We start from the raw sequence: 57,671 nt of genomic DNA, 5'->3' as shown, positions 1-57,671 counted from the left end.
CAAGCTAGGCAAAGATAGCAAAAACCCAAAAGGTAACCGTAAACCCAAAGCGTAAATTCTGCAAGTAAACGATGAAAGTATTAGAACTAACCCCGTGAGTTCTCATAGACGACACAGTAGTAACAACGAACTATGAGAAGTCAGCAGAATCCATAGTAGCAAGGAAGTTTCTGTAAAGGAAATGGAGCAAAGGGAGGAACAATATTCATTGTAATATTTGAAAAGGATGCACTATGACTTGATGGAAAACAAGGAATGACGTATTCATTCCTCAAGGTTCTGATACAAAAAGAATAAAGTTAAATAGTTTCATCAGAAATAAATAATATGATACAAGAAAATATTGAACCGCCGTATGCCGAATGGCACGTACGGTGGTTTGAGAGGGGCTATTTATTTAGCTCTACTCGATCATCTGTATTAGAATATGGTCATAATTAAAATTTGAATTTATCACGATTAGACTTATGCTTGATTTTTTTAAGGTGGACTCTTGACAATAGTAAAAGAAAATGATAATCTATATCAGTAGAACGAGTGTCGGTCAATAGGTGGTGAGGTTTTGACAAATAGAAATGCAAAAGATCCAGAAGAAAGAAAACGGGAGCTTATAAATATAGCATCCAGACTTTTTGAAAAGTATGGTTATGAAAAAGTTTCGGTACGAGATATACTTGCAGAAGTTAATGGAGCACCGGGAATGTTTTATTACTATTTTAAATCAAAAGAAGATATATTCTTGGCATGCATGGAAACATATTTTGATGAAAAATTAAAAAATAAGTTAGATATACTTCAAAACAAGGAAATAGATTATGAAGAAAGAATAAAAATCTTAAGAGAACTTATAGTAAAAGATATAGGTCAATTTACGAAAAAATATAATTTTTCTCTCAATAATTCAATAACAGATAATTCGTATAGGCTTTGGGAGTTAACTCACTATATTGGAAAATTTATAGATGTCTATTCTGAATTTATTATTGAAGGAATCGAAGATAAAAAAATAGAAAACAATATGGGAATAGATAGAGAAAATGTAAAAAGTTTTGCAGCTTTTATTTTATATGGGGCTGTTGGAACAATATATACTGACTCAATCAATAAAGGAGAAAATAAAACAAACTCAAATGGAGCCTTTGAAGTGATTAGCGAACTTTTTCCAAGACTTCATTAGATAAAAATAAAATATAAGTATTTTACAAGGGAAACATTAAGTATGTTTTCCTTGTATTAGTTTTAGGGCAAATGAACGAACTCGTTCTGAGAAAAGGAGGAATATTATAGATGAAAAAAAAGAAATCTATTGGAGATATTATTTCCTATAGTGAAGTAAAAAAAGGAAGACTTATCAGTGGAATAATATTTGTTAGTTTGGGAATGTTATTAAGTATATGCCCAATCTTAGTAATATATAAGGTTATTAAATCTCTATTTTTATATGGAACATTAGATAAAAACACAATAAACCTTTGTATTTATGGACTTGTAGCTGTAATTTTAGCTTACCTTTTAACCTACGTTGGCAGCATCTTATGTCATAAATTTTCATATATTTTAATAGCAAATTTAAAGAAAAAAATATTGAATCACGTTGGAAAGTTACCATTAGGATTTTTCACTGGAGATAATAAGTCTAAAATAAGGCAAGTGTTAGGTTCGGATATGAATCAAATTGAAGGATATTTTTCTCACCAATTACCAAATCTTATTTCGACTTTAACAATAATTTTAGCGATGATTGTTGTCATGTTTAAGATGAATTTGTTGTTAGGATTTATAACATTGTTAGTTTTACTTATAGGACTTGGAATTCAAATTGCGATTATGGCAAAGATTATAAAGTCAGGCGGACTTGCTGAAAATTTTAAGATTCTTGATAACATTAATTCTGCAACTACTGAATATGTAAAGGGTATGCCAGAAGTTAAAATATTTAGTTCTGGTGTTAGGTCATTTAAAACTTTTTCAAAATCCGTAAATGATTATAAAAACTTTACAAGTTCTATGACTTCAATGATAAGACCGGGTTTTGTGTCTTTTAGAGTGTTCATACTTTCAGTAGCAACATTTATAGTACCTGTTGGGATAAGCTTATTATCAAAAAATTATAGCTTAGATTTTTTAACTACTTTTGTTTTCTTTTTAATAATTGCCCCAGCTATGAGTGTACCTATTTTGAAACTTAGAGATTTTGCAGAAGGAATGAATTTGTTAAATGAAGTTGTGGCTAGAATATATGAGCTTATAGATGAAAAAGAAATGTTAAGCGGAAGTAACGATAAAGATATATTAGACTACAATCTTGAATTTAAAGATGTAAGCTTTGCTTATGGAGAAGAAGAGGTTTTAAAGAATATTAGTTTTTGTGCAAAACAAGGAGAAGTTACTGCATTAGTAGGATATTCAGGAGCAGGAAAATCAACAATAGGGACTTTAATACCAAGATTTTACGACCCATTAGAAGGTTCTATTGAAATTGGCGGAGTAAATATAAAAAGTATTTCAATAAAAGATTTAATGGACAATATTTCTTTTGTTTTTCAAGATAGTGATCTTGTTACAGACACAGTTTTTAATAATATTGCTATGGCGAAGAAAGGAGCCACCAAAGAAGAGGTTATAAGAGCAGCCCAAAAAGCAAGATGTCATGATTTTATTAAACAGCTTCCTCATGGATATGAAACTCGTTTAGGAAAGGAAACTTATTTATCTGGAGGAGAGAAGCAACGTATTGCTGTGGCAAGAGCAATCTTAAAGGATTCACCTATATTGGTTTTAGATGAAGCTACAAGTTTTGCAGATTCTGAAAATGAATATCTTATGCAGGAAGCTTTATCGGAACTAGTCAAAGATAAGACAGTTATTATGATCGCCCATAGGTTAAATACGATAGAGAAAGCAAATCAAATTTTAGTAATATCTGATGGAAAACTTGTAGAAAGAGGAAAACATGAAGATTTAATCTGTGTAGATGGGATATACAAGAGGCTTTATGATATCTATAAAAAAACAAATATTTGGCAAATGGATATAGAAGGGAGTGAGAGATAATGATAAAAAATATTACCTTAGGAAAGGCAAATAATATAAGAAAATCTATTGTTCTAAACATTTTAGCATCTATTTCTAACCTTATACCATTTATTGCACTAGCTAAAATTGTAGAAGCATTATTTCTAAGTAGAAATACAGGAAAAATAGACACGAATCTTTTATGGAAATATTTTGTGATAATGGCAGTATTTTTCTTTGTAACAATTTTCTTTGAGAATTTAGCTACAAAATACACCTACGAACTTGGATATAAAGTGGCAGCAGATGGAAGAATAGAATTAGCAGATCATATAAGAAAACTGCCTATAGGTTATCTTTCAGGCAAAAGCTCAACGGAGATTTTAGATACTCTTATGAATGACTTTTTTAAAATAGAAACAGCAGTGACTCATCAATTGCCACAGTTTTTTAGTGGTATATGTGTAGCTATTGTTTGCTCAATTTTATTTTTGATAATTGATGTAAAAATGGGAATAGCAACTTTTATTGGTTTACCAATTTCTATTTTACTGTTAAGACTTATGCAAAATTTTCAGAAAAAAATCTATTTAAGAACAAAAAAGATAAAAATAAAAGAAGATGAGGATATAAATGAATATTTAGATACGATAAAAACACTTAAAGCTTACAATAGCTTAGAAGAAACATTAACTAAACTTGAAAGAGATATTGAAGATTCTAAAGATGCAAATATTAAGAATGAGAAAGGTGTAGGCTCGTTAACTACTATAGCAAGTATGATTTTAAGAATAGGGCTTCCTTTGATGAGCTTAGTAGGTTCTTATTTATTTTTAAATGGAAACTTAGAAATTGACACATTTTTAATTTTCTTATTTGTAGGTACAAGAATTTTTGATCCTTTAGAGCTTGCACTTGTAAATTATAATGGGTTACAAATAGCATCAGTGTCAGGAGAAAATATCCTAAGATTGTTAAATGCAGAGCCTATGAAAGGTGAAGAAGACTTAAAAGTAAGCAATAACATTGAAATTCGAGATCTTTCATTTTCTTATAAAGAGTCTAAAGTTCTTGATGATGTCACATTGGATATCAACGAGAATGAATTAACAGCTTTTGTAGGATATTCTGGCTCAGGAAAATCTACACTAGTTAAGCTGATATCAAGGTTTTACGATCCTGATGAAGGAACAATAAAAATTGGAGGAATAGATTTAGCTAAAGCAGATCCTTACAAATTAATGGATAAATTTTCTGTAGTATTTCAAGATGTATATCTTTTCAAAGATACTATTTATAACAATATTAAATTTGGAAATGAAGATGCTAGTAAAGATGAAATCATAAATGCAGCAAAAATGGCAGGAGCATATGACTTTATAATAAAAAAGGAAAATGGATTTGATACTATGATTGGTCAAGGAGGAGCAACCTTATCTGGAGGTGAGAAACAAAGAATATCCATAGCAAGAGCGATCTTAAAGGATGCTCCAATAATATTACTCGATGAAGCGACATCTTCGCTTGATCCCGAGAATGAACTTATCATACAAGAAGCAATTTCAAATTTAATTAAAAATAAAACAGTGATAGTTGTAGCTCATAAGCTAAGAAGTGTTATGGGTGCAGATAAAATAGTTGTTTTAAATAAGGGAAAAGTAGAAGAAGTGGGAAAACACGAAGAACTAATTAAAAATAACGGTCTGTATAAAGACTTATGGAATTATCAAGAGAAGTCAAAAGAATGGAAGATTGTATAGTAACAATCAATTTTAAAGGAGGAAAAGAAAATGAAAACACAAAAGAAATCATCAAAAAATGCAATTACAGCAGGTGTTTTAATAGCACTTTATTTTGTAACTTATTTAGTTATAGGAGCAATATCTATGCCTGTTCCTGTATTATTTTTACTAATGCCTATGCTTGTAGCACTACTTGCTGCGCCAACCTATCATATGCTTCTTGCAAAAACAAAATCAGGTACGGCAATTGTAATTGCAGCTACTCTTCCAAGTATATTGTTGGTTGCAACAGGACATATCCCAATTGCTCCTTTAGTTGCAATACCAGCTGGAATAATAGCTATGCTTATAGCAAAAGGTGGAGATTATACTAATTTTAAGAAAAACACAATTAGTCATATGTTTTTTTCTCTAAACTTATTTGGTGGGTTCTTACCAATTTGGATTATGAGAGAAGCATTTTTTGAAAGTGTAATAAAAGGTGGCTTAGATCAAAGCTTTTGTAATACTGTAAGGGCTTGGACACCAATATGGATGTTACCAGTTATGATTATTGGAACATTTATATTTTCTTTGTTAGGTTCTTACTTTACAAAGAAAATACTAAATAAAAAGCTTAAATCCGCAGGAGTATTATGATGGATGATGCAAAGTTTGTTCTGGGGTCAAAATATGACCTCAGGACAAAACTTATTTTGCTTATAGTTGCGAATGTTTTAATTTTTTTAGGATTTGCTTTAATCTATCAAAGTCTTATAACATCATTTTTTCTTGCAATTATTATTAGCGATGGCTATAAAAAATCAGCCTTACGATATATTCTGTTTTTTGTGATAAGTGTAATTTTAGAGAAATCATTAGTACATTTGAACATAAATTTTCTCATAAACCTACTTTTATTTATTTTTGCAATTGGAAGGAAGTTTTTACCTTGTATTATTGTTGGAAAATGGATCTTAAATTCTACGTCTGCCTCTCTTGCAGTAGCGACTTTGCAAAAATTAAAATTTTCAAAAGACTCTCTTATAATGATTTCTGTATTATTTAGATGTTTTCCTACAATTAGGGATGAGTGGAGTCACATTAATATGGCAATGAAAACTAGAGGAATCAATTTTAATTTAAAGAACTTATTAGAAAAACCTACTCTGATTATGGAGTATTTTTTTGTCCCTCTTTTTGTAAGTGTTATAGAAATGGGTGATGAGTTATCTCAGTCGGCTATTGTAAGAGGACTTGATGCGCCTGTTCAAAAAACAAGTAGATATCTAATTAAGTTTAGAAAAAATGATATTGGTGTTTTAACTCTTATGATTTTGATTTTATCAACAGTAATATTTATGAAAGTTTTAGGGTGGGATTTATGATTGAAATTCGAGAATTAAGCTTTAAATATAAGGGTGGAGCTAATTATTCATTAAAAGATATAAACTTAAAAATAAATAAAGGAGAGTGTATTCTTCTGTGTGGTAAGAGTGGATGTGGAAAATCTACCCTATTAAAGCTTATTAACGGAATCATTCCTGAATTTTATGATGGGGATATTTGTGGAAGTGTCAGAGTAAATGGCATTAATACCTTTACAACTGAAATACATGAATTATCTAAATTTGTAGGTTCAGTTTTTCAAAACCCTAAAACTCAGTTTTATACAACTAATACTACAGATGAGATCGCTTTTGGCTTAGAAAATTATGGTATAGATACTGAAGCAATTAATAAAAGAATTATAGAAGTTGAAAAAGACCTTCGCCTTGAAAGACTAATGAATAAAAATATATTCAACCTTTCAGGAGGCGAGAAGCAAAAGATTGCCATTGCAAGTACTTACGCTTTAAGTCCTGAAATATTTGTACTTGATGAGCCGTCTTCAAGTTTAGATATCAAATCAATGAAAGAGCTATCACAGACAATTGAAAATCTTAAAGCTATGGGAAAAACTATAATTATTGCAGAACATAGATTGTGGTATTTAAAAGACATAGTAGATAGAGCAATCTATATGGAAGATGGCAAAATTATTAGAGAATACAATATGGAAGAAATTGAAAAGTTAAGTGAAGATGAACGTTTGAAAACGGGACTTAGGCACTGTTCTTGTAAAGATATAAACCTAGTTAATAATGAGGAGAGTTTCAATGAGGAATCCTCATTAGAAATGAGAAACTTGATTTTTAAAAGAAATGCTAGAACAATTTTATCCATTGATAATATTAAATTTTCTTATGGAAATATAATTGGAATTGTTGGGGAAAATGGGATTGGTAAATCTACATTTGCAAAAATTGTATGTGGACTATACAAAACAAACAGAGGAGAGATTTTAAAGGCCGATAAGCGATTTAATAGAAGAAATAGGATAAAAGAAAGTTTGCTAGTTATGCAAGAAGTAAACTATCAACTATTTACTGACACTGTGTTTGATGAAATATTATTAACATCGAAAATTAGAGATAAAAATATCATAAACACTTACTTAAAAGATATGGAACTTGAAAATATTATTGATAGAAATCCACACACTTTATCTGGAGGACAAAAACAAAGAGTGATTATTTTATCTGCCTTGCTATCTGGTAAGAAGATTTTATTTTTTGATGAACCAACCAGTGGATTAGATTATAGAAATATGAAAATAGTCGCTAAGAATATAAAAAAAGTAAAGAAAAAAGATAGACTAATTTTAATAATATCACATGATATTGAGTTTTTAGAATTAGTTTGTGATAGTATTGTAGAGTTTTAAGGGAACCGATATGCTATGAATGCATAGGTTCTCTTTTTATTTTTATTCAAAAGAATGATTTAGCTTTTATATGGAATAAAAAATGATAACAAGAGTTGATAAAAGAGATCTGTAGTATGGTAAAATAATTATGAAAGAATTAAACAATATACAATAATAGAGCTAATCGTTATATTGTATAGATGATGTGTTTCCAAGAACGAGAAATTTGTAAGTTATTAATACTGTACTCTCAAGCCAGCTTAAGTGTATAATACTAATGAAATAAATTTGACTTTTAAATTATTGGAGGAAATATGAAATATTTTGGAACTGATGGATTTAGGGGAGAGGCAAATAAGGATTTGAACGTCTACCATGCTTTTAAAATCGGAAGATTTTTGGGAGACTACTTCAACAAAGACAAGGGTTTTGCCGGCAAGATTGTTATAGGTAAGGACACTAGACGTTCTTCTTATATGTTTGAAGATGCACTTGCTGCTGGTATAACCTCATCTGGATCCAATGCCCACCTGCTCCACGTTACAACAACTCCTTCTGTATCATATATAGTAAGAAGTGAAGATTTTGATTGTGGTGTAATGATTACTGCAAGCCACAATCCATACCAAGACAATGGTATCAAGATAATAAATTCCAAGGGTGAAAAAATGGAAGATGAATTCTTGGAAGAATTAGAGGCATACATAGATGCTGACATCGAAGATATACCACTAGCCCAAGGAGATAAGATAGGTAGGACAGTAGACTTCATAGGTGGCCGTAATAGATATATAGCCTTTCTAATTCAAACTGTAGATAAGTCCTTTGAAGGTATCAAAGTTGGCTTGGATTGTGCCAACGGAGCAAGCTTTACAATTGCAAAACCTGTATATGATGCACTTGGTGCTGATACTTATGTAATAAACGACAGACCAAATGGCATTAATATAAATGTAGATGCTGGATCAACTCACATAGAATATATGCAAAAATTTGTTAGAGAAAATAAGCTTGACATAGGCTTTGCCTTTGATGGCGATGCCGATAGGTGTATAGCCGTTGACTCTGATGGAAATGTGATCGATGGCGATGCTATCCTTTATATATGTGGTAAACACTTAAAAGATGAAGGAAAACTAGAAAGTAACACCATAGCAACTACTATTATGTCAAATATCGGTCTTTATAAGGCTTTGGATAATATAGGCATAGACTATGTAAAAACAAAAGTAGGGGACAAATACGTTCACCTAGCTATGGACGAACAAGGATTAGAATTAGGTGGAGAACAATCAGGACACATAATATTTTCCAAATACGCCAACACAGGTGATGGAATACTAACATCACTTAGAATCATGGAAGCTATGATTGACCAAAAAACTGACCTAAAATCCCTAACAAGAGACCTTACAATCTACCCACAAGTTTTAGTAAATGTAAGAGTTAAAGATAAAGAAGAAAGTTTATCAAGCGAAAAACTCAATGCAAAAATCGATGAGATTACAAAAGAACTTGGAGATTCTGGTAGGGTTTTGGTAAGGGCATCTGGTACAGAGCCACTAATTAGAGTCATGGTTGAAGCAAGCAGCGATGAGCTTGCAGAAACTTATGCAAATCAAATAAAAGATGAAATGGTTAATCTTGGATTGGCCTTATAAATGCGAGATTATAAAACTGGACGAGAAATAAATCCCAAAGAGTGTGTCCTTGTTAGCCATGGCAGGGTCTATACTAAGGAAAGCTTTATAAGCTTTGATACCAGCAAACTAGAAGATTACCCACCAGAAGTCTACTATGATAGGGAGGATAATTTTCTCGGCAAGATGTATGACGAGGGTGTATTTATCCTGCCTGACATAGAAGATATTATAATAGAATATATGGACCAAACTTATTCAAACCACGATATGGAAGACATAAGAGAATTTCTTCTTAAGAAAAGAATCGAATTTTACCAAAAATTAGAAGAAAATAGTGTTGACAAATAGTCGATTACAAGGTATTATATTCACTTGTAGGAAATATCCGTATAAAATATAGGAGGTGTTTGAATGGCAGATAAAGTAAAGTTAGCATGTACTGAATGCAAAAACAGAAACTACGATACCACAAAAAACAAAAAGACTAATCAAGAAAGATTAGAACTTAGAAAATATTGTCCTTTCTGTAAAAAACATACAGTTCACAAAGAAACAAAATAGGAGCAAGAAATGGCTAAGGCTAATAAAAACGAAGGATTTTTCGCATCTACTAAAAAGGAAAGAAAAAAAATCCAATGGCCAAGTAAGGAAATTACTTTTCAATACACAGGCCTAGTACTATTAATCAGTGCTATCACTGGTGTAGTTATTTACTTACTAGACAAGTTATTTGCTTTCCTATTAGGATTTATTATTTAGGTGACATATGTCAGATAAAAATGAATCTTTAGAAGAAAATACAGTAGAAGATACTGTAGAAACAGAAGAATCTAACGATAAGGCAAAATGGTATGTAGTCCATACCTATACCGGCTATGAAAACAGGGTTTGCGATAAGATTAGATCAATGATCGAAAACGAACAAAACCCAGACATAGTCGATGTAACAGTGCCAACAGAAGAATACGTAGAGATTAAAAACGATCAGAAAAAAGTAAAAACTAGAAAATTATTCCCAGGCTATGTAATGGTAAAGATGAATATCACCAACAAAAGCTGGTATATCATTAGAAACACCCAAGGAGTTACAGGCTTTGTAGGTCCAGATAGGAAACCAGTTCCACTAACGCCACAAGAAGTAAGAAAGTTTGGTGTCAAAGAAGAGAAGGTAGTCCTAGACATAGACGTAAATGTGGGAGACGATGTAAATATCATTGCAGGTCCATTCAAGGACTTTGTAGGAAGAGTTATAGAGATTGACAAGGAGAAACAAACTATCAAAGCCTTTGTAGATATCTTTGGTAGGGATACATCAATCGATCTTGAATATTCAGATATTGAAACAATCTAGTAATTAACTGTCAACAGTGGGAGGGTAATCCCCCGATACGACCACAAGGAGGTAAAATATGGCAGATAAAGAAGTACAAGCAGTAGTAAAATTACAAGTACCAGCAGGAGCAGCATCTCCAGCACCACCAGTAGGTACAGCACTAGGTCCTCACGGAATTAACATCATGGACTTCGTGCAAGCATTTAATTCACAAACAGCCGACCAAGCTGGAATGATAATACCGGTAGAACTAACAGTATTTACGGATAGAAGCTTTAAGTTCATCACAAAAACACCACCAGCACCAGTATTAATCAAAAAAGCTATCAACCTTAACAAGGGATCTGGTGAACCAAACAAAAACAAAGTTGGTAAAATCACACGTGCACAACTAGAAGAAATTGCAAACACAAAAATGCAAGATCTTAACGCAGCAAGCCTAGACGCTGCAGTTAGCATGATAGCTGGAACAGCAAGAAGTATGGGAGTCACAGTAGAAGACTAGTGGGAGAGGTAACTCGCTAACCACTAAGGAGGAATTAAATGGCAAAAAGAGGAAAAAAATATCTAGAATCAAAAAAAGCTTATGATTCTACAAAAGAATACGAATTAGAAGAAGCACTAAAAATTGTTGAACAATCAGCAAAAGCTAAATTTGACGAGACAGTAGAACTTCACTTAAAACTTGGTGTAGATAGCAGACACGCTGACCAACAAGTACGTGGTACAATCATTCTTCCACACGGAACAGGTAAAACACAAAAAATCCTTGCTTTCGTAAAAGAAGATAGAATTGACGAAGCAATCGAAGCTGGTGCAGACTACGCAGGTGGAGCAGAACTAGCAGAAAAAATCCAAAAAGAAAACTGGTTAGACTTTGACGTTGTAATAGCAACACCAGATATGATGGCTACAGTTGGTAGAGTTGCAAGAATCCTTGGACCACAAGGCCTAATGCCAAACCCAAAAACTGGAACAGTAACAATGGATGTAAAACAAGCTATCGAAGAAGTAAAAGCTGGTAAGGTAGAATACAGAACAGACAAAGCAAACCTAATCCACGTTCCAACAGGAAAAGTTTCATTTGGTAATGAAAAATTAGCTGAAAACATTCGTGCACTACTTACTGCAGTTGTAAAAGACAAACCAGCAGCAGCTAAGGGTAGATACATCAGATCAGTAACAGTTACATCAACAATGGGACCTGGTGTAAAACTATCTCCACAAAGAGTAATGGATCTAGTAGAAAGATAATAAAAATATTTGCAAAATTTAAAAACTGTGATATAATATCATAGTCAAATAAACAGGCTACCAAAGACTACGCAGACCCTAGGGTTTAATAATTGCGTATAGGTGGGAAGAGAAAAACTTACATCCCCACCGATGTAAGCATGGTAAGCCATGCTTAGCTTTGTTGGGGATTTTTATATTTACCACAAGTTAGCCTTTAGGAGGTGAAAAAGTGAGCGAAAAAGCTATAGCAGCTAAACAAGTAGTTGTAAATGAAATCAAAGAAAAGATTGAAAACGCAAAATCAACAACTCTTGTAAGTTTTGATAGAATGGACGTACAAGAGATCACTGACCTACGTAGCAAATTTAGAGAAGGTAACTCAGAATACAAAGTTTACAAAAACACAATGATGAGATTTGCTTTCGAAGAACTTGGTTATGGAGATTTAGTAAGCGAACTTAAGGGCTCAAACGCTCTTATATTCTCAAATGAAGATTCTGTAACAGGACCAAAAGTTGCTGTTGACTACAGAAAAGAAGGCGACGAACAAAAAGAAAAGCTACTAATCAAAGCAGGTCTACTAGATGGAACTATCCAAACTGGCGAACAAATGATTGCAATTGCATCATTACCAAACAAAGAAGTTCTATACTCAATGCTTGCAAATGTATTACAAGCACCAATTCAACATCTTGCTGGCGATCTTAATAACACAATCGGCAAAATTGCTCTTGCACTTGATGCAGTACGTGTTAAAAAAGAAGAAGCAGGAGAAGTAGCAGAAGAAACAACAGAAGCATAAAATAATAAAACAATTAAGGAGAATTTAAAAATGGCAAGTGAAAAAGTAACACAAATATTAGAAGATATCAAAACTCTTACAGTACTTGAACTAAGCGACCTAGTACACGCAATCGAAGAAGAATTTGACGTAACAGCTCAAGCAGCAGTAGTAGCAGCAGCTCCAGCAGCAGCAGGCGCAGGTGAAGCAGCAGCAGCTGAAAAAACAGAATTTGACGTTGTATTAAAATCAGCTGGACAAGCTAAAATCAACGTAATAAAAGTTGTTAAAGATGCAGCTGGACTTGGACTAAAAGAAGCTAAAGCTCTAGTTGATGGCGCTCCAGCACCAGTAGCTGAAAAAGTTTCTAAAGACGAAGCTGAAGCACTAAAAGCTAAACTAGAAGAAGCTGGCGCAGAAGTAGAAATTGCTTAATTAACTTTAACATTGAAAAGCTCTCATTGAGGGCTTTTTTAATTTGTAATTTTATATATCTTGTAATATAATAATAGCATTGTATAATAATATACTAGGTTAAAGGGGGGATTGGATGGAAGAGAAGATACAAAACTTAGAATACTTAGAGCCAGCAGAAAGACTAGAAGCAGAAAAACAGTTATTGCAAGATAATGGTATAAGAGTTTCTCACCAGCGACTTTTAATCCTTGATTATCTATCAAAAAATCACAAACACCCTTCAGCTGAAACAATATTCACTGATTTAAAAAAGATAGATCCTGTCATATCTCAAGCGACAGTTTATAATACGCTAAAGATTTTTACAGCAAAAAGCATAGTAAAAGAACTAGACTTCAACTTAACAAGTAAGAGATATGAATTTGCCAAAGATCGTCACAGCCACTTTATATGCGAAAAATGCGGCAAAATTATCGATTTGAAAGATAATAATGACTACAAGATAGAAGAACTTTCTGACTATGAAATAGAAAGTGTAGATATTACATATAGGGGTCTGTGCCCTGATTGCAAATAGCCTTCCAATAGTATATATTGGGAGGTTTTTTATATTATTCGGGAATAATTACTCTTTTTACCTATATAAGAGTAAAAGGAGAATTACTATGATTGCTAAGAAAATACAAAAAAATGAGAATTTTACTATAGTTGATAACGATTACTTGAGAGATGAAAATCTATCCTTCAAGGCCAAAGGGATTTTGACCTATTTTTTGTCCTTACCTGGTGACTGGGTCATTTATTTTGATGAAATTATCACCCATTCTAAGGACGGGATCAGGTCTTTTAGGTCTGGTATTGATGAGCTTATAAAAGAAGGTTACATTAGACGCTATCCAATTCGTGAAAATGGGATCATAGTTCGTTGGGAAACAGAAGTATACGAAAAGAAATATGGTCTAGATGATCAAAATGTTAAAGTAGATAAAGAAAATCAAGCAAATGTTAATCTTGATAATGACAAGCTAATAAGTACTAATAGACAAATGACTTATGGTACAAAGTACTTAGAGAATTTAAAATATTTGTACCTCTTCCAAGATGCTTGGAATGACTTAGGACCTATGGTAGTTAAAATTGATGACATTCTAAAAGATTTTAAATTGACCTATGATCTTAGGATGCTAATACTAGATTATTCTGAGAAAGAAGTGGTAGAAACCATAAAGTCTATGAAGACTAGTCCATATGCAAGGCGTTTTCAAGTAGACTTTGCTTGGTTTCTTCGAAGAGAAAACTTTGAAAAGCTTTATAAAGCTAAAATAAATGCTAATAATAGGTATAATCATCATAATAAGTAAAAAATAGAAAGGCTATTATGGCATACATTGAATTAAACAATCTAACAAAAGAATACAAGTCTGGTGATTCGACCATACTTGCTAATGACAATATATCCTTTGACCTTGAAAAAGGCAGACTTTTAGTAATAGTTGGCGCTTCTGGTGCTGGTAAGACGACTTTATTAAATATCCTTGGTGGCATGGAAAAGGCAAGTTCTGGAGAAGTTTTGATAGATGGCAAAAACCTAGCAGAACTTTCTGATATGGACCTTACAACATATAGGAGAAATGACGTAGGATTTGTCTTCCAACACTATAATCTAGTGCCAAATCTTACAGCTCTTGAAAATGTGGAACTATCTTCAGAAATTGCCGAAGACCCCCTAGATGCAAATCTTGTGCTAGAGGAAGTTGGCCTAGGACAAAGGTCAGAAAACTTCCCTTCCCAATTATCTGGAGGTGAGCAACAAAGAGTTGCCATAGCAAGAGCCCTTGCCAAAAATCCAAAGCTATTGCTATGTGATGAACCTACAGGAGCCCTTGACTATGAAACTGGCAAAAATATCCTAAAACTTCTCCAAGATGCATCTAGATCTATGGGAGCAACAGTTATAATCATAACCCACAACTCCCTCATAAAACCTATGGCAGATGATGTCATAGAGCTTCGTGATGGAAAAATAGTGGAAAATTATGTAAATGACAATCCAAAGCCAATTGATGAAATCGAGTGGTAATTATGAATAAGACTTACTTTAAAAATATCATCAAAGATATTAAAAACACCAAGGGCAAGGTGGCATCCATTGCTATAATGGTAGGACTTGCCGCTCTAGTGGTGGTTGCACTTACCCTAACTGGGCCATCCATGAGAAATACTTTGGATAAGTCCTTAGAGACTTACAATCATGCTGATATGATAGTGACCTCTACATATGGCCTAGACTACGAAGATGAGCTTATTTTAAAAAGAGATCCAGATATTGAAAAGATGACAAAGGTCAAAACAGCCGACCTTATGGAGGGGGAGAGTTTAATAAGGCTTAAATCCTACAATAAAGATATTAAAAAGTCTCTTGTTGTAGAAGGGCGTATGCCAGAAAAACCTGGTGAGATTGCCCTTGATATTGGCCTTGGCAATAATAGAAAAATAGGTGATGAACTTAGCTTTTCCTACATAGAAAATGCTAGGGTTGATGAAGAAGTGATGAAAAGTCTGACCTACAAGGTCGTAGGTTTTTTCAAATCTTCTGATTATTTTATGGAAGATATGAGAGAGATATCTTTTACTGCCAAAAAGGAAATTGATGGTTACGCTTTTGTCATGGAAGATGACTTTGATACGGACAAATTTGGCGAGATTAATATATCCTACAAAAAAACTAAGGACATGGATAGGACAAGCGATGAATACTTAGCCTATGTGGACAAAAAGCAGGAAGAAATCGAAGATGCCTTTGCCAATCGTCCTGGAGAAGTTTTAGCTGATATAAGAAGTGACAGCAAAAAAGACCTAGATGATGCCCAAAAAGAGATAGACGATGCCAAAGGCCAAATCTCAGATGCAGAAAAGAAATTGCAAGATGGTCGCAAAGACCTAGACCAGGCAAATATCGACTACCAAAAAGGCAAGGAAGATTTTGCCAAGAAAATTTCCGACGCTGAGAAAAAACTAGAAGATTCAAAAGCTGAGCTCATTAATGGACAAAACGAACTTGAATCTGGCAAGCTAACTTACCAAAATAACCTTAAGAATTTTAAGGATAAAATTAGCGCAGCAAAAGCTGAGCTTAAGGCTAATGAAGAAAAATTAGTAAGTGGACAAGCAGAAATCGACCAAGGCAAAAAGGACCTTGAAGGGGGATACAAAAAGCTAGATGAGGAATTTGCAGGTCCTAGAAATGAACTTGCAAAGGCTTTAGAAAAACTTCAAGCGACTAAGGCAGAACTGGATGCCAAGAAAGCAGAAATCGAACTCTTGGAATCTTCAATTGAAAATCCAGAAGTTAATGAAAATGTGCCAGATGAAAATCAAGAAACCCCTAAGCCTAGCCCAGAAAAAATTGCGGCTATGAAGGCCCAACTAGAGCAAGGCTACCAAGAATATGAAAAGGGTCTAGCAGACTATGAAGCTAACAAAAATGAAATAGAAAATCGCTATAATAGCGAAAAATCAAAGATAGACTCTGCTAAAGCTGAATTAGATGCCAAGCAAAAGGAAATTGACCAAGGTTTTGGAAAACTTACAGCAGGTAAGGAAGAGCTTACTAACAACAGAATTTCTGGCCAAAGAGCCCTAGATTCTGCCAAAGCACAAATAGATCAAAACCAAGCTAAGATTGACAAGGGTTGGACTGACTATAAGGCTGGCCTAAACAAGCTTGCCGTTGAGAGAGCCAAGGGCCAGAAAGAATTGGAAGATGCCTACCAGGAAATCTTAGACGGGGAAGAAGAGTATAAGACAAATCTTTCTAAGTTTGAAAATGAGAAAAAGGACGCCCAAAAGGGCATAGCTGATGGTAAAGATCAAATATCTGATGCCAAAGACACATTGGCAAGACTAGTCGACCCAGAATATGATATCCAAACTATCAGAGATAACGAGGGGATCAATACCTACTATCAAAACTCCCTAAATATGGACGAGCTTACCAAGGTTTTCCCGACATTTTTCTACCTGGTTGCCATGCTTGTAACCCTTACAACCATGAAGCGTTTTATAGATGAGCAAAGAACAATTAATGGGACCTTGAAGGCCCTAGGATATTCAAATAAGCAAATCAGCCAAAGATTCTATCTATATGGGATAATCCCAACATTTATTGGCTCAATTATTGGCGCAATCATTGGAAGATTTGTAGTAGCAGAAGTTATTATAAAGGCTTATTCCTCAGGATTTGGAAACCTAGGCATAGACTATGTCAATCCATTGCCTTACATGGTCTTTGCGGTGATTCTATCGTCGCTATTAGTTGCCATTACAGTCTTTTTATCATCAAAAGAAACTTTAAAGGAAACTCCGGCTGCATTATTACTTCCAAAGTCACCAGATCCAGGCAAGAAAATACTTTTAGAAAAAATCAAACCAATCTGGCAACGTCTATCATTTTTACAAAAGATAACATCCAGGAACCTCTTTAGGTATAAGTCAAGAATGTTTATGACCCTATTTGGAGTAGGTGGCTGTACAGCCCTTACCTTCTTTGGCTTTGCTATGATTGATTCAATCAAAGATACCATAAACCTCCAAAAGGATATGATTAGCCACTATGATGTGATAGCTGTGGTAGATGAAAAGGCCAAAGATTCTGACATAGATAGCTTTAATAAGAAGATTAAGCCATATAAGTCCCATCCTATCAGAATGGAAGATGTAAAGCTAAAGGGCGATGATAAGACTCGTGAAGCCTCCTTAGTTGTGGCAGATTCGACTGATGACTTTGATTCATTTATAAGTCTATATGACCTAAAGAGAAATCCTATAAAGCTAGAGGGTGAAGAAGCTGTTATGACTGAAAAAATTGCCAAAGCCCTTAAGCTTGCCCCTGGCGATACCATAAAGCTTTCCTACAAGGACAAGACCTATGATTTCACTATAAGTAATATAGCAGAAAATTACACTGGTAACTATATCTACATGGATAAGGATAAATTTGAAGCCATAACAGGAGGTAAACTTACAACAAACGCCTCCTATCTCATAGGAGATGCTGACCAGATTATAGAAGATATAGAAGATGAATCAGCAGTAAACGCCATCATCAATTCGACTGTAATCTACGCATCAATTGATGTGCTCATGGCAAATCTTAACCTAGTTATAGGGGTCATAACCCTAATTTCTGTAATGCTTGCCCTGGTTGTTCTTTACAATTTGATAAATATAAATGTAAGCGAGCGTAAGAGGGAACTTGCAACCATCAAGGTCCTAGGATTTTATCCAAAAGAAGTGACCTCCTACATCTTTAGAGAAATATTTATCCTAACCATACTAGGAATAATTCTTGGTTATTTCCTTGGAATTGCAATGTTTAGATATATAATAGATGTCGTTGCCCCAAGAGATATACTCCTAGCCTATAGAGTCCATTTGACGCCTTTCTTATATAGTGGACTTATCACCATAGCAATTTCCATAGTCTTACTATTGATAGTTCATAATAAGTTAAAGAAGATAGATATGGCTGAAGCGATGAGTAGCGGAGAATAAATAGGGTATCTAATTTTATAGTAGAAAAAAACTTAAGTAATACTGAATATATTCTTAACATGAGTTTTTTCACCTAATATAAGACAAGGTCTTTGGCCTTGTTTTTGTATGGGAATAGTTTAGTATAAAAAGGAGTAATAATGAAGATTATTTTAGTAAGACATGGATTGACTGAAGCAAATATGTCAAGTCTTTATTCACTTGATAGTACAAAACTTAGTAAGAGCGGTTTTAATGTTTTGGTAAACACTAGGCGTGCCCTAGAAAAATACAGGATAGATAAGGTATACACATCAGCCTTGCTAAGAAGCCAACAGACTGCTAAGATGCTTGGTTTTGAGGACTTTACCCCAGATGCACGCATCAACGAGCTAGATTTTGGAGATTTCAAAGGCCAATCTTTTGTAGAAGTAAGGACCAATTACAAGGAATTTTTCAAAGAACAAGACAAAGACCCTTTCAATACCAGATATCCAAATGGTGAATCTAGGATGGATCTTATCCATAGGACTAGCGAATTTTTGGATGAGATTTCAAAGAAAAACGAAAATGCCCTTTGCGTAAGCCACGGCATTGCCATCAAGTCCTGTCTATTTTGGATTCTCAAGGATCTAAGCGATTGGGAAAGTTTTTGGATTGAAAATGGTGCAATCACAGTTTTTGACGTCAAAAGCAACATCAAATTAATAGAAAAGGTAAACAATCTATGAGATTTATCCACCTGGCAGATGCTCATTTGGCGGATAATTCGACTTTTAGTGATGACCTTGGTTCTTTCATTAGGAAAAATACCTGGCAGTCTTTTGAAAATATCTTTGCGACAAACAAAGATGTAGACTTTGCCCTTATAGCAGGAGACCTCTTTGAGAGGTCTTACTTTTCATCCAAAGATTTTGCTAGGCTTTTTACTATTTTTGAAGAATTTGGAAAAGACATTTATTATGTAACTGGCAACCACGATTACTTTGATTCCTATAATAAGATTTTTCTAGGTCAAAAACCAAACAATCTCCATATCTTTACAAGCGAAAAACTATCTATGTTTGAAAATGAAAGAGTGAGGATCTATGGACTTTCCTATACTGACAGGATATATGCTGGGGACTTTCCCTATGATATCTCCTTGGATAGGGATTATTATAATATACTTTTGGCCCATGGAGATATATCTGATAGCCCTACAAATTACCTAGATTTAGATAAGGATAAGCTTAGCCAAGTAGGCTTTGACTATGTGGGTCTTGGCCATATACACAAGGCTAGGTCCTATAAAAACATCCACTATCCATCAAGCATAGAACCACGCTCTTTTGCAGATACAGAAAATTTTGGTTATATCTTATATGATAATGGAAAGCTTAGTCATATAAATTCTAATCTTATGGAATTTAAGACTTTTGACCTATCTTATGATGATTTTGCTGATGAAAATGCCTTGATAGAATATGTGAATCAAAACTTGTCGACTAAGAAAAATATTCTTAGACTCAATATTAGGTCAAGAGATAGCATCAATAGTAAAAATATCCAAAATCAGCTTAGGGCAGATTTTTCTTATGTATCAATAGATCAAAGTTTGGATATGGAAAATCTATCTAGACTTTATCCTAATACACTTTTGAGCAAATTTGAAGAAAGCTTAATGGATAAGAATGACGAAATATCAAAACTTGCCCTAAAGCTAGGTTACGATGCCATTTTAAGGAGCAAAAAATGAGTCTTTGTATCGAGAAATTATACATAATCTCCTTTGGCCAATTTGAAAATGTTCATATAGAATTTTCCCCTGCCTTTAACCTAATCTACGGCAAAAACGAATCTGGCAAGTCTACTATAGTTAGTTTTATAGAAGGACTACTCTATGGCTTTGACGATGGGAAAAAGGTCCGCCACTTTAACAAGAAACAAGAAATATATAAACCCACACATTCCTACAAGTATGCTGGCTTCGGGATTTTTAATAAGGATGGGACAAATTACAGGATTAGCCGCAATTTCTTTGATGGGACCTATGAGATTTATAACCTAGACACCAATGAAATAATTAAGTCAAAAGCAAGCAATCTCAACTATCCAGGAGAGTTTCTTCTTGGCATAGACTATGATTTATATAAAAATCTCATAGCAAATTACCAAAGCCAGGAATCCTTAGCTGCTGTAAAGGATAAGATTAGTGAAATGCTAAGTTCTGGAGGTGATTATTACTTTTCTCCAGCCCTTGCCATAGAAAATCTAAAAGGGAGATTGACTGAGATTGGCACTCCCAGGGCATATACCAAAGCCTATGCAAAAACCACTGAGAAGATAGAAAATCTAGAAAATGATCTGGCCTACCTTAAATCTTTGAGGAAGAATTACAATAATGACTTGGAAAAACTTTACAAAAATAGAGACAAAATAGACCGACATAGGCAGGAATTGGACGAACTAAAAAAGATTAGGGATGACTATAGGAACAACCCATCTTACAAGAGCTTAGAAGAGCAAATCAAATACCAAAACGAGCTTAATTTCATAGAAAAAGAGCTGGCCAAATACGAAGAATACAAAGATTATAATCTAGACGATTCTCATAATAAGATTGATTGGAGAAATTTCCTCATCTACGCTCTTACTTCCTTATTTTTTGTCATGCTCTGGTTACAAAGCAAATTGTCATATCTTTTGGCCCTTGCCTTTGTTTTGCCCCTAGTGATTTATTTTATAGAAAAGTACAAAAAGGGAAAAAATACAGATAAGAAGTATAATCTAGATGAAAATTATATAATTTATAAGGGACTTATCAAAGATAAGGAGAGACTAGTAGAGCTTATAAGAGTCCTAGAAATGCAAAATTCTAATCTAGAAGATTATTTGGCCATTAAAAATGTCGATATCAATGAGATATACGATAAGATTAGCAAGATTGACCAAGATTTGCAAAAGCTAAATGACGACAATTTAGCCTTGGAGAAGAATTTGGCAGCTGTTGAGGAAAAACTTTCAAAGGAAGTTGACCTAGAAGATGATCTAAACTTTCAAAAAGAAAAACTTTCCCAAATGGAAAAAGAGATAGAGGCGCTAAATCTTGCCATAGAAATAATTGATGAGATAAGCAAAGATAATAATTCAAATCTTGTCAAGCACAGCAAGGAAGTTTCACATATAATCTCCCAGCTTTCCAAGGGCAAGTATGAGAAAATCACCTATGATGAAAATCTTCTGCCAGAAATTTTACAAAAGGACGGCAGCTATTTGGATTTGGATAGGCTTTCCACAGGTTTTTATGACCAGATGAATTTTGCCTTTAAATTTTCTATTAACGAGCAAAATCTGGATACTTTTATGATATTTGACGATGCCTTTATAAATTATGACCTTGATAGACTGAGAATCGCCCTATTTTACCTATTAGACCTAGGGGATTTCAGGCAGATAATATATTTTACCTGCCATGGTCGAGAGGAAGATATTTTAAATAGTGAAGGGATTGATTATAAGATAATTGATTTGGAGGATATATGATCTATGGACTAGCTGACTTGCATTTAGATTATACAGAAGAAAAATCCATGGAAGTCTTCGGTGATGGCTGGAAGGATTATCAAAATAGAATATTTGACAATTGGAATGACATCATTAGTCCTGATGATACGGTTTTGCTAGCAGGAGATATATCGTGGGCCATGGATTTGGATGCTGCCTACATTGATCTTAAAAAGATTGACGAGAAAAATGGCAGAAAGATTATCCTTAAGGGCAACCATGATTATTGGTGGACTTCGCTTAATAAGATCAACAACCTGGGACTTTCGACCATAGATTTCCTCCAAAACAATTCATTTACTGTAGAGGGCTATGAGATTTGTGGAACTAGGGGATGGATGAGCAGGGATAGCAAAGACTTTACAGACCACGATGAGAAGGTCTTTAATAGAGAGCTTATGAGGCTTGAAAATTCCCTAAAAAATGCATCTGACAAAGAAAAGATAGTAATGCTCCACTACCCACCAATCAATGTAGATAGGACCTTTAATGAGTTTTTTGATATTTGCAAGGACTACAAGGTCAAACACCTTGTCTATGGCCACCTCCACGGTATAGGTCATAGGATTATCAAAGAAGGGATTTTTGACGGTATAGATGTCAAATGTATAGCAGGCGATTATATAAATTTTGAAGCAGTGAGGATAGGATAATGCAAAGAGAAATTGAAGTAAAAGTTTTAAATATAGATGTAGACGAAATGGAAGAAAAATTGCTAGCCCTAGGTGGCCAAGAGGTAAGCTGTGAATATCAAACTAACTACACCTTTGCCCCAGAAGAGGGAGCTTTTTCCAATGGTTACCTAAGAATTCGTGAGACAAAATTCACTGATGATAGTAAAAAGATTGAGCTTACCTTTAAGGAAGTTGAAAATGTAGATGACTTTAGGGTAAACAGGGAATACACTGTAAATATTGATTCTATTTCTATGATGACAAAAATCCTTAATCAATTGGGAGTTTCATTGCAGTTTAAAGGAGAGAAGGAAAGAAGATCATACACCTACAAGGGCCAAAGATTTGATATAGATATTTGGGATAAGAATACCTACCCAGAACCATATATGGAAATTGAATTTACTAATAAGGATAAGGTAGATGAAGTTCTCGATGATTTGGCCATTGATAGGGCAAATGTCACCACTCAATCTATAAGTGAACTTAGAGAAAATTTAAAAAATTCATAAAAATAGTTGACAGGTCAATTTATTTCGTGTAAAATTGAAAAAAATTAAGGAGTGCTAAATGATCAAAATTAAAAATTTATTAAACTCAGAAGATTTGACAAAAGAAGATTTATACGAAATTGTTGATTTAGCAAATGAAATAGTTAAGAGTCCCAGTGACTTTTCTCACATATGTGATGGGAAGTTATTAGGGACTCTTTTTTTTGAGCCTTCAACCAGGACTAGACTATCATTTGAATCAGCAATGAACAGACTTGGCGGCAGGGTAGTAGGCTTTTCTGAAGCTAACAGCTCATCAACCACCAAGGGAGAAAGCCTACAAGATACAGTAAGGACAGTTAGCCAATATGCGGATATCATAGCTATGCGTCACCCACAAGAGGGAGCTGCATATCTTGCAAGCCTTACAGCAGATTGTCCAATCATAAATGCAGGAGATGGAGGCCACCAACACCCAACCCAAACCCTTACTGATATCCTAACAATCTCCCAATACAAGGAAAGCTTGGATAACCACGTCATAGGTATAGTTGGAGATTTGAAATACGGTAGAACAGTTCATTCACTTATCAAGGTTATGAATATGTTTGATAACAACAAATTCATCCTAATCTCACCAGATGAACTAAAATTACCACAATATGTTAAAGAAGAAGTATTTGATGAGAATTCTCAATATGAAGAAGTTAGAAATCTAGAACAAGTCATAGGTCAATGTGACATATTATATATGACAAGGATTCAAAAGGAAAGATTCTTCTCAACTAGCCAATACACAAGACTTAAAGATTCCTATGTCCTTGATAATGAAAAGATGAAAGATGCTAGGGAAGATATGATTATCCTTCATCCACTTCCAAGGGTAAACGAAATTGCAACAGAAGTAGACAAGGACCCAAGGGCAGTTTACTTTAAGCAAGTAAAATATGGAATGTATGTCAGAATGGCTCTTATCTTAAAATTATTGGAGGCAAACAATGCTTGAGATCACAAGTTTAAACAATGGTGTAGTAATTGACCACATAAAAGCAGGCAACGGCCTAAAAATATTTAACCTACTAGGCCTAGAAGAATTAGAAGAAGAAGTTGCACTTATCCTAAATGCAAGCAGCGAAACTATGGGCAAAAAGGACATTATAAAGATAGAAGATCACACAGATATTGATCTTGATGCAGTAGCCTTGGTAGATCCAAGTGCAACAGTAAATATCATCAAAAATGAAGAGGTTGTTGAGAAGAAATCCATAGAATATCCACAAACAATCACAGATATCCTAACTTGCCAAAACCCAAAATGCGTTTCAACAAGCGAAAGATCAGTTGAAAGCAAATTTATCCTAATTGACAAAGAAGAAAAATCTTACAAATGTGCTTATTGTGGTCACATTTACGATGTAGAAGAATAATATGAAACAAGTATTTACCAATCATTATTCATTTGATGATGTCAAAATTTCTAAAAAACCTATCTATGTAGAAGATGGGATCATAAGCGAGGCTTTTGAAATAGATGAAGATGTAGAAGTAATAGACTGTGACAAATTAGCACTTGTCCCTGCCTTTACAGACCTACATGTGCACTTCAGAGATCCTGGTTTTACCTACAAAGAAGATTTAGAAAGTGGATCCAAGGCTGCCTTAAAGGGTGGCTTTACTTCTGTGCTTTTGATGGGAAATACCAAACCAACAGTATCAAATCCAGCAGTCTACAATGACATTAAAAAACGTGGTAAAGATCTAGATTTGATAGATATAGAGCAAGTGTACACTATAACAGAAAACTTTGACGGCAAGACCCTAGACCACCTAGAAACTATGCCTGATTCTGTCAAATTCATCTCTGATGATGGGCATGGTGTAAATGACGATATGACCATGTATAAGGCCATGATTGCTGCCATGGATAAGGGTGTAACTATGACCTTGCACGAGGAAGTCGCAAAAGTTTCTGCCATAGACTATGAAATTGCCGAAGATGCCATGACTCTTAGAGATTGCTACTATGCCTATAAGCTAAATTGCCCAGTACATTTCTCCCACGTATCAACCAAGGGAGCCATTACTGCCATCAAATATTTCAAGGACCTTGGAGCACCAATCACTTGCGAGGTTACCCCACATCACTTGTACTTTGCTGATAAAACTCGCGATGAGATGAGGGTAAATCCACCTATAAGAAGTGAGATTGATAGACTATGCCTTATTGAAATGATCAAAAATGGCACGGTTGATTGTATTTCCACAGACCATGCTCCACATTCTCCTAAGGAAAAGGAAAAAGGAGCACCAGGATTTCTAGGTCTCGAGACAAGTTTTTCAACTTGCTATGAAGTCTTAGTCAAATCTGGAGAGATTTCTCTAAATCATCTTATAAAACTTATGTCTACCAATCCAGCAAGATTATTAGGACTTAATAAGGGCAAGCTTGATATTGGATATGAAGCAGACTTTACTTTGATAGACTTAGATGAAATTTACACTTATACAGAAGATGAGATCTTATCCAAATCCAAGAATTCACTCTTAATAGGAAAAGAACTTTCTGCAAGGGTGAAGAAAGTTTACAAGAAAGGTGTTTTAAAATATGAAGATAATAGATAGACTTTACCAAGAAGTAGAAAAAAAAGGCTTTGTATGTGTGGGTCTTGATACTTCTATGGATTATTTGCCAGCTTCTTACAAAGAAGGTAAGACTATAAGCCAAGCTCTCTTAGATTTTAACAAGGAAATCATAGATGCTACAGCTGATATCACAGCAATTTATAAGCTACAAATCGCCTATTACGAATCCTATGGAATCGAAGGAATGATGGCCTATCGTGATACATTGGCATATTTGAGAGAAAAAAATCTTCTTTCTATAGGAGATATCAAAAGATCAGATATTGCTGCATCTGCCAGTCAATATGCCAAGGCCCACTTTGAAGGCGACTTTGAGACAGACTTTATAACTCTAAATCCATATATGGGCATGGATTCTATTTCTCCATATTTGGCATACATAGAAAGTGGAGAAAAAGGAGTATTTGTCCTCCTACGCACTTCAAATCCTGGCGCAAGTGACTTTGAAACTCTAGATGTAAATGGCAAGGAATTATTTTACCAAATAGGCGATAAGATAAAAGATTTAAATAGAAACTATCTTGGAGAATCTGGATACGGTCCATTAGGACTTGTAGTTGGAGCAACCCATACTGAGGAAGTAGAAGAAATTAGGAAAAGATATGACAAGGAATTTTTCCTAATCCCTGGCTTTGGTGCCCAAGGTGCAGATGCATTGAATGTTTACAAACTTCTAAATGACAAGAATGGGGGAGTAGTAAATAATTCTCGTGGGGTACTAAAAGCATATTTAAACTACGATGATGGCGAGGAAAATATTGGCAAATACGCAAGACTTGCAGTAGAGAAAACTTTAAAGGATATATCTATCAATGAAGACTTATAAAAAAGGCAAAATTTTAGAAAACATAGAAATTGGGCCAAATATATACAAAATGACCCTAGATATAAGTCTTGATGGAAAGCCAGGACAGTTTTTTATGCTAAGGTGTGATTCCTTTAGAAACGAACCCCTCCTATCACGTCCCTTTGGCATATGCGATGATAACAATCTAACAATTTTATACCAAGTTGTAGGTGAGGGGACAGATATTATGGCAGGCCTTACAAAAGATGCAGAAGTAAAAATCTTAGGCCCTCTTGGCAATGGCTTTAGGATCGATGATACAAAGGATAAGAAGATAGCTGTAGTAGCTGGTGGCATAGGTATTGCTCCACTTTTATATCTAGTAAAAAATCTAGATACCAAGGCTGATTTTTATGCTGGTTTTACCAATGATTCATATTTCACCGAAGAGTTTAAGCCTTATGTCAAGTCTATTACTTACACATCTTTTGAAAAGGACGGCAAATTCATCACAGAGGCCTTTGATCCAAATGACTACGACATAATATATGCTTGTGGACCAAATCCAATGCTTAAGGCCATACACGACATGAATGAGACTGCTGAGATACAAATATCAATGGAAGCCCACATGGCCTGTGGGATTGGGGCATGTCTAGGATGCACAGTAGAATCAGTAGATGGTGAATTTATCAGAGTTTGCAAGGATGGTCCAGTCTTTGATTCTAGGGAGGTATTTGAGTGAACTTATCCGTAGAAATAGCAGGAGTTAAATTTAAAAACCCAGTAATTGCAGCAAGTGGGACCTTTGGTTTTGGTAGAGAATTTGGCGAATATATAGAGTTATCAAAACTTGGCGGCATATGCTCAAAGGGACTCACCCTTAAGAAAAACCTTGGCAATAAGGGGATAAGAATCTATGAAACTCCTGCAGGAATTATGAATTCTATTGGCCTACAAAACCCTGGCATAGAATACTTTGTAGATATTGAACTCCCATATTTATTAGAACAAGATACCGTTGCAATAGCAAATCTTGGGGGCCACTCTGTAGAAGAGTATGTTCTTGGGGCAGAGATTTTGGAAGAAACTGATGTTCCAATGATAGAACTAAATATATCTTGTCCCAATGTCAAAGAAGGCGGCATGGCCTTTGGAACTGACCCAGATAAGGCTAGGGAAGTCATTTCTAAAGTAAGAAAAGTTACAACAAAACCCCTTATAGTTAAACTTTCACCGAATGTTGGATCAATTCCACTTTTTGCAAAACTTGCAGAAGATAGTGGAGCTGATGCCATATCTTTAGTAAATACCTTTAACGCCATGGCTATTGATATAAGGGCAAAGGCCCCAGTTTTTGTAAACAAAACAGCTGGACTTTCAGGTCCAGCCATAAAGCCAATAGCCCTAAGAATGGTCTATGAAGCAGCTCACTCAGTAGATATTCCTGTAATTGGTATGGGTGGGATAATGAATTATAAGGATGCTCTAGAATTTATCATGGCAGGAGCGACTGCTATCCAAATAGGAACTGCAAACTTCATCGATTACAACACTATGATAGATATCAACACAGGCATAGAGAAATATTTAGAAGAAGAAAAAATCTCATCTTTAAGTGAGATTATAGGAATTATATAGGAGAAACAATGGATAGAACATTAGAATTACTCAAAAAATCAAATGCACTTTTGGAAGGTCACTTCTTATTATCATCTGGCAAACACTCAGATAGGTATATCCAATGTGCCAAACTAATCCAACACCCAGAATATTGTGGGGAAGTGGCAGAAATCATCGCCCAAAAGCTTAAGGAAAAGAATATAGACGTAGACCTTTGCCTAGGACCTGCTATGGGAGGGGTTATCATCTCCTATGAAGTAGGTAGGGCCCTTGGTCTAAATGCTATCTTTACAGAAAGAGTAGATAATATCATGACTCTTCGCCGTGGCTTTGAAATCCCAGAAGGTGTAAAAGTAATCATTGTAGAAGATGTCATTACTACAGGCAAATCATCTTTTGAAAGCGTCGAAGTTGTTAAATCATATGGGGCAGAAGTCGTAGCCTTAACATCAATAGTTAATAGGTCTGGTCTAGATGAAATAAATGGCTTGCCAGTAGTTTCTGCTACAAAAATAGATGTCAAAAGCTGGGATCCAGATGATCTTCCAGAACATTTAAAAGATATACCTGCAATAAAGCCAGGTAGTAGGAAGATGGAAAATAAATAAGCTAAGACGAAGCTTGGGGAAAATTCCTAGGCTTCGTTTTTTCTTTTAATATCATTATAAAAAAAGGTATAATGTTTTAAAGAAATGAGAAGGTAGCTTATGAAAAAGACAAAAATTATAAACATAATAAATGGCATTTGTATATTTGCCTTAATATTTACAATGTCCATAGCAAAAGCTAGTAAAGTTGAAACCTCAAAGTCTTTAAATTCTGGTATCAATGAGATAAATTATCAGACGACTTTACTTAGACAGTCAAGGGCAATCAAGTACGAAAACCTTGCTAGGGACTTAGAAGAATTTAAAGAGAAAGGATCAAGTGGAATTGATTCTTCAAATATGTTATACCTGCTAAATACAGGACAATTTAGTGCTGATGAGCTAGAAAATGCTATCAAAGACACAGGCCTTGCTGGCCTTGGCAAAGATTTCAAGGCTGCTGAGGATAAGTATGGGGTAAATGCAATCCTACTTATGGCCATGGCAAAGCATGAGACAGGCAATGGAACAAGTGAGCTTTTTAATGATAAAAATAATCTATTTGGCTTTAATGCTGTAGACGATGATCCCTACAATAAGGCCAGCCACTTTGAAACTCCAGCAGATTCTATAGACACCCTAGCCAAGCACTTAAAAGAAAACTACTTAGATCCCAAGGGTTCATATTACAATGGCGTATCAACCGATGGCATTGGCATATCCTATGCTACAGACCCTGATTGGGCAAGTAAGGTAAATTGGATGATGATAGAAGTAAGTCAGAATATGATAGATTCATTTAACCAAGAGGCAGGCTATTAGTCTGTCTTTTTTAAAAGACAAGAAAGGAATCAATAATGGATACAAAAGATTATTTAAATGGCAAGGCAAATGATGCTTATGGCTACTTTGGACCAGTAAAAAAGACTAAGGGATATATGTTTAGAATATGTACTCCTCATGCTAAAAAAGTTGAAATCATTGGAGATTTTAACGACTGGCAGCCTAAGAAAATGCGTGGATATGCATCTGGTGTCTTTACTATAACTATCAAAGAAGCAAAGATTGGGGATAGGTACCAATTTCTAATAACCGATGCAAATGATGAAGTAAGAAAGATTGTAGATCCCTTTGCTCAAGAAATTATAGTTGAAGAAAAATGTTCAGTAGTTTCTGACAGTTCCTATAAATTTAAAAATAAAAAACTAAAGACTGACAAGCTAAATATTTACGAAGTATATATGGGTTCATTTCTTCATAATAACCCTGATGATTTAATCAAATACGCCAAAGACCACAACTTCACCCACATAAAGTTTATGCCAGTAAGTGAATACATTAACTATAAGTCCATGGGCTTTACAAGCTCAGGCTTATTTGCCTATAGCAAACGCTATGGATCTAGTCTTGATTTTAAGAAATTTATTGACAAATGCCATAAGGAAAATCTTGGCGTTTTAATAGATCTGGACTTAGCGCACTTTGATTGTGATCCATGTTATCTCAAAAGTTTAGAAGAATATTTTGCTTATGATTATGATGATATCAAGTATTCCTACTATGGGGATATGAACTTTGACCCAACTAAGAACTTTACAAAATCTTATTTGAAATCAGCAGTTGATTTTTGGCTTAAGGAATTTAATCTAGATGGGATAATGCTTACAAATGTTGAAAATATGATCTATTGGCAGGGCGATGAGTCAAGAGGAGAAAATGACAAGTGGATAGACCTATTAGGTGATTTGATAGAAGAAATTCATCAAAACAAGGCCCTAGCATTAGCAAGTTTTAATGGAATTTACAAATATGACTTTGACTTTGACTACTGCATAGACTATAGCTTAAGACCTATCATAAGGTCCATGCAAGATTTGCCATACAAACGCGATTCTTACAAAAAAGAGATAAATTCATTAATTGTATCAGATAATAGTAAGAAGATCTTGGGCTTTAATTATATAGATAGTTTCCTAGATGAAGCAAGCTTATTTATGAAAATAAATGGTAGCAATGCTAAGTATAAACAATATAAGACCATGCTTACTTTGCTTTATAGTCTAAATTCAAAAAAATTACTCTTTAATGGAGATGAGATAGGTTCTGATCTAACATTTTCTGTTTATGATAATATAGATTTGGACGAACTAAGTGAAGACCAGGTTTATCTTAATGATTTTTACAAAGATATTTCAAAACTTTATTTAGAAAAAGAAGAGCTAAACCATGTTGATTCAACAACAAAGCTTCTAGATGTAGAAGGTTACAGTCTCTACGCTTATATCAGAGCATATAAAGAAAAGAAATTACTTGTCATAATAAACTTTACTGACATAGATTATGAGATAAAATCGCCATATGACTTAGTGGAACTTATCAATTCTTCAGACCTTAAATATGGGGGAAAGGGTAATATTAATGGCAAGATAAATAAAAACGAGACTATATTTATAGAAGATTTTGGTGCAAGTGTTTTTGAAGTAAAGAATTAAAATTTTCAAAAAAATGATGGGTGTCAAAACTCATCATTTTTTTGTAAGCTCATATTCATTTTCTATATTGTGGGCTATGTAGGTAAATCTCTCTAGTACTATCTTTCTAGGGATAATACCCAAGAAATAGCCGTTTTTGTGGGTGATACATATAAAGTTATTATTTACCAAAAGCCTTAATACGTCTTCAAGATTATAATTATCAAAAAGCATTGGAACCATCTGATTCATAACCTCAGAAACTTTAAAATCAGCCAGTTGGTCCTCGTCAAATATGGAAAGTTCGTGGGCTGAAGTAAATATATTTGATATAGATATAAGACCTCTAACCCTATTTTTATTATCAAGGACTGGAATAGTTTGATAGCCAGAGGATGACAAGACCAAGATAGCATGAACTAGGTTATCATCTTCGTGAACTGTAGCAACATCGCTAGCTGGAATCATTATATTTTCTGTAGGTTGTTTGAACATTTCTTCTACAAATTTTCCTATCATTACTAACTCCTCGTATCTAATATTATAAACTATTTAGATATTTATTTAAAGTTAAAAAAAGGTTGCTGCAAGCAATAAACATTCTCATTGATATTAGAATAATTTATGTCTCTTGCAACAACCAAAATATGTAAGCACACCCAGCTTCGAAATATAAATCCATTGTAGTTTCTAATAAGCTTCGCTCATGATAGGTGACCTTGCGGCACACAGAAAGATCTACTTAATGCTGCTACGTTCCCGTCCTGACATGGTTCATAGTTTCCTGTTGCGCAAGACCCATCAATCAACACGAGTCTTACTAGGCTTATAACAAAAATATATCCCTCAAACTGGGGATTAAACCCTGCTGTAGCGAATCGCAGGTTACAAGGCATCGCTAGTTCCCCGTCTAGTGCGTGGCGGAGAGCATGGGATTTGAACCCATGATACGCTTAAAACACGTATACACGATTTCCAATCGTGCTCCTTCAACCACTCGGACAGCTCTCCTTATGATTAACATATAAAATTATACCCTAAGATTATTCATATGCAAAATTTCTTATGGTATAATGATTAAGATTAGAAAGGAAGATTATGGCAAAAGCTTTATATAGACAATATAGGCCAAAGACTTTTGATAGTGTCCTAGGCCAAGATAGGGTTGTAAATGTCCTCAAAAACCAGGTCAAATCCGGCAATATCAGCCATGCTTACCTATTTTCTGGCGAGCGTGGCACTGGAAAGACAACTTGTGCAAAAATATTTGCAAAAGCAATCAATTGTCTTAATCCAAAAGACGGATCACCCTGTATGGAATGTGAAAATTGCAAGGCTATAGAAGAAGAAACTACCATTGATGTAGTGGAAATGGATGCTGCAAGCAACCGTAGGATAGATGACATTAGAAACCTCAAGGACAATGTGATTTATCCACCCAATAAACTAAAATATAAGGTCTACATCATAGACGAGGCCCACATGATAACTAGAGAAGCCTTCAATGCTCTCTTAAAAATCATGGAAGAGCCACCAAGTCATTTGGTATTCATACTTGCAACAACAGAAATTGAAAAAATCCCATCAACAATTCTTTCAAGAGTCCAAAAATACGAATTTAATAAGATTGATGAAAATAAAATTAAAGAGCAAATAGACTATATCTTAGAAGATAAATCAATAACAATGGAAAATGAAGCCATAAGGCTAATTATTAAAAAAGCCAATGGTGCCATGCGTGATGCTCTTTCCATCTTAGATCAAGTATTATCTTTGGAAAAAGATTCCTATAAACTAAGTGAAGTTGAAAACTTACTTGGAGTAGTAGACTTTTACGATATAGATAAACTTGCTAGGGCAATAGTTCGTAAGGACTCATCTAAATCTTTGGACTTAGTATTTAGGCTTAGAGAAAATAATAAGACCAACAAAGACATCGTTGATTCATTAATAAGCTATTTCAATGATATTATGATTTATAAGATGAGCGAAAATGATAAGTTTTTCGAAAATGAAGAAAGACTAGCCTTTATCAAAGAATTGGCAGATAGCATTGATCTTTTTGACATTGGAGATTATCTAGATATACTAATCGACTATAGCACAAGGCTAAAGCAAGTCGATAACACCGATGTCTTGACCGAACTTTGTATACTAAGGCTGGTAAAACTTAAAAATACCAAGAGCTTAGAATCGAGAATCAGAGCCTTGGAGACGGCAAGTCCAGCCGATATCGATGATTTGGTAAATAAGATTGTCGATAATAGATTAGCGAATCTAGACAATTTACCACAAAGACCTAATATTAGTAGCAGTCAAGTTGAAAAAGTAGCTATAGTAAATGAGCCAGAAAAAACTTTAGTAGAAGGAAAGGATGATATTCCAAGAGAAGATAATAGCCAAGAAGATTTTGAAGAAATAAAAGAAAGAAAGCTTTCAAAATCACAAGAGTTGCAAGTCCAGGATATGATAATAAAAACTGCCGGGGGTATTTTCCATGAATTCTTCCGTGACCAGGGTTTGCAATACAAAATCGACGGCAATAAGTTTATCTTGGCAGCAGATAAGGAATTTTATAGGTTCATTTTAGAAAAGAAAACTGACGATATAGAAAGAAATCTTATGGAAATCTTAAATGGGGCATATATATTTACTATTGCCACAAGCGAAGATTTAAACCATAATGATAGTAAGAAGGATAAAAAAATAGAAAAAAAAACTGACAATTCCCAAAGACTATTAGATGTTTTTGGAGAAGATTTAGTCATAGAATAGGAGAGATAAATATGGCAAGAGGCGGATTCCCAGGCGGAGCAAATATGAACAATATGATGAAACAAGTTAAAAAGATGCAAGAGCAAATGGAAAAGGCTCAACAAGAGATAGAAGAAAGAGAATTTGAATCAACATCAGGTGGCGGAGTTGTATCTGCAACTGTAAATGGAAAAAAAGAAGTCCTAGCTATCAAAATTGACCCAGATGTAATTGACCCAGAAGATGGTGAAATGCTAGAAGATTTAATCATTGCTGCAATAAATGATGCAATGAAAAAGGCAGATGAATATAGCGGAGAGACTATGGGCAAACTCACAGGTGGACTAAACATACCAGGTCTTATGTAATGGCAATCTATCCAGAAAGTTTAGATAATCTAATAGAACAATTTCAAAAACTTCCAACCATAGGCAGAAAATCTGCCGAAAGACTTGCTATGAGTATAGTTACTAGGGATAGGGATAGTGTAGAAGATTTTTCAAAGGCACTTATAGAGGTCAAAGAAAAGATTAAACATTGCGACATCTGTGGCAACCTCACAGAAAATGATATATGCGATATTTGTAAGGATATCACTCGTGAAGATGACTTCATTTGCGTTGTCGAAGATGTAACTGACCTCATAGCGATAGAAAAATCGCACGCCTACCACGGCAAATACCATGTCCTTGGTGGTTTGATATCCCCATCAGATGGAATTGGCCCAGAAGAGCTAAATATAGATAAACTTATCAAAAGAATTGATGAGGATGGTGTAAAAGAGATAATACTTGCAATTTCTTCCACTATAGAAGGTGAAACAACTAGCCTATTTTTATCAAGCTTACTAGCAAAAAAAGATGTCAGACTATCAAAGATTGCCCAGGGCATACCAGTTGGATCAAACCTAGAATACTTCGACCAACTTACCCTAGAGCGTGCAATAGAAGATAGGAGAGAAGTTATTGAATAAAAAAATAATCTTATTATTAACCTTTATTATTCTTCTAACGGCTTGCAGGAAAAAGGAAGAGCCACAAGCTCCTGCAGAAAAACCTGCTATCAAAGAAGAAATAAAAGAGCAAACCAACAAAATCAATATTAAACCAGGAACATTTGCATCCAAAGTTATTCTAGAAAATATAGAAGATGATAAGTTTGATTTTAACATTGATAAGACCAATAATTATAGCAAAATTGAACAAAATGACTTTGATGTGGCTGTTATTCCTGGCTACTTAGCCCCTTACTACTACAACAAAACAAATGGAAATATTAAGGTGGCTGCAATCACATCGACAGGAAATCTATACTTGGTAAGTGATCAAAAAATAAACAATCAAATGGACTACAAGGGCAAAAATTTCTATATAGCAGATTTGGCCAATAACCTAGACAATATTGTAGAAAACAAGCTAGGTCCATTAAACTTTGTCCTAAGGCTTAATGTAGAATACTATAAAAACTTAGATGAAATAGTAGAAAAAATGGAAAATTCATCAAACTATGTGGCAATTCTAGCAGATCCTTATTACACAAGGTCCTTAAGAAAGACCCAGTACGTATCTAGTGTTGATGACATACTACAAATGGATGAGGGAGATTTTATTAGCGAGGTTATTATAGTAAATAATAATTACTTAAAAAATAACGAGGAGACCTTCAAGGATTTCCTAAAATCTTATAAAGAATCTTCTGATAAAATAGGTAAAAATACAAGACTATCCAATGACCTATTAAGTACTTATGATATCACAGAAGATGAAGCAAAAAAGGCCCTAGATAGGGTGAATATCACCTATGTAAATGGCCAATCAATGAAAGAAATCTACGGAAAATTCATTGACCAATTATACCAATTAGATAAAAACATATTCTCCGGCGACAAACCAGGAGATGATTTCTATTATAATTAAGAGCTTAGGCTCTTTTTTATTTGGGAAATTTGATATAATAAAGTGTAAGGAGGGAGTATATATGGATAATAGACAATTGGCCGAAAAAATTATAAAAAATGTCGGTGGAAAAGATAATATAGTATCGGCAGAACATTGTGCTACAAGACTGAGACTTCATCTTAAAGATTTTTCAAAAAGAAATGATGAAGCTATTATGGATTTAGATGATGTCAAAGGAACGAACCTATCAAATGGTCAATATCAAATCATCTTAGGATCTGGAAAAGTAAACTTAGTTACTGATGAAGTGTTAAAAATTATCGGTGATGATAAGGTAAGCGATGCACCAGTAGAAAAAGAGGGGAATTGGTTACAAAGGGCTGTAAAAACTCTTTCAGATATTTTTGTTCCAATAATTCCAGCTATAGTAGCTGGTGGTCTTTTGATGGGACTAAACAACATATTGACAGCACCATTTTTTAATGGAAGAACGGACTCAATAATAAGCCTTTATCCTGGAATTGCAGGCCTTGCACAGATGATAAATACTTTTTCATCAGCAGCTTTTGCATTTTTACCTGTTCTAATCGGTTTTTCTGCTACCAAGAAATTCGGAGGTAACCCTTACCTAGGAGCTGCAATGGGCATGATTATGGTCCATCCAGATTTGTTAAATGCTTACAATTTGGCGGCAACGCCTGCTGGAGATATTCCTTTGTGGAATATATTTGGTTGGGATATACCTGCCGTAGGTTACCAAGGGACTGTTTTACCTGTTCTTGCTGTAGCTTGGATACTTGCTAAAATTGAGATAAGACTACATAAGATTACACCTACTTGGCTTGACAACCTGACAACCCCTTTGCTTGCAACTCTGATAACAGGATTTATTACATTTGCCTTTGTAGGACCACTATTAAGAACGGCAGGGGATCTTTTAACTATCGGTATTACATCAATGTATAATACCCTGGGATTTTTGGGTGGAGCTTTGTTTGGATTATTCTATGCACCAATTACAATGACTGGCATGCATCACAGCTTCATTCCAATAGAAACTCAACTTATAGCTAAGGCTACTACAAGTGCAGGTGGTTCATTCATATTCCCAACTGCTTCAATGAATAACGTTGCTCAAGGAGCGGCAGTTCTAGCAGTTCTTATGACTACAAAAAATGAAAAGATGAAATCAACTGCGGCAGCATCAGGAGTTTCTGCCCTACTTGGTATCACAGAACCTGCTATGTTTGGTATTAACTTAAGATTGCGTTATCCATTCATTGCAGCAATCATTGGATCTGCAATAGGGAGTGCTTGGCTTGCCTTTCGTCATGTTTTAGCAATTGCCCTAGGAGCTGCAGGTATACCAGGATTTATATCCATAAGACCAGAAAATTGGTTAGACTTTGGTATAGGAATGATTCTTGCCTTTGGTGTTTCATTTGTCCTAACTATTTTCTTTGATAAGTCAGGCATGCTTCGTCAAGTTGAAAAAGATGACAAAAGTAAAGTAAAAGATGAAGCAAATAATAATGAGGTAAAGACTGCTGAAAATGTTGACTCTGGAGAATTTAATCTATTTTCACCTATCGAGGGCTTAGTAAAACCAATTAGCGAATCAGAAGATGGAGCCTTTGCTTCAAAGGCCCTTGGAGATGGGGTAGCAATTGACATAAGCTCTAATCAAATTTTTGCTCCTTGTGATGCCAAGGTAGAAACAATATTTCCAACAGGCCATGCTATCGGACTTTCAACTTCAAATGGTATCAATATCCTAATTCACGCAGGAATTGATACAGTAAACTTAGAAGGCAAGGGATTTAAATCTTTTGTAAGTGAAGGGGATGCCATCAAAAAAGGGGACTTGCTTATGGAAATGGACCCTCAAGTAATTAAAGATGCAGGATACTCAACACAAACTATGCTAGTCTTGATGGATGTGGAAGGAACAATAAGTGTAGACCAAGGCCAAAAAGAAGTAGGAGATCATATAATTAGGATTAGTTAATGTACAGCAGAAAATATTTTAATAAAGAATTTGATAGAAATAAAATAGAAGAAAAGAATAATGACCCATTTAATCTTAGTTACCATATAAGCCCTATCACTGGCTGGCTCAATGATCCCAATGGACTTTGCCAAGTTGATGGGACCTATCATATTTATTATCAGGCTGACCCACTTAATGCCATTAGGAAAAATATTATTTGGGGCCATGTTACAACAAAAGACTTTATAAATTATAACTACCATGAACCATTTATATTTGCAGATACAAACCTTGATAAAGATGGAGCCTATTCTGGCTCTGCCTTTTTAAAAGATAATAAAATAAACTTTTTTTATACAGGTAATGTCAAATATCCAGGTAATTACGATTATATCAATGATGGTCGCGACCACAACACAATCAAAATCGTATCAGAAGATGGATTTTCTTACGACAAAAAAGAATTGATTCTATCCAATGATGACTACCCAAGAAATTTGACTAGACATGTCAGAGATCCAAAGATTTATGAAGAAGATGGAATTTACTATCTATTCTTAGGAGCTAGAGATAGAAATGATAAGGGCAAAGTTATAGTATATGAATCAAAAGATTTAGAAAAATTCTCCTATCATATGGAAATTACCACAAACTACGACTTTGGCTATATGTGGGAATGTCCAGATTTCTTTGAAATTAATGGAAATAAATTCCTGATGATATCTCCTCAAGGATTGGAAAGTGAAGAATTCAAATACCAAAATATCTACCAATCAGGATATTTTCCAATAGACATAGACTTAAAAGCAAAAGTATACAGGATAGGAGAATTTGTTGAACTAGACTATGGATTCGATTTCTACGCTCCACAAACATTCGAAGATGAAAAGGGCAGAAGAATATTAATAGGATGGATGGGTATGCCAGATGCTAACTATACAAATCCAACAGTAAAAAATAACTGGCAACACGCATTGACTCTGCCTAGAGAGCTAAAAGTATCAGACAATAAACTTTTGCAAAAACCAATAAAAGAAATTGAAAATTTAAGAAATAAAAAAATTCAAATAGTAAAGAATGAAAATTATTTCTATCAAACATTTGAATTCATTTCTGAAGATATTGATGGTGAATTTGAAATATATTCAAGGTCTGATGCAAAACTGAGTTACAAGGATCAAATTCTAAGCCTTAATCTAGGCCAATGCGGATACGGTAGAGATAAGAGAAAAATAAGGATTGAAAAAATAGACAATATAAGCATATATTCAGATACATCTTCGGTTGAAATCTTTATCAATGATGGACAATATGTAATGACAAGCAGAGTCTATAGTGAGAAAAGCCTATTTAAATCAAGTATTATAGGCACTCTTTATGAAATGGATAATATTAAGTGGGAGAAAAAATTATTTGAATAAAAATGAGACTTGTAAATTATCCTTAAAACTTTAAAAATGCAAGGAATTATGGTAGGATATAGGTGAGTAAAAGGATTGAAAACTCATTTAATTCACAAAAAAGGCAGGGCGAGCACCCTGCTTTTTTTATGGCTAGTTATCACGTTTAAATTTCTAATTTAGTCATTAAATACGTTTGGTACTTATTTCTAACACGGTAAGTTAATGTAGTATCTTTTTATCATTCTAAATTATCGATTGCGTATTGTGCTTCCTCTTCGGTATATTTGTCGCCGTATTCGGACATTAATTGGTCTTTTAGCTCTGCATCAGAAAACGCTGTCATTTCTAGGTAATTTTGTGCAGCTTTTAAAGCTTGCTCTTTGTAATCAACATCTAGGTTGTCAATTGCATATTGTGCAGCCTCTGCTGGATATTTATTTCCATATTCAGATGTTAGTTGATCATATAATCCTTGTTTAGAAAAAGGTGCGAAAGCAATGTAATCTTCTGCAGCTCTTAGTGCGTTTTTATATTCTCGTGGCACATTATTTTCTTCTGAGGTTTCTGTTTCAGCTGGGGCTTCTTCTTTTGAACTTTCTTCTGTTTCTTCTGATTCAGCTTCTTTTTTGGTTTCTTCAGGTGCTTGTTCTTGCTCTTCGATTTTGGTTTCTTCTTTTGGTTCTTCTGTTTTGCTGGTTGTTTCTCCTCCACAAGCTGTTAGTGCTAGGGCTAGGATTAATGGTGTAAGTTTTTTAATTTGCATTTTTATCCTCCTAATGCAGTTTTTATATAAGAGCCTTGTGGCTGTTATATTTTATTCAATAAATTTTATAGCATAAATGGTTTGGTTTTTTATATTAAATGTCTTAAGACTTTGATGATATTATGATTCTCATTTCTCGAGTAATTTTGTTGTCGTATTTTTTGAAACTTATGTAAAGTTAGGTCTTAAAGCCATTTCTGTTTTATGAATTATTCTTATCCTTTTGTATTCTACTTTGTACTAATAATTTGATTAATATTTAACTCTATTATAACACTATTTTTATAGTAATCATATATCAGAAAAAGTTTTATTAAATTATATTTCTAAGAATAACTATTGGTAATAATAAATATTTTCCTAATATAGAGTGATTGTAAGTAAAACGAATAAGTAAGGAATAAAATTATTAAAATTTAAAAATTTATAAATAGCTGTATTAATTTAGAAAAATAAAAAGATTAAAAGTAGTACCCAAATAGTAATATAAAAAATAAAACCTTGAAATATCAATGCTTTCAAGGTGTTTGGTGGAGATGATGGGAGTCGAACCCATGTCCGTGGAAGTGTCCTCAGAGGCTTCTACAGGTTTAGTAAGTTTAGTTTTTTCGCAGATAACTTTATAAACTTACAAATAAGTTATATGCTAGCTTCATCATACTGCTACTAGCTCAAAGCTTTGCTAGAAGAGTTGTCGCTTAGATTATGAAACAAATTGTAAGTTCGCGACCAACCTACAATTCATTGCTACCAGTTTCTTAGGCAGCTAGTGCGAAGTTTGCTTCGCTATTGTTGTTTGCGTTTATATTTAAACACTGATTTACGATCAGCAAACGACCTGCTACCAATGATTATTCGACCACGTCGAAACCATGGCATCCCCAAGTAGCATAAATTATACTAGCAAAAATCCTTATTGTCAAAAGATGAGAAGTTTTGTAAAATATATAGTAAGAAAAGGTTTTTCTGAATTAGGCCCAGGTTTACTGGGTATTAATATAATAAGAATATAATTATGCTTTAATGGAGGGCACAATGAGAAACTCAAATAAGACAGCAGCTATGTTATTGGCTGGTGGCCAAGGTTCACGTCTTAAGGCCTTGACTAAGGATATGGCAAAACCTGTAGTTCCTTTTGGTGGAAAATACAGAATTATTGATTTTGCTTTAAGTAATTCTACCAATTCTGAGATTAGAGATATTGGTGTTTTGACTCAATATAAGCCACAACTTTTAAACCGTCACCTTGGTATAGGTTCTGCTTGGGATTATGATAGAAATAATGGAGGACTTAGAATTTTATCTCCTTATTATACTGAAGAAGGAGGTAAATGGTTTGAAGGTACTGCTTCAGCTATTTATGAAAATATTAATTATCTTGATAGCATCAATCCAGAATATGTTTTGATTCTTTCAGGTGACCATATTTACAAGATGGATTATAGAGAACTCCTTGATATACATAAGGAAAAGGGAGCAGATGCGACTATTGCTGTTATGGAAGTTGATTGGGATGAGGCTAGCAGATTTGGTATTATGAATACTGATGAAGATGGTAAGATTACTGAGTTTGAAGAAAAACCAGCTAATCCAAAATCAAACCTTGCTTCTATGGGAATTTATGTATTTAATTGGAAAGTTCTACGTAAGGCACTCATAGAAGATAATGAAAATCCTGATTCTTCAAATGACTTTGGTAAGGATATTATTCCAAAGATGCTAGAAGATGGAAAGCCTCTATACGTTTACAAATTTGATGGATATTGGAAAGATGTTGGAACCGTAAGAAGTTTCTGGCAAGCTAACCTTGACCTTATCGATCCTAATAATGAGCTAAGAATTTATGACGAAGATTGGAAAATATATACTACTAGTCTAAACTTGCCACCACACAGGATTGGTAAAGAAGGTATACTTGAAGATGCCCTTGTTAATGAAGCCTGTGTGATTAATGGCAAGGTTAAGAATTCAGTTTTATTCTCAAATGTCAAAGTTGAAGAAGGTGCTGAAGTTTGTGACAGTGTCTTATTAAATGGATCTAAGGTTAAGGCAGGAGTTAAGATTTACAACTGTGTTGTTGCTGAAGATATTGAGATTACAGAAAATATTGGCAAAGAAGGCGAAGATAAGGTTTATCTTGTAAGTTCAGAAGGAATCGAGGAGGAATAAGATGGATAGCGTTTTAGCTTTAGTGTATAGTTCAGAGTTTAATCCTGGAAATTATGATGAATTGTGCAAGGTTAGGCCAGATTATATGCTACCATTTGGTGGTAGGTACAGGATTATTGACTTCACTTTGTCAAATCTGACAAATTATGATATTACCAATGTGATACTATTTGCAGGTAGGAAGATGAGATCAACCTTAGATCACATTGGAAATGGTAGAAGTTGGGAACTAAGCCGTAGACGTGGTGGTCTTACAATAATTCCTCCAAATTACGATATTGCAAACCCTAGCGAAGTTGAGACATATTACGATACCATCATAGCTATAGAAGATTCTAATGCCGAGTATGTTTTTATAACCAATCCAATGTACATCTCAAAGGTTGATATAAGTGATGCAAAAGAAGCTATCAAGTCAAATGATTCCGATGTATTGATATTTACACAAAGAATGCGCGATGACGATGGTTTTTATCTAAATAGGAAGATTATTAATTCTGACGGGGATAACAAGCCAGTAAGTCTAGGAACCAACCTCGGCCTTTCTGACGAATTTGACCTTTTCGCTGGTTCTATACTTATGAAAAGGGATGTATTTATCAAAGTATTGAGATATGCGGTTGAGAGGAATACTATTTCTTCACTACTTACAGCAATATTTTCTTTACCAGATGATTTAAACATTGATTTCTACAGAACTGAGAAACACCTTGAAATTATAATGGATACCTATTCTTTCTTTGAAGCCAATATGAAGCTGTTAGATGAAGAATTATACGATTCATTATTCTACCAAGATGGCCTAGTTTACACCAAATCAAAGGACGAACCATCAACATCATACACAAAAGATAGCAGGGTTAAAAACTCCCTTGTTGCAAATGGTGCAATTATAGAAGGTGAGGTTGAAAACTCAATAATATTTAGGGGAGTTACGATCAAGAAAGGCGCAGTTATCAAAAATTCAGTTATTTTCCAAGATTCAGTAATTGGTAATGATGCCATACTTAACTTTGTGATAACAGACAAGGGAACAAAAATAGGCAATAATGTGAAACTATTTGGTAACAGAGTCCACCCATTTGTTTCATCAAAAAATGAAGTACTGGAAGAATGGAGCTAATAATGAATGTACTTTTTCTAGCTAGTGAAGCAGTACCATTTATAAAAACAGGGGGTCTAGCCGACGTTGCTGGATCTCTACCAAAAGAACTTAAGAGTCTTGGTGTAGATGTCAGAGTTGTAATCCCTATGTATGGTTCTATTGATGAAAAATATCTTTCAAAAATGGAAAAAGTCACAGAATTTTATGTAGATCTAGATTGGAAGCACCAATACGCAGGAGTCTATAGACTTGATTATGATGGGGTTACCTACTATTTTATAGACAATCAAGAATACTTTGATAGGGGATACCCTTATGGATTTGGAGATGATGCTGAGAGATTTATCTATTTCTCTAAAGCTTGTACCCTACTTCCAAAAGAAATTGATTTTAAACCAGACATCATCCACTCCAATGATTGGCATACAGCTATGGTTAATGTCTTTGTAAATGATTTTAGGCATGGTGATAGTTATTATGATGATATAAGAACCTTATTTACCATCCATAATTTGAAATACCAAGGTGTATTTAATCCTGATATAATGAGACTTGCAGGTCTTGATGGTGGATATTTCAACGAAAATGACCTTAAATATTACGATGCAATTAATTTTATGAAAGCTGGTATAATCCATGCTACAGCAGTAAATACAGTTTCTGAAAATTATGCTCGTGAAATCCACTACCCATTCTATGGCGAGGGCCTTGATGGAGTTATCAGAGAATATGACTATAAGCTTTCAGGGATTGTAAACGGTATAGATTATAAGGAATGGAATCCTGCAACAGATAAACTAATAGAACAAAATTTTGACATAGATAGTATTGACAAAAAAGTTAATAATAAATTAGCCTTGCAAAAATTATATGGCCTACCAGAAAGAGAAGACGTTCCAATGATTGGTATGGTTACAAGACTAAACGAAATGAAGGGTATGGACCTTGTAAGGTACATATTAGATGAACTACTTGAAGAAGATATCCAAATTGTAGCCCTAGGTACTGGAGATTATACCTACGAAGAAATGTTAAAATACTTTGCTTGGAAATATCCAGAAAAACTTGCAGCAAGAATTTATTTTGGAGGTCAAGAGGCTCACCAAATCTATGCATCAAGTGATTTCTACCTCATGCCTTCAATCTCAGAACCATGTGGCATAAGCCAGCTTATAGCTATGCGCTATGGAGCTTTGCCTATAGTTCGTGAGGCAGGTGGCCTTAAGGATACGGTTATTCCTTACAATGAATACACAGGTGAGGGTACAGGATATTCTTTCTCAAATATCAATGCCCATGAGTTATTATTTACAATCAAAAACGCTATAAATATTTATAAAAATAATAAAGAAGCACATAATAGACTTGTTAATAATGCAATGAAAAGCGATATAGACTGGCAAATGTCAGCCAATAAATATAAGGATTTATACGAAGAAATAAGAGCCTAGTATGGAAATTAATAAGAATACTATCATAGAAAGAATACAAAATTATTTGTATTCTTTTTATGCTAAAGACCTAAATACAGCAAGAGAAAGAGAAATCTACGATTGCTTGTGCCGCTATATTATGGAAAGCGTGGGCAAGACTTGGGTTTCTTCCAAAAAAATAAAAGAAGGCTACGAAGTCTATATATTAAGTTTTGAATATTTGCCAGGATCTTTTCTAGCAAATATTATTTATAAACTTGATATTGAAGATGATATTAGAGCAGCCATTGGTGAAATAGGCTTTGATTATGATTCTATCATGTCCTATGACCTCGACCCAGCCCTTGGAATTGGTGATATGGGCATGGGTTCGTCATATCTTATAAATGCCCTAACAGATCAAAAAATTAAGGCTACTGCTTATGCTCTTCGCTATGAATCTGGTGACTTTAAGCAAGTTATAGTAAACGGCAAGCAAGAAGTTAGGTCGGATTCTTGGCTAGAGCATGGGTCAAATTGGGAGCACCAGAAATCTTTTACCAATCTAATAGAAATCTATGGCAAAAACCACAAAACGGTGACCTATGATATGCCTATAGTCTCATCTGATGCAAAATTTGTAAATACTCTTAGACTTTTCAAATCTGAGCCTACATCTGTAATAGATGTAAGTGAATTTTCTAATGGAGATATCATAAACGCCTACGAAGATTATATTAATAACCTTTCGATCACTCAGTTTCTTTATGTAGACGATTCATCCTATGAGGGCAAAATTTTAAGGCTCAAGCAAGAATATTTCTTTGCTGCATCAGCTATGAGGGACTTTGTCAGAAAGTATTTGCTGTATTATAAAGATATTAATAATATCAACAAGCAAACCAATGTTATCATAAACGACATTCACCCGACCCTGGCCTTAGTTGAATTTATTAGAATTCTTACTAGAGATCATAAATTCACCATGAAAAAGGCAATTGCCTATACAAGGGAGATTTTCTACCATCTAGTGTTTTCTATAACTGATGATTCCCTAGAAAAATACCCAGCTGATGAAATAAGAAAGTTAAACCCAGAGCTTTATAATACAATCATCGACATACAAGCAGAACTTGCTAAAACTGAGAGATTTTTGCCATTAATAGAAAATGGACAAGTAATTTTTAAAAATATAAATATAGCCATATCTAAAGAATATATATTCTTATCAAAGGTACTTTTTGAAAACAAATCTATTTCAAAAAATACTTCCTATATGAATATGGGAAGCGATAGACAAAGCTATGGCAAATCTGCAAATAATAAGCTTTATAATCTATTAGATAAATATAAGATCAAGGATTATAACAACGATAGCAAGAAACTTATATACTTAAAAGGAGATAAGGACTTTATCGATAGCCTTGATGAAATCAAATACCAAAACAAAGTAAAGCTGATTGAATATTTGAAAGATTCATCTATAAACCCTTACTCAATATTTGATTTGCAGCTTTCTATTATCCACGAAAGCAAGAGGCAGATATTAAATGCCCTAGAAATAGCCTATGAATATTTCTATCTAAGAGATAATACCAATGCTTATTTTGTGCCGAAAACCTATATATTTTCTGGCAAGGCCAATGAAGGGTATTTTGTGGCAAAGGAAACAATAAAGTTTATCCTTGCCCTCAAAAAACTTATAGAATCAGACAAGATTATAAGAGAGAAATTAAAGATTATTTTTGTTGAAAATATTGGTGTCAAGGACCTAAGACTTTTATATCCAGCAGCAGATATATATTCTAACCTTGCTCATCCACTAATGGATAATCAGAATTTTGATATATTAAACTGCCTATACAATATGTCCAATGTCGTATCAACTAAGGCAGGAATCGTTGAGAATCTAGACATTGCCAATGAATTTTATCTACTTGACGATGATTACAAAACTTATGAAAAAATTAGAAAGGAACGAAATTACATTGCGAATGATATCATTTATCAAAACAAAATAGTAAAATATACTATTGACAGGCTATTAAATGAGCCTAAGGAAAGTTTCCCTTATGATTTTAAAATTTTGTATGATGAAATATTGCTTTACAATGATTCATTTAATGTATTACTTGATCTAGAAAATCTTGTGAATTTGAGAAAAAATATCCAAAAAGACTATATAGACAAGGAAAAATGGATACAAAAGCAAATGCAAAATTTCATATGGGCAAGCAAATTTAACTTAGATAACTTATTAAAAAGGAAAAGAAGTTTTGATAAATAATATTAGCTATGAACAGATTAAAGATATAAGGCTTGGAGCTATATATAGTAAAGATGAGACAACTTTTAAAGTCTTTGCTCCGTCAGTCAAGCAAATATATCTGGCCATATCAAAAGACTATAGAAATCCAAGAAAAGATTTTATAAAGATGGAAAAAGGAGAATATGATATCTACCAAGTTACTCTATCAGGTGACTATGAGGGATATTTTTATTCCTATTTTGTAGATGATAAGTATATGGTGACCGATCCATACTCCTTTGCTTCTTCTATAAATTCTATGTATTCTGTAGTTTGTGATATGGAAAAAACAAATCCTCAAGGATTTTTAGAGACTCCAGTCCCACAAATACCAGAAAATGAAGCTATAATATATGAACTTAATGTCAAAAATTATACAGCTGATGAGACAAGTGGAGTCAAGGACAGAGGTAAGTACCTTGGGCTTTGCCAGGAGAGTACGACCTATAAGGGCCTTGCTACAGGCATTGATAATCTAGTTGACTTGGGTGTGACTCATGTGCAGCTTTTACCTATATATGATTTTATTAGTGTTGACGAATCAAATGATAGATTTTTTGATGATGACAACTACAACTGGGGTTACGACCCAGAGCTATATTTTAACCCGGAAGGCTCTTATGCTACAGATCCTACTGATCCTACAAATAGGATATTTGAAATAAAAGAGATGATTGGAAAATTTCATAAAAAAAATATAGCTGTAGTAATGGATGTTGTCTTCAACCATACTTTTAAGTCTTATGATTCGAATCTTAACACACTAGGGAAAAATTATTACCATAGGATGACCAAAGATGGGTATTTTTCTAATGGCACAGGTGTAGGCAATGAACTTGCTAGTGAGAGGCCATTTGTAAGAAAATTAATCATAGATTCTTTGAAGTATTGGGTTAAGGAATATAAAATTGATGGCTTTAGATTTGACCTAATGGCCATAATTGACCTTGATACTATAAAACTTGCAGTAAAGGAACTAAGAAAGATAAATCCTAACATCATAATATATGGAGAGCCATGGATGGCCCTTGAAACGACACTTCCAGCCAATCTTCATACTATAAAGGGATCACAAAGATCTAATGGTTTTGGAGTTTTTAACGACATCTTTAGAGATGCTATAAAGGGAGACACTGATTCCTACGGGACAGGTTACATTCAAGGAGACTATTATCTAAAGCCTATAATAGAGCAGTCTATAGCTGGATCTATTGCCTATGATGAGGTAAGAGCTGGCTTTGCTGATGATGCAAGTGAGTCGATTAATTATTTTAATTGCCACGACAACTTGATTTTATATGATAAATTGCAGATTTCTCTTAAAAATCTGGACCAAATTGATGATTATGTAAAACTTGCTATGGGCTTAATCTTTTTATCCTTTGGTAAAGTGTTTATATATGAGGGCAATGAATTTAATCACACTAAGAAAAACGACAGGAATTCCTATAATTCTCCACTTTTTGTAAATGCTATCAATTGGAAAGAAAAAGAGGAACATCTAGATATCTTTAACTACACAAAAGATTTGGTTGAACTTAGGAAGTCATTAAAGGCATTTACAAGGACAGATGCAAGTTTTATCCGCAATAATCTAAAATTTATGGATGGAATAAAGGATTCGATGATAATTTATTCTTTAGCCTACAAGAATTCAAAGAATCTTGTCGTGATAAATGTTGGTCAAGATGGAGAGATAATCCCTAGAAGATCAATAGAAAGTTTTATAAAAAGTAAAAGTATAAGTATTGAGAATATTTTTTCCAAAGAGGGTAAAAATACAAGTAAGAAGATAGAAGGAGACCTCTATGTAGAAGGTCTATCAATAAATGTTTATAATTTAGGAGGGAAAAATGGACTATAAAGAATCTTTTGATTTATGGTACAACAATGACAAATTCGACGAACAGACAAAGAAAGAACTAGAAGAAATTAAAGACAATGACGAAGAAATCAAAGACAGGTTTTATTCTTCATTAGAATTTGGTACAGCAGGACTTCGTGGCAAACTAGGTGCAGGAACCAACCGTATGAACGAATATATGGTAGCCCAAGCTAGCCAAGGTTTTGCAGATACAGTCGCTGAAATGGGCGAAGATGCAAAAAAAGCAGGAGTTGCTATTTCTTATGACGTTCGTCACAAATCAGAAGACTTTGCACGCGTAACAGCAGAAGTTTTTGCTGCTAATGGTATCAAAGTATACATTCACAAGGAAATTCAACCAACACCAGTTTTATCTTATACTGTTAGACACCTAAAGACAGCTGCAGGTGTAATGATAACAGCAAGCCATAACCCAATGGAATACAATGGTTATAAGGCTTACAATAGTGAAGGTAGCCAAATCCTAGATGAAACAGCAGACAAAATCTTAGGACACATTGCTGAACACCCAGACTTTTTCGAAATCCCACGTATTGATTTTGAAAAAGGTCTAGAAGATGGGATAATCGAATGTGTTAGTAATGATTTGATTGAAGATTATGTAAAAGAAGTACTAGCTTGTACAATAAATGAAGATATAGATAAGGATATCAAAATCGTCTATACTCCACTAAATGGAGCTGGTAATAAGCTAGTAAGAAGAATATTGGATGAGCGTGGATTTAAAAATATTTATGTTGTACCAGAACAAGAAAACCCAGATCCAAACTTTACAACAGTAGGATATCCAAACCCAGAAGACCCAGCTGCTTTCAAGTATTCAGAAAAACTTGGTAAGGAAAAAGACGCTGATCTTTTACTAGCAACAGACCCTGATTCAGACAGATGTGCAGTAGAAATCAAAGATGGGAATGGCGAATACGTCTTCTTAACAGGCAATAAAATAGGATCACTTTTGACCAATTATATCCTATCAGCCTTAAAAGAAAATGGAGAACTTCCAGAAAATCCAGCTGTAGTAAAATCTCTAGTATCAACAGATTTGATTAGTCCTATTTGTGAAAAATACGGCGTTAAAAAATACGACGTATTAACCGGATTTAAGAACATTTATGCTGTAGCAAACGAACTTGAAAGAACTGGTGAAGGTAAATTTGTCTTTGGTTTTGAAGAATCAATTGGTTATAACTACAAGGATTTCGTAAGAGATAAGGATGCCGTAAACTCAGCTATGATGATCTCTGAGATGGCAGGATACTACAAAAAACAAGGCAAATCTCTGCTAGATGTACTTGAAGATATATACCAAGAACACGGTTTTTATGCCAACGAAGTTGTATCAATCACCCTAACAGGTCTTGACGGACAGGCAAGGATAGGAAGAATCATGGAAGAAGTTAGAAACAATCCAATCGATGAACTTGCTGGACTAAAAACAGACAAAATCATAGACTATAAATTTGATGAAACTGGACTTCCAAAATCAAATGTTTTGAAATATTACTTTGAAGATAAATCATGGCTAGCATTAAGACCATCAGGAACAGAACCAAAAATCAAAATGTATGTCAATGCTATAAGTGATAGTAGAGATGGTTCAGAAGCGAAAAAAGATGAGCTTATAAAGGCAATGAGAGAAATCATTGATAGTGTAGAATAATAGACTAGGGCACTTGCCCTAGTTTTTTAGTTTTAAAAAGAATATTATGTGGTAAAATATAGATACTAAAGAAAAGGAAGATATTATGGAAAGTTTTTTTAATTTTATAGATAAATTTTTTTCAATAAATGTATTTGGAAACTTAACTTTATATCAATTGATTTCAACAATACTTAAGTACGTATTTGTTGTAGTTGTATTTTACTTCATATATTCAATCATTAGAATTATCTACTATGACGTAAGAACTACACTTAAAAAGGAAAAGGAATCCGATACATATCTCAAATTATTAAATAGAGAAGATGGTTTTAGATTCATAGTTCAAGAATATTACTTCATAGGTGAGGATGATACTATAGGTCGTGATGAGAGAAATACTATTTGTATCAAGGATAAGTATTTATCAAAATTCCACGCTAGAATTATCCAAGATGAAGATATATATTTCTTAGAAGACCTAAAATCTGCCAATGGAACCTATCTCAACGATGAGAGGATTTATGATGCGATTGAGCTAAAATCAAATGACATAATTCATATTGGTCAATTGCAGTTCTTATTTATCCAAGGAGAGGAAAATGAATAAGGACCTTGTATTAGTAGAAAACGAGAAGAAATACACAAGAAAATCAGCTGTTTTGCTACTACTATTTACTATTTTATCTTTGTCCCTATCTTTGATATACAATATTCAAAACATAGGCGACACTGATTTGTATACCTACCTTGCAATCTTATTGGTAGTTATCCTATCTACAAGTTTGGTAAGTAAAATTACTAAGGCTGATAATATTTTAGTAATGATAGTAAATATGCTGTTTTCAATAGGTGTATCAATGATTTATAGACTAGATCCTGCCTATGGAAAGAGACAATTACAATTTTACCTTGTAGGCATGGTTCTATTTTTCCTGACATTTTTTATTTTGAAAGCCTTTAAGTTTTGGTCCAAGATTTCTATATTTTATGTAGTAGTTTCTATAGGACTATTTATGGCAACCCTTGTATTTGGTACTTATATTGGTGGGGCAAAAAACTGGATTGTTATTAAAAATATAATTACTATTCAACCATCTGAATTTATTAAGGTACCACTAGCATTTTTTATTGCAAGTTTCTATAGCAATTACAACCAAATCGTTAGCAAACCTTTTGGAAGATTTTACATGGAATTTGTAATCCTTGTATACATTGGATTCCTATTCTTGCAAAAAGACTTGGGAACGGCCCTGATATTTTTTGGCCTAATGATTCTAAGCCAATTTGTCTTCGAAAAGGATAGATTTTTAATTACCTTTAATATAATAGCCATGATTTTAGGTTCTATTTTGGCTTATTTTATGTTTGGTCACGTTAGAATAAGAGTTGCAACCTGGCTTGACCCATGGTCTGATATAAATAGGACAGGCTACCAGATTACCCAAGCTCTATTTGCTTTGGCAAGTGGTGGACTTTTTGGCACAGGAATTGGCCTAGGACATCCAGACTATATACCAGTTGCTGAGTCAGACTTTATTTTCTCAGCCATATCTGAAGAAATGGGAGTCTTTATGGGAATTGCTGTAATACTTTTGTTTATGATTTTGGTATATAGGGCCTTTAAAATTTCCCTTATACAACAGGACAAGTTCTTTTCTACTCTTGCCTTTTGTATAGGAGTATTATTTGCTATACAGACATTTATAATACTTGGCGGAGTCCTAAAACTTATACCTTTAACTGGTGTAACTTTGCCATTTATATCTCAAGGTGGATCATCCATGTTATCTGGTTTTATCCTACTTGGATGTCTGCAATATTGTGCATCTGACATTAAATATGGAGATGAAATAGATGAGTGAAGATAAAAAATACCGAGCTAGTAAAAAAAGAAAGACAGATGAAACTTTTCTAAAAAAGATAATGAAAAAAGAAGAAGAGTATAGGATCAAAGATAGCAAAGAGCTAAAAGTCCTATCAAAATCTACCATAAATAAAAGGCTTCTTTTTGTTATGATATTTTTTGTCGTCCTATTTATGGGTCTTGCCATCTATTTGGTATATTTCCAGCTTTTTAAATCAAGCGAAATAGCAAAAAATGAGAATAATAGAAGACTTTGGATAAATGAAGATGCCATAGACAGAGGAGATATTTATGATAGCTTAGGCAATCTTTTGGCCTATGATGAGGAAAATTCCGACGGTTCAAAAACTCGTATTTATAATTATGGAGCTATAAGTTCTACTATAACAGGTTATAATTCCAAGACTTATGGCAAGACTGGTCTTGAAAAGACCTACAACAAGTGGTTATTAAATCTTCACGATGATAATTTAAGTCAGTTTAGGAAGATGATTGTAAATAATGATAAGGGCAACGATTTGCACCTTACCTTAAATCAAAATATACAAAATTTAACCTACAATTATATGAGTCAATACACTGGAGCGGCAGTTGTTATGAATCCAATGACTGGAGAAATCCTTGCTATGGTTTCTCTACCGACTTTCAATCCGAATTCTGTGGATGCTGATTGGGAAAACCTCATAGCAAATAACAATGGGCCTTTGGTAAACAGAGCTTCTGCTGGTCTTTATAGGCCAGGGTCAACCTTTAAGATTGTGACGACCAATGCTTTATTGGATTCAAAGATAGATCAGTCATACGAAGATACAGGATCTGAATTAATACAAAATTTTGAGATAACAAACTTTGACAATCAAGTTTTTGGAGCCTTGGATTTAAGACGTGCTTTTATGTATTCTGTAAATACTTACTTTGCAGCTAAAACTAACGAGATGGGCAAAGAAAGTCTTATGAATATGACAGATAAATATATGTTTAATAAGCCTTATGAATTTGATTTGGAAAAATATGATTCTGTAATTCCTTATAAGGAACTAAACCAAGCAGACCTTGCTATGACAGGATTTGGTTATGGTAAAACTCAGGTTACGCCCCTTCATATGGCTATGATAACATCAACAATTGCTAATGGAGGAGTGATGATGAAACCTCGCTTGGTTTCAACTATTACGGATAAAGATAATAATGTAATTTATGAAAATAAGAAAGAAATCCTATCTAAGGTTACCAATATGATCAATGCAAATACTATCCGTGATTTGATGGTAGATGTAGTAAACGAAGGTACTGCCAAGGGTGCATATGTAGATGGTATCCAAGTAGCAGGCAAAACTGGAACAGCAGATAAGTCCAATGGATTTATTGATGCTTGGTTTGTTGGTTTTGCCCCAGCCTATGACCCTAAGATTGCAGTAGCAATAGTTGTAGAAAACTCAGCTGATACTGGTGGTGTGACGGTTGCACCAATTGCTGGAAATCTGATAAGGGATATCTTTAACCAAGTTAATCTCGATTAATTTATAAAAGCTTATTCTTGATATTAGTCCAATAGTGATTTTTATCAAGGATAAGTTTTTTTATTGTCTTATTTGAAACTCTGATACTAATCTTATAGTCTCTAGTATTGTATTCCTTGCCATCAAAAATGAAGACAGTGTGGTAATTGTCCCTTTTTGAAACTAAAATGTCTATACTTGCATCTTCTGGAAGAACAACTGGAGAAATAATTGCATTATTTAAATTTGAAAAAATAGGTGCAATTGGTGTTAGTGAATAGCCCTTAAGAGATTGGTGCAAGATAGATCCACCGCAGGATAGGTTGTAGGCAGTAGAACCGTGAGGGGTGGCAATAATCAAACCATCTCCTTGGAAATTTTCCACAAAGTTTCCATCAATAAAAACCTTGAGCCTAACTATTTGATTTTTATTGGACTTAACAACGACTTCGTTTAGTGAATCCATGCGTTTTTTGTTAACTTGTGACTCTAGAATGGTAAGTTCTTCCACCTTGTAATTGCCATCCTTAAAAGCCTTGACAAAATTTTCAATCTCATCAACTTCAACCTCTTGGTAGAAACCAAGATGTCCGGTATTTATGCCGATAAATGGGATGTTGGTAAAGTTTGTATCATGTACTGCCTTAAGAAATGTGCCGTCACCACCAATAACTAGGTTTAAGATAGCATCAGTATTAAAGTTACTAGATACCTCAAAGCCATAATCTTCTAATATGTCCTTTGTTTTAAAAAAGACACTCTTGCTAAATTTTGATTTATTTCTAAAAATATTAATAACATTTGTCATATCAAAAATCCTCTCTTATAGTATTATAACATAGAGGTGAATATGAATTACATTAGTTTTAATATAAACGAAGATATAAAAGTTAAAAAGTTTTTAGAAAAAAATGGATTTTCAAAAAGAGCAATTACAGACATAGTAAAGACTGGATATATAATTGACGACATTAATACTAGTAATAATCAAGATTTAAAAGCAGGAGATATATTAAAGATTCCAATAGAAGATGAAAAATTGGACTATGATCCCATAAAAGGCAAGTTAAATATAGTTTATGAAGATTGTCATATATTGGTAGTGGACAAGGCAGCTAATCTTACAGTTAACTCCAAAGGACAGGAATCTCTAGCAAACCATCTAGCCTACTACTTTCAAGATAACAATATAAAATCAAAGATAAGACTTGTAAATAGACTTGATATGAACACTTCAGGTTTATTAATGGTTGCCAAAAATCCATACGCTTTTGCCTACTATCAAAAACAAATCGAAGACAATAATTTTTTTAAATATTATCTGGCAGTCGTGGAGGGAAATGTAAAAATTGATAAAACTCTCAAAACTAAACTTGCTTATAATGAGAATATGAAAAGATATGATGTAGGTAGCGAGGGCAAACTTGCTATAAGCCACTTCAAGACGATAGATTATGATCAAAAAAATAATATCAGCTATATTAGGGCGGATATAAAGACAGGCAAAACACACCAGATAAGGTCACAACTATCATATTTGGGCCATCCTATTATTGGGGATAAGCTATACGGTTCAAAGATTAATATAAACAGATTTTTGCTCCACTGCTATGAGATTAAATTTGTTCGTTTTATTGACTATAAAAATATAGACTTAGTTTCAGACTATGAAGATATAAAGATTTAGGCTTTGCTTTTAAAATGCAGAGTCTTTTTTATATAATAAAATGATTGAAATTGATTGCGTATGCTTGACAATGATTTATATTTGTATTATATTATTAACAGGAAAGGATTTATCATGTTAAAGGAAGAAAGATTTTCTAGGATAATTGATCTTGTAAATGACAAAGGATCAATAAAAACAGTTGAAATATCAGATGATTTAGGTGCATCGCTAGCAACTATAAGAAGAGATCTCAACGAGCTTGATTCTCTAAATAAAATAAAAAAGGTATTTGGTGGAGCAAGTTCAATCAAAAACGCTCAATTTATTGGCATAGAAGAAGAAATGGAGAATAAATTGACAAAGAACATTGATGAAAAGAAAATCATCGGATCTTATGCTGCGTCTTTGATAAAAGAAAATGACTTCGTATATTTGGATACTGGCACTAGTGTTGAAGCGCTTATTCCATTTATTGATGCAGAAAATACATCATATGTTACCAACTCTATATCTATAGGTCAAAAATTATCTGAAAGAAACAAAAAAGTTTTTATATTACCAGGTGAATTTAAAAAGGGAACTGGCGCCTTAGTAGGTGCTAGTACTTGTCAATACTTGGAAAACTTTAATTTTTCCCTTGGATTTTTTGGGACTAATGGCATAGATAAAGATCTTGCTTTTACAACACCAGATATTAATGAAGCCATGGTCAAATCCAAGGCCCTATCTAGGTGCATGAAAGCATATGTTTTAGCAGATGCTTCTAAGTTTGGCAAAGTTTTTCAAGTGACTTTTTCAAAGGATGATGATCTTAAGATTATCAGTAATTCCAAGTCAAAGGATGAAGTGATTATAAAAAATTATAAGGAGGAGATATGATATATACCTTAACATTAAATCCTGCCATAGACCACATAGTTAGAGTTGAAAAGCTCGATGTTGGCGAAACTAATAGAATGGTCGATGAGACATTTAAGGCTGGTGGAAAGGGGATAAATGTTTCTAAGTTACTAAAAAACTTGGGCGAAAATTCACTTTGCTTGGGTTTTGTAGCTGGCTTCACTGGTTTTGAACTAGAAAGGATGACAGAAGATGATTTTAATTTGAATTCTGATTTTATCCATGTAAGTGAGGGTCTTACTAGGATAAATACCAAGATAAAAGCAGAAAAGGAAACAGAAATCAATGGCAATGGTCCTGAAATTAGCAAGTCTGAAATAGAAGCTCTTTTTGATCAACTTGAGCAAATAAAAGAAAATGACTATCTCTTCTTATCTGGGTCAATACCAAAAAGTATGGATGCTAACTTTTACGGACAAATAATGGATAGATTTAAAAATAAGAAGGTCAATATCATTGTTGATAGCTCTGGAGCATCATTAAAAGAAAGTCTAAAATATAAACCCTTTGTGATAAAACCTAACCTGAGAGAGCTAGAGCAAATATTTGATGTAAGTATTGACGATAATGATGATATCAAGTTATATGCCAAGAAACTCCAAGAAATGGGAGCTAAAAATATAATTGTTTCTCTTGGTGCAGATGGAGCATATATGTTAGATGAGAATGGAAATGACTATTTCTTAGAAACTCCTCAGGGTGAATTGGTCGATTCGGTAGGATCAGGAGACTCAATGCTAGCCGGCTTTGTATATTCTGTTATTAATAACAATACATATGAAGACGCCTTCAAGTTTTCCCTAGCTTGTGGTTCAGCGACAGCTTTTTCTGAAAATATTGCAAGAAAAGAAGAAATTTATAATCTATACGAAAAAATGTAGGAGAAGATATGAAAATAATTGATTTATTAAAAGAATCTTCTATCAAGCTAGGTGAAAGTCCAGCAAGCAAAGAAGATTTAATAGATAAACTTGTAAATTTAATAGAAACTAGTGGCAACTTATCTGACAAAAAACTATATAAAAAAGATGTGCTAAAAAGAGAAGAATCAGGCACTACAGGAATTGGTGAAGGTATAGCTATACCTCATGCCAAGTCAGCAGGCGTTAAGTTTCCACAATTAGCAGCAATGACTGTTCCTAGTGGTACAGATTTTGATTC

General features: G+C 34.0%; 55 protein-coding genes, 1 tRNA gene and 2 other RNA genes (1 of these 58 running past the window's edge). 52 read left to right on the top strand and 6 right to left on the bottom strand.

Going from position 1 to position 57,671, the window contains the following annotated elements; translation table 11 throughout:
• Positions 1-562: 562 nt before the first annotated feature.
• The 33 genes from BN38_RS07440 (at position 563) to BN38_RS07280 (ending at position 31,270) form a co-directional block, all read left to right on the top strand.
• The gene (locus BN38_RS07440) at positions 563-1,177 is read left to right on the top strand and encodes a TetR/AcrR family transcriptional regulator (RefSeq protein ID WP_044566336.1); all 615 of its coding nucleotides are present in this window, start codon (positions 563-565) and stop codon (positions 1,175-1,177) included.
• A gap of 110 nt (positions 1,178-1,287) precedes the next feature.
• Positions 1,288-3,054, top strand: a complete 1,767-nt coding sequence (locus BN38_RS07435; RefSeq protein ID WP_044566334.1) for an ABC transporter ATP-binding protein — start codon at positions 1,288-1,290, stop codon at positions 3,052-3,054.
• Positions 3,054-4,775, top strand: a complete 1,722-nt coding sequence (locus BN38_RS07430; protein WP_044566333.1) for an ABC transporter ATP-binding protein — start codon at positions 3,054-3,056, stop codon at positions 4,773-4,775. The genes BN38_RS07435 and BN38_RS07430 overlap by 1 nt, the downstream gene beginning before the upstream one ends.
• Positions 4,776-4,805: 30 nt before the next feature.
• Positions 4,806-5,396: an MptD family putative ECF transporter S component gene (locus tag BN38_RS07425; protein ID WP_044566331.1), complete on the top strand. Its 591-nt coding sequence runs from the start codon at positions 4,806-4,808 to the stop codon at positions 5,394-5,396.
• On the top strand, positions 5,396-6,124 hold the full coding sequence (locus tag BN38_RS07420; protein WP_044566330.1) for an energy-coupling factor transporter transmembrane component T: 729 nt from the start codon (positions 5,396-5,398) through the stop codon (positions 6,122-6,124). The genes BN38_RS07425 and BN38_RS07420 overlap by 1 nt, the downstream gene beginning before the upstream one ends.
• Positions 6,121-7,503 (top strand): ABC transporter ATP-binding protein, encoded by a 1,383-nt coding sequence (locus tag BN38_RS07415; protein ID WP_044566329.1) that lies wholly within the window; start codon positions 6,121-6,123, stop codon positions 7,501-7,503. The genes BN38_RS07420 and BN38_RS07415 overlap by 4 nt, the downstream gene beginning before the upstream one ends.
• Before the next feature lie 296 nt (positions 7,504-7,799).
• Complete coding sequence (glmM, locus tag BN38_RS07410) at positions 7,800-9,146, top strand: phosphoglucosamine mutase (protein ID WP_044566327.1); 1,347 nt, start codon at positions 7,800-7,802, stop codon at positions 9,144-9,146.
• The gene (locus BN38_RS07405) at positions 9,147-9,476 is read left to right on the top strand and encodes a hypothetical protein (protein ID WP_044566326.1); all 330 of its coding nucleotides are present in this window, start codon (positions 9,147-9,149) and stop codon (positions 9,474-9,476) included.
• Between the two features lie 63 nt (positions 9,477-9,539).
• Entirely contained in the window at positions 9,540-9,689 is a 150-nt protein-coding gene (gene rpmG / locus BN38_RS07400) for a 50S ribosomal protein L33 (RefSeq protein WP_044566325.1), read from the top strand.
• A gap of 9 nt (positions 9,690-9,698) precedes the next feature.
• Entirely contained in the window at positions 9,699-9,887 is a 189-nt protein-coding gene (gene secE / locus BN38_RS07395) for a preprotein translocase subunit SecE (protein WP_044566324.1), read from the top strand.
• A 7-nt stretch (positions 9,888-9,894) separates the two neighbouring features.
• Positions 9,895-10,479, top strand: a complete 585-nt coding sequence (gene nusG, locus BN38_RS07390) for a transcription termination/antitermination protein NusG (RefSeq protein ID WP_044566323.1) — start codon at positions 9,895-9,897, stop codon at positions 10,477-10,479.
• A 58-nt stretch (positions 10,480-10,537) separates the two neighbouring features.
• On the top strand, positions 10,538-10,966 hold the full coding sequence (rplK, locus tag BN38_RS07385) for a 50S ribosomal protein L11 (RefSeq protein WP_044566321.1): 429 nt from the start codon (positions 10,538-10,540) through the stop codon (positions 10,964-10,966).
• Between the two features lie 38 nt (positions 10,967-11,004).
• On the top strand, positions 11,005-11,715 hold the full coding sequence (rplA, locus tag BN38_RS07380) for a 50S ribosomal protein L1 (protein WP_044566320.1): 711 nt from the start codon (positions 11,005-11,007) through the stop codon (positions 11,713-11,715).
• Between the two features lie 211 nt (positions 11,716-11,926).
• A complete protein-coding gene (gene rplJ / locus BN38_RS07375; protein ID WP_044566319.1) occupies positions 11,927-12,499 on the top strand; it encodes a 50S ribosomal protein L10 in 573 nt (190 codons plus the stop codon).
• 30 nt (positions 12,500-12,529) lie between these two features.
• Positions 12,530-12,913 carry a 50S ribosomal protein L7/L12 gene (gene rplL / locus BN38_RS07370; RefSeq protein ID WP_044566318.1) on the top strand — a complete coding sequence of 128 codons (384 nt, stop codon included), beginning with the start codon at positions 12,530-12,532 and terminating at the stop codon, positions 12,911-12,913.
• Positions 12,914-13,028: 115 nt separating this feature from the next.
• Positions 13,029-13,472 (top strand): Fur family transcriptional regulator, encoded by a 444-nt coding sequence (locus BN38_RS07365; RefSeq protein ID WP_044566317.1) that lies wholly within the window; start codon positions 13,029-13,031, stop codon positions 13,470-13,472.
• Between the two features lie 88 nt (positions 13,473-13,560).
• On the top strand, positions 13,561-14,256 hold the full coding sequence (locus tag BN38_RS10770; protein ID WP_049944468.1) for a hypothetical protein: 696 nt from the start codon (positions 13,561-13,563) through the stop codon (positions 14,254-14,256).
• A 17-nt stretch (positions 14,257-14,273) separates the two neighbouring features.
• Entirely contained in the window at positions 14,274-14,975 is a 702-nt protein-coding gene (locus BN38_RS07355) for an ABC transporter ATP-binding protein (RefSeq protein WP_044566316.1), read from the top strand.
• A gap of 2 nt (positions 14,976-14,977) precedes the next feature.
• Positions 14,978-18,448: an FtsX-like permease family protein gene (locus tag BN38_RS07350; protein ID WP_044566315.1), complete on the top strand. Its 3,471-nt coding sequence runs from the start codon at positions 14,978-14,980 to the stop codon at positions 18,446-18,448.
• A 140-nt stretch (positions 18,449-18,588) separates the two neighbouring features.
• Positions 18,589-19,158: a histidine phosphatase family protein gene (locus BN38_RS07345; RefSeq protein WP_044566314.1), complete on the top strand. Its 570-nt coding sequence runs from the start codon at positions 18,589-18,591 to the stop codon at positions 19,156-19,158.
• Positions 19,155-20,165: a metallophosphoesterase family protein gene (locus tag BN38_RS07340; protein WP_044566313.1), complete on the top strand. Its 1,011-nt coding sequence runs from the start codon at positions 19,155-19,157 to the stop codon at positions 20,163-20,165. The genes BN38_RS07345 and BN38_RS07340 overlap by 4 nt, the downstream gene beginning before the upstream one ends.
• Positions 20,162-21,952 carry an ATP-binding protein gene (locus BN38_RS07335; RefSeq protein ID WP_044566312.1) on the top strand — a complete coding sequence of 597 codons (1,791 nt, stop codon included), beginning with the start codon at positions 20,162-20,164 and terminating at the stop codon, positions 21,950-21,952. The genes BN38_RS07340 and BN38_RS07335 overlap by 4 nt, the downstream gene beginning before the upstream one ends.
• Positions 21,949-22,626, top strand: coding sequence for a metallophosphoesterase (locus tag BN38_RS07330; RefSeq protein ID WP_044566309.1), 678 nt, complete (start codon positions 21,949-21,951; stop codon positions 22,624-22,626). Before BN38_RS07335 ends, BN38_RS07330 begins: the two co-directional genes overlap by 4 nt.
• The gene (locus tag BN38_RS07325) at positions 22,626-23,159 is read left to right on the top strand and encodes a class IV adenylate cyclase (RefSeq protein ID WP_044566308.1); all 534 of its coding nucleotides are present in this window, start codon (positions 22,626-22,628) and stop codon (positions 23,157-23,159) included. The genes BN38_RS07330 and BN38_RS07325 overlap by 1 nt, the downstream gene beginning before the upstream one ends.
• A 58-nt stretch (positions 23,160-23,217) precedes the next feature.
• Positions 23,218-24,144, top strand: coding sequence for an aspartate carbamoyltransferase (gene pyrB / locus BN38_RS07320; protein WP_044566307.1), 927 nt, complete (start codon positions 23,218-23,220; stop codon positions 24,142-24,144).
• The gene (locus tag BN38_RS07315; protein WP_044566306.1) at positions 24,137-24,565 is read left to right on the top strand and encodes an aspartate carbamoyltransferase regulatory subunit; all 429 of its coding nucleotides are present in this window, start codon (positions 24,137-24,139) and stop codon (positions 24,563-24,565) included. The genes pyrB and BN38_RS07315 overlap by 8 nt, the downstream gene beginning before the upstream one ends.
• Before the next feature lies 1 nt (position 24,566).
• Positions 24,567-25,760 carry a dihydroorotase gene (locus tag BN38_RS07310; RefSeq protein ID WP_044566305.1) on the top strand — a complete coding sequence of 398 codons (1,194 nt, stop codon included), beginning with the start codon at positions 24,567-24,569 and terminating at the stop codon, positions 25,758-25,760.
• Positions 25,744-26,607: an orotidine-5'-phosphate decarboxylase gene (pyrF, locus tag BN38_RS07305; RefSeq protein WP_044566304.1), complete on the top strand. Its 864-nt coding sequence runs from the start codon at positions 25,744-25,746 to the stop codon at positions 26,605-26,607. The genes BN38_RS07310 and pyrF overlap by 17 nt, the downstream gene beginning before the upstream one ends.
• Entirely contained in the window at positions 26,594-27,313 is a 720-nt protein-coding gene (locus BN38_RS07300; protein WP_044566303.1) for a dihydroorotate dehydrogenase electron transfer subunit, read from the top strand. Before pyrF ends, BN38_RS07300 begins: the two co-directional genes overlap by 14 nt.
• Positions 27,310-28,209 carry a dihydroorotate dehydrogenase gene (locus tag BN38_RS07295; protein WP_044566302.1) on the top strand — a complete coding sequence of 300 codons (900 nt, stop codon included), beginning with the start codon at positions 27,310-27,312 and terminating at the stop codon, positions 28,207-28,209. The genes BN38_RS07300 and BN38_RS07295 overlap by 4 nt, the downstream gene beginning before the upstream one ends.
• 8 nt (positions 28,210-28,217) lie before the next feature.
• On the top strand, positions 28,218-28,799 hold the full coding sequence (gene pyrE, locus BN38_RS07290) for an orotate phosphoribosyltransferase (protein WP_044566299.1): 582 nt from the start codon (positions 28,218-28,220) through the stop codon (positions 28,797-28,799).
• A 99-nt stretch (positions 28,800-28,898) separates the two neighbouring features.
• Positions 28,899-29,600 (top strand): glucosaminidase domain-containing protein, encoded by a 702-nt coding sequence (locus tag BN38_RS07285; RefSeq protein ID WP_044566297.1) that lies wholly within the window; start codon positions 28,899-28,901, stop codon positions 29,598-29,600.
• A 35-nt stretch (positions 29,601-29,635) separates the two neighbouring features.
• Complete coding sequence (locus BN38_RS07280) at positions 29,636-31,270, top strand: alpha amylase C-terminal domain-containing protein (RefSeq protein WP_044566296.1); 1,635 nt, start codon at positions 29,636-29,638, stop codon at positions 31,268-31,270.
• Positions 31,271-31,303: 33 nt separating this feature from the next.
• Here BN38_RS07280 and cbpB read toward each other — a convergent pair whose 3' ends face one another.
• From cbpB to BN38_RS07270, 3 genes are all read right to left on the bottom strand, one after another.
• Complete coding sequence (gene cbpB / locus BN38_RS07275) at positions 31,304-31,768, bottom strand: cyclic-di-AMP-binding protein CbpB (RefSeq protein ID WP_044566295.1); 465 nt, start codon at positions 31,766-31,768, stop codon at positions 31,304-31,306.
• 132 nt (positions 31,769-31,900) lie between these two features.
• An RNA gene (gene ffs, locus BN38_RS10940) (signal recognition particle sRNA large type) lies at positions 31,901-32,168 on the bottom strand.
• Positions 32,168-32,260 (bottom strand) — tRNA-Ser (locus tag BN38_RS07270). Before BN38_RS07270 ends, ffs begins: the two co-directional genes overlap by 1 nt.
• 87 nt (positions 32,261-32,347) lie before the next feature.
• On the opposite strand from BN38_RS07270, the gene dnaX reads away from it, so the two are divergent.
• The 6 genes from dnaX (at position 32,348) to BN38_RS07240 (ending at position 39,312) form a co-directional block, all read left to right on the top strand.
• On the top strand, positions 32,348-34,024 hold the full coding sequence (gene dnaX / locus BN38_RS07265) for a DNA polymerase III subunit gamma/tau (protein ID WP_044566294.1): 1,677 nt from the start codon (positions 32,348-32,350) through the stop codon (positions 34,022-34,024).
• Between the two features lie 11 nt (positions 34,025-34,035).
• On the top strand, positions 34,036-34,371 hold the full coding sequence (locus tag BN38_RS07260) for a YbaB/EbfC family nucleoid-associated protein (protein WP_044566293.1): 336 nt from the start codon (positions 34,036-34,038) through the stop codon (positions 34,369-34,371).
• Entirely contained in the window at positions 34,371-34,976 is a 606-nt protein-coding gene (recR, locus tag BN38_RS07255) for a recombination mediator RecR (protein WP_044566292.1), read from the top strand. The genes BN38_RS07260 and recR overlap by 1 nt, the downstream gene beginning before the upstream one ends.
• Positions 34,969-35,919 carry a hypothetical protein gene (locus BN38_RS07250; protein WP_044566291.1) on the top strand — a complete coding sequence of 317 codons (951 nt, stop codon included), beginning with the start codon at positions 34,969-34,971 and terminating at the stop codon, positions 35,917-35,919. Before recR ends, BN38_RS07250 begins: the two co-directional genes overlap by 8 nt.
• 61 nt (positions 35,920-35,980) lie before the next feature.
• Positions 35,981-37,909 carry a sucrose-specific PTS transporter subunit IIBC gene (locus BN38_RS07245; RefSeq protein WP_044566290.1) on the top strand — a complete coding sequence of 643 codons (1,929 nt, stop codon included), beginning with the start codon at positions 35,981-35,983 and terminating at the stop codon, positions 37,907-37,909.
• Positions 37,909-39,312 (top strand): glycoside hydrolase family 32 protein, encoded by a 1,404-nt coding sequence (locus BN38_RS07240; protein WP_044566288.1) that lies wholly within the window; start codon positions 37,909-37,911, stop codon positions 39,310-39,312. The genes BN38_RS07245 and BN38_RS07240 overlap by 1 nt, the downstream gene beginning before the upstream one ends.
• Before the next feature lie 220 nt (positions 39,313-39,532).
• Here the strand turns inward: BN38_RS07240 and BN38_RS07235 are convergent, their stop codons facing one another.
• Together BN38_RS07235 and ssrA are read right to left on the bottom strand one after the other, a co-directional pair.
• Positions 39,533-40,057, bottom strand: coding sequence for an Ltp family lipoprotein (locus BN38_RS07235; RefSeq protein WP_049944467.1), 525 nt, complete (start codon positions 40,055-40,057; stop codon positions 39,533-39,535).
• Between the two features lie 528 nt (positions 40,058-40,585).
• Positions 40,586-40,940: a transfer-messenger RNA gene (gene ssrA / locus BN38_RS10935) on the bottom strand.
• Between the two features lie 152 nt (positions 40,941-41,092).
• On the opposite strand from ssrA, the gene BN38_RS07230 reads away from it, so the two are divergent.
• The 9 genes from BN38_RS07230 (at position 41,093) to BN38_RS07190 (ending at position 53,962) form a co-directional block, all read left to right on the top strand.
• Positions 41,093-42,226, top strand: a complete 1,134-nt coding sequence (locus BN38_RS07230; RefSeq protein WP_044566286.1) for a glucose-1-phosphate adenylyltransferase — start codon at positions 41,093-41,095, stop codon at positions 42,224-42,226.
• A gap of 1 nt (position 42,227) precedes the next feature.
• Entirely contained in the window at positions 42,228-43,349 is a 1,122-nt protein-coding gene (gene glgD, locus BN38_RS07225) for a glucose-1-phosphate adenylyltransferase subunit GlgD (protein WP_044566285.1), read from the top strand.
• A gap of 2 nt (positions 43,350-43,351) precedes the next feature.
• Entirely contained in the window at positions 43,352-44,782 is a 1,431-nt protein-coding gene (gene glgA, locus BN38_RS07220; protein ID WP_044566284.1) for a glycogen synthase GlgA, read from the top strand.
• A gap of 1 nt (position 44,783) precedes the next feature.
• Positions 44,784-47,030, top strand: a complete 2,247-nt coding sequence (locus BN38_RS07215; protein ID WP_044566283.1) for a glycogen/starch/alpha-glucan phosphorylase — start codon at positions 44,784-44,786, stop codon at positions 47,028-47,030.
• Complete coding sequence (pulA, locus tag BN38_RS07210; protein WP_049944466.1) at positions 47,020-48,915, top strand: type I pullulanase; 1,896 nt, start codon at positions 47,020-47,022, stop codon at positions 48,913-48,915. Before BN38_RS07215 ends, pulA begins: the two co-directional genes overlap by 11 nt.
• The gene (locus BN38_RS07205; protein ID WP_044566282.1) at positions 48,905-50,596 is read left to right on the top strand and encodes a phospho-sugar mutase; all 1,692 of its coding nucleotides are present in this window, start codon (positions 48,905-48,907) and stop codon (positions 50,594-50,596) included. Before pulA ends, BN38_RS07205 begins: the two co-directional genes overlap by 11 nt.
• Positions 50,597-50,681: 85 nt before the next feature.
• Positions 50,682-51,185, top strand: a complete 504-nt coding sequence (locus BN38_RS07200) for an FHA domain-containing protein (RefSeq protein ID WP_044566281.1) — start codon at positions 50,682-50,684, stop codon at positions 51,183-51,185.
• Entirely contained in the window at positions 51,178-52,440 is a 1,263-nt protein-coding gene (locus BN38_RS07195) for an FtsW/RodA/SpoVE family cell cycle protein (protein WP_044566280.1), read from the top strand. Before BN38_RS07200 ends, BN38_RS07195 begins: the two co-directional genes overlap by 8 nt.
• Positions 52,433-53,962 (top strand): peptidoglycan D,D-transpeptidase FtsI family protein, encoded by a 1,530-nt coding sequence (locus tag BN38_RS07190; RefSeq protein ID WP_044566279.1) that lies wholly within the window; start codon positions 52,433-52,435, stop codon positions 53,960-53,962. Before BN38_RS07195 ends, BN38_RS07190 begins: the two co-directional genes overlap by 8 nt.
• 1 nt (position 53,963) lies before the next feature.
• Here the strand turns inward: BN38_RS07190 and BN38_RS07185 are convergent, their stop codons facing one another.
• Positions 53,964-54,749: an NAD(+)/NADH kinase gene (locus BN38_RS07185; protein WP_044566278.1), complete on the bottom strand. Its 786-nt coding sequence runs from the start codon at positions 54,747-54,749 to the stop codon at positions 53,964-53,966.
• Positions 54,750-54,791: 42 nt separating this feature from the next.
• Here BN38_RS07185 and BN38_RS07180 point away from each other — a divergent pair, with 42 nt between their 5' ends.
• The 4 genes from BN38_RS07180 to BN38_RS07165 all read left to right on the top strand — a co-directional run.
• Positions 54,792-55,628, top strand: coding sequence for an RluA family pseudouridine synthase (locus tag BN38_RS07180; protein ID WP_044566277.1), 837 nt, complete (start codon positions 54,792-54,794; stop codon positions 55,626-55,628).
• Between the two features lie 114 nt (positions 55,629-55,742).
• Positions 55,743-56,489, top strand: coding sequence for a DeoR/GlpR family DNA-binding transcription regulator (locus BN38_RS07175; protein ID WP_044566276.1), 747 nt, complete (start codon positions 55,743-55,745; stop codon positions 56,487-56,489).
• Positions 56,486-57,391 carry a 1-phosphofructokinase gene (gene pfkB, locus BN38_RS07170; protein ID WP_044566275.1) on the top strand — a complete coding sequence of 302 codons (906 nt, stop codon included), beginning with the start codon at positions 56,486-56,488 and terminating at the stop codon, positions 57,389-57,391. Before BN38_RS07175 ends, pfkB begins: the two co-directional genes overlap by 4 nt.
• An 8-nt stretch (positions 57,392-57,399) precedes the next feature.
• Positions 57,400-57,671, top strand: the beginning of a protein-coding gene (locus BN38_RS07165) for a PTS fructose transporter subunit IIABC (protein WP_044566274.1). The gene runs 1,606 nt beyond the window's last position; only the first 272 of its 1,878 coding nucleotides appear in the window; it begins with the start codon at positions 57,400-57,402; its stop codon lies beyond the right edge, outside the window.

This window comes from Anaerococcus provencensis (assembly GCF_000312365.2).
GTDB lineage: Bacteria > Bacillota > Clostridia > Tissierellales > Peptoniphilaceae > Anaerococcus > Anaerococcus provencensis.
Note: the sequence above shows the minus strand (reverse complement) of the source record. Positions and strands in the feature narration are given on the sequence as shown.

Coding starts and splice junctions, on each gene's coding strand:
- BN38_RS07340 (WP_044566313.1), top strand. CDS start 19,155: ATGAGATTTATCCACCTGGCAGATGCTCATTTGGCGGATAATTCGACT.
- BN38_RS07325 (WP_044566308.1), top strand. CDS start 22,626: ATGCAAAGAGAAATTGAAGTAAAAGTTTTAAATATAGATGTAGACGAA.
- BN38_RS07245 (WP_044566290.1), top strand. CDS start 35,981: ATGGATAATAGACAATTGGCCGAAAAAATTATAAAAAATGTCGGTGGA.
- dnaX (WP_044566294.1), top strand. CDS start 32,348: ATGGCAAAAGCTTTATATAGACAATATAGGCCAAAGACTTTTGATAGT.
- BN38_RS07180 (WP_044566277.1), top strand. CDS start 54,792: ATGAATTACATTAGTTTTAATATAAACGAAGATATAAAAGTTAAAAAG.
- rplK (WP_044566321.1), top strand. CDS start 10,538: ATGGCAGATAAAGAAGTACAAGCAGTAGTAAAATTACAAGTACCAGCA.
- BN38_RS07415 (WP_044566329.1), top strand. CDS start 6,121: ATGATTGAAATTCGAGAATTAAGCTTTAAATATAAGGGTGGAGCTAAT.
- BN38_RS07185 (WP_044566278.1), bottom strand. CDS start 54,749: ATGACAAATGTTATTAATATTTTTAGAAATAAATCAAAATTTAGCAAG.
- cbpB (WP_044566295.1), bottom strand. CDS start 31,768: ATGATAGGAAAATTTGTAGAAGAAATGTTCAAACAACCTACAGAAAAT.
- BN38_RS07435 (WP_044566334.1), top strand. CDS start 1,288: ATGAAAAAAAAGAAATCTATTGGAGATATTATTTCCTATAGTGAAGTA.
- BN38_RS10770 (WP_049944468.1), top strand. CDS start 13,561: ATGATTGCTAAGAAAATACAAAAAAATGAGAATTTTACTATAGTTGAT.
- BN38_RS07430 (WP_044566333.1), top strand. CDS start 3,054: ATGATAAAAAATATTACCTTAGGAAAGGCAAATAATATAAGAAAATCT.
- BN38_RS07330 (WP_044566309.1), top strand. CDS start 21,949: ATGATCTATGGACTAGCTGACTTGCATTTAGATTATACAGAAGAAAAA.
- rplA (WP_044566320.1), top strand. CDS start 11,005: ATGGCAAAAAGAGGAAAAAAATATCTAGAATCAAAAAAAGCTTATGAT.
- BN38_RS07230 (WP_044566286.1), top strand. CDS start 41,093: ATGAGAAACTCAAATAAGACAGCAGCTATGTTATTGGCTGGTGGCCAA.
- BN38_RS07345 (WP_044566314.1), top strand. CDS start 18,589: ATGAAGATTATTTTAGTAAGACATGGATTGACTGAAGCAAATATGTCA.
- BN38_RS07195 (WP_044566280.1), top strand. CDS start 51,178: ATGAATAAGGACCTTGTATTAGTAGAAAACGAGAAGAAATACACAAGA.
- glmM (WP_044566327.1), top strand. CDS start 7,800: ATGAAATATTTTGGAACTGATGGATTTAGGGGAGAGGCAAATAAGGAT.
- BN38_RS07310 (WP_044566305.1), top strand. CDS start 24,567: ATGAAACAAGTATTTACCAATCATTATTCATTTGATGATGTCAAAATT.
- pyrB (WP_044566307.1), top strand. CDS start 23,218: ATGATCAAAATTAAAAATTTATTAAACTCAGAAGATTTGACAAAAGAA.
- pyrF (WP_044566304.1), top strand. CDS start 25,744: ATGAAGATAATAGATAGACTTTACCAAGAAGTAGAAAAAAAAGGCTTT.
- BN38_RS07175 (WP_044566276.1), top strand. CDS start 55,743: ATGTTAAAGGAAGAAAGATTTTCTAGGATAATTGATCTTGTAAATGAC.
- BN38_RS07350 (WP_044566315.1), top strand. CDS start 14,978: ATGAATAAGACTTACTTTAAAAATATCATCAAAGATATTAAAAACACC.
- BN38_RS07300 (WP_044566303.1), top strand. CDS start 26,594: ATGAAGACTTATAAAAAAGGCAAAATTTTAGAAAACATAGAAATTGGG.
- BN38_RS07355 (WP_044566316.1), top strand. CDS start 14,274: ATGGCATACATTGAATTAAACAATCTAACAAAAGAATACAAGTCTGGT.
- BN38_RS07205 (WP_044566282.1), top strand. CDS start 48,905: ATGGACTATAAAGAATCTTTTGATTTATGGTACAACAATGACAAATTC.
- rpmG (WP_044566325.1), top strand. CDS start 9,540: ATGGCAGATAAAGTAAAGTTAGCATGTACTGAATGCAAAAACAGAAAC.
- BN38_RS07405 (WP_044566326.1), top strand. CDS start 9,147: ATGCGAGATTATAAAACTGGACGAGAAATAAATCCCAAAGAGTGTGTC.
- rplL (WP_044566318.1), top strand. CDS start 12,530: ATGGCAAGTGAAAAAGTAACACAAATATTAGAAGATATCAAAACTCTT.
- BN38_RS07425 (WP_044566331.1), top strand. CDS start 4,806: ATGAAAACACAAAAGAAATCATCAAAAAATGCAATTACAGCAGGTGTT.
- BN38_RS07200 (WP_044566281.1), top strand. CDS start 50,682: ATGGAAAGTTTTTTTAATTTTATAGATAAATTTTTTTCAATAAATGTA.
- pfkB (WP_044566275.1), top strand. CDS start 56,486: ATGATATATACCTTAACATTAAATCCTGCCATAGACCACATAGTTAGA.
- BN38_RS07260 (WP_044566293.1), top strand. CDS start 34,036: ATGGCAAGAGGCGGATTCCCAGGCGGAGCAAATATGAACAATATGATG.
- BN38_RS07315 (WP_044566306.1), top strand. CDS start 24,137: ATGCTTGAGATCACAAGTTTAAACAATGGTGTAGTAATTGACCACATA.
- BN38_RS07420 (WP_044566330.1), top strand. CDS start 5,396: ATGGATGATGCAAAGTTTGTTCTGGGGTCAAAATATGACCTCAGGACA.
- BN38_RS07365 (WP_044566317.1), top strand. CDS start 13,029: ATGGAAGAGAAGATACAAAACTTAGAATACTTAGAGCCAGCAGAAAGA.
- BN38_RS07285 (WP_044566297.1), top strand. CDS start 28,899: ATGAAAAAGACAAAAATTATAAACATAATAAATGGCATTTGTATATTT.
- BN38_RS07240 (WP_044566288.1), top strand. CDS start 37,909: ATGTACAGCAGAAAATATTTTAATAAAGAATTTGATAGAAATAAAATA.
- nusG (WP_044566323.1), top strand. CDS start 9,895: ATGTCAGATAAAAATGAATCTTTAGAAGAAAATACAGTAGAAGATACT.
- secE (WP_044566324.1), top strand. CDS start 9,699: ATGGCTAAGGCTAATAAAAACGAAGGATTTTTCGCATCTACTAAAAAG.
- BN38_RS07335 (WP_044566312.1), top strand. CDS start 20,162: ATGAGTCTTTGTATCGAGAAATTATACATAATCTCCTTTGGCCAATTT.
- BN38_RS07215 (WP_044566283.1), top strand. CDS start 44,784: ATGGAAATTAATAAGAATACTATCATAGAAAGAATACAAAATTATTTG.
- recR (WP_044566292.1), top strand. CDS start 34,371: ATGGCAATCTATCCAGAAAGTTTAGATAATCTAATAGAACAATTTCAA.
- glgA (WP_044566284.1), top strand. CDS start 43,352: ATGAATGTACTTTTTCTAGCTAGTGAAGCAGTACCATTTATAAAAACA.
- BN38_RS07190 (WP_044566279.1), top strand. CDS start 52,433: ATGAGTGAAGATAAAAAATACCGAGCTAGTAAAAAAAGAAAGACAGAT.
- pyrE (WP_044566299.1), top strand. CDS start 28,218: ATGGATAGAACATTAGAATTACTCAAAAAATCAAATGCACTTTTGGAA.
- BN38_RS07235 (WP_049944467.1), bottom strand. CDS start 40,057: ATGCAAATTAAAAAACTTACACCATTAATCCTAGCCCTAGCACTAACA.
- BN38_RS07280 (WP_044566296.1), top strand. CDS start 29,636: ATGGATACAAAAGATTATTTAAATGGCAAGGCAAATGATGCTTATGGC.
- glgD (WP_044566285.1), top strand. CDS start 42,228: ATGGATAGCGTTTTAGCTTTAGTGTATAGTTCAGAGTTTAATCCTGGA.